The sequence below is a fragment of the Phenylobacterium montanum genome, from assembly GCF_018135625.1.
Taxonomy (GTDB): domain Bacteria; phylum Pseudomonadota; class Alphaproteobacteria; order Caulobacterales; family Caulobacteraceae; genus Poindextera; species Poindextera montana.
Map to the genome: position 1 here is coordinate 277980 of NZ_CP073078.1, position 55965 is coordinate 333944.

General features: G+C 67.9%; 51 protein-coding genes, 2 tRNA genes and 1 pseudogene (2 of these 54 running past the window's edge). 19 read left to right on the forward strand and 35 right to left on the reverse strand.

Going from position 1 to position 55965, the window contains the following annotated elements:
- Together KCG34_RS01370 and KCG34_RS01375 are read left to right on the forward strand one after the other, a co-directional pair.
- On the forward strand, positions 1-944 hold the end of the coding sequence (locus tag KCG34_RS01370; RefSeq protein WP_211938619.1) for a TonB-dependent receptor. 1795 nt of this gene lie to the left of the window's left edge; 944 of the gene's 2739 nt are visible here — the last part of the coding sequence; its start codon lies off the left edge, out of view; its stop codon occupies positions 942-944.
- A gap of 280 nt (positions 945-1224) precedes the next feature.
- Positions 1225-3120 (forward strand): tetratricopeptide repeat-containing sulfotransferase family protein, encoded by a 1896-nt coding sequence (locus KCG34_RS01375; protein WP_211938620.1) that lies wholly within the window; start codon positions 1225-1227, stop codon positions 3118-3120.
- Here KCG34_RS01375 and KCG34_RS01380 read toward each other — a convergent pair.
- The 19 genes from KCG34_RS01380 to KCG34_RS01470 form a co-directional block, all read right to left on the reverse strand.
- Entirely contained in the window at positions 3111-4748 is a 1638-nt protein-coding gene (locus KCG34_RS01380) for a tetratricopeptide repeat-containing sulfotransferase family protein (protein WP_211938621.1), read from the reverse strand. The genes KCG34_RS01375 and KCG34_RS01380 overlap by 10 nt on opposite strands.
- Positions 4749-4836: 88 nt before the next feature.
- Positions 4837-4986, reverse strand: a complete 150-nt coding sequence (locus KCG34_RS01385; protein WP_211938622.1) for a hypothetical protein — start codon at positions 4984-4986, stop codon at positions 4837-4839.
- A gap of 83 nt (positions 4987-5069) precedes the next feature.
- Positions 5070-5555 (reverse strand): DUF3291 domain-containing protein, encoded by a 486-nt coding sequence (locus KCG34_RS01390; protein WP_211938623.1) that lies wholly within the window; start codon positions 5553-5555, stop codon positions 5070-5072.
- A 99-nt stretch (positions 5556-5654) separates the two neighbouring features.
- Entirely contained in the window at positions 5655-6530 is an 876-nt protein-coding gene (locus KCG34_RS01395) for a CPBP family intramembrane glutamic endopeptidase (RefSeq protein WP_211938624.1), read from the reverse strand.
- 43 nt (positions 6531-6573) lie between these two features.
- Complete coding sequence (locus KCG34_RS01400; RefSeq protein WP_211938625.1) at positions 6574-7092, reverse strand: A24 family peptidase; 519 nt, start codon at positions 7090-7092, stop codon at positions 6574-6576.
- Positions 7079-7963, reverse strand: coding sequence for a tetratricopeptide repeat protein (locus KCG34_RS01405; protein WP_211938626.1), 885 nt, complete (start codon positions 7961-7963; stop codon positions 7079-7081). Before KCG34_RS01405 ends, KCG34_RS01400 begins: the two co-directional genes overlap by 14 nt.
- A 1-nt stretch (position 7964) precedes the next feature.
- Positions 7965-8840, reverse strand: coding sequence for a LytR C-terminal domain-containing protein (locus KCG34_RS01410; RefSeq protein WP_211938627.1), 876 nt, complete (start codon positions 8838-8840; stop codon positions 7965-7967).
- Between the two features lie 10 nt (positions 8841-8850).
- Positions 8851-9831 carry a type II secretion system F family protein gene (locus KCG34_RS01415; protein ID WP_211938628.1) on the reverse strand — a complete coding sequence of 327 codons (981 nt, stop codon included), beginning with the start codon at positions 9829-9831 and terminating at the stop codon, positions 8851-8853.
- Between the two features lie 10 nt (positions 9832-9841).
- Positions 9842-10837, reverse strand: coding sequence for a type II secretion system F family protein (locus tag KCG34_RS01420; RefSeq protein ID WP_211938629.1), 996 nt, complete (start codon positions 10835-10837; stop codon positions 9842-9844).
- A 2-nt stretch (positions 10838-10839) separates the two neighbouring features.
- Positions 10840-12177, reverse strand: a complete 1338-nt coding sequence (locus KCG34_RS01425; RefSeq protein ID WP_211938630.1) for a TadA family conjugal transfer-associated ATPase — start codon at positions 12175-12177, stop codon at positions 10840-10842.
- Positions 12174-13376, reverse strand: coding sequence for a CpaE/TadZ family protein (locus tag KCG34_RS01430; protein ID WP_211938631.1), 1203 nt, complete (start codon positions 13374-13376; stop codon positions 12174-12176). Before KCG34_RS01430 ends, KCG34_RS01425 begins: the two co-directional genes overlap by 4 nt.
- A gap of 155 nt (positions 13377-13531) precedes the next feature.
- Complete coding sequence (locus tag KCG34_RS01435; RefSeq protein WP_211938632.1) at positions 13532-13864, reverse strand: hypothetical protein; 333 nt, start codon at positions 13862-13864, stop codon at positions 13532-13534.
- Between the two features lie 10 nt (positions 13865-13874).
- Entirely contained in the window at positions 13875-15317 is a 1443-nt protein-coding gene (locus tag KCG34_RS01440) for a type II and III secretion system protein family protein (protein WP_211938633.1), read from the reverse strand.
- Positions 15318-15391: 74 nt separating this feature from the next.
- Complete coding sequence (cpaB, locus tag KCG34_RS01445) at positions 15392-16234, reverse strand: Flp pilus assembly protein CpaB (protein ID WP_211938634.1); 843 nt, start codon at positions 16232-16234, stop codon at positions 15392-15394.
- Between the two features lie 168 nt (positions 16235-16402).
- Positions 16403-16576 carry a Flp family type IVb pilin gene (locus KCG34_RS01450; protein WP_211938635.1) on the reverse strand — a complete coding sequence of 58 codons (174 nt, stop codon included), beginning with the start codon at positions 16574-16576 and terminating at the stop codon, positions 16403-16405.
- A gap of 548 nt (positions 16577-17124) precedes the next feature.
- Positions 17125-17298: a Flp family type IVb pilin gene (locus tag KCG34_RS01455; RefSeq protein WP_211938636.1), complete on the reverse strand. Its 174-nt coding sequence runs from the start codon at positions 17296-17298 to the stop codon at positions 17125-17127.
- 140 nt (positions 17299-17438) lie between these two features.
- Entirely contained in the window at positions 17439-17612 is a 174-nt protein-coding gene (locus KCG34_RS01460; protein ID WP_211938637.1) for a Flp family type IVb pilin, read from the reverse strand.
- Positions 17613-18022: 410 nt separating this feature from the next.
- Positions 18023-19003, reverse strand: coding sequence for an ABC transporter permease (locus KCG34_RS01465; protein ID WP_211938638.1), 981 nt, complete (start codon positions 19001-19003; stop codon positions 18023-18025).
- Positions 19000-19968, reverse strand: coding sequence for an ABC transporter ATP-binding protein (locus KCG34_RS01470; protein ID WP_211938639.1), 969 nt, complete (start codon positions 19966-19968; stop codon positions 19000-19002). Before KCG34_RS01470 ends, KCG34_RS01465 begins: the two co-directional genes overlap by 4 nt.
- Before the next feature lie 196 nt (positions 19969-20164).
- Here KCG34_RS01470 and KCG34_RS01475 point away from each other — a divergent pair, with 196 nt between their 5' ends.
- The gene (locus KCG34_RS01475; protein WP_211938640.1) at positions 20165-20377 is read left to right on the forward strand and encodes a hypothetical protein; all 213 of its coding nucleotides are present in this window, start codon (positions 20165-20167) and stop codon (positions 20375-20377) included.
- A gap of 53 nt (positions 20378-20430) precedes the next feature.
- On the opposite strand, the gene KCG34_RS01480 is transcribed toward KCG34_RS01475, so the two are convergent.
- The 6 genes from KCG34_RS01480 to KCG34_RS01505 all read right to left on the reverse strand — a co-directional run bounded on the left by KCG34_RS01480 (position 20431) and on the right by KCG34_RS01505 (position 26909).
- Positions 20431-21690, reverse strand: a complete 1260-nt coding sequence (locus KCG34_RS01480; protein WP_211938641.1) for a glycosyltransferase family protein — start codon at positions 21688-21690, stop codon at positions 20431-20433.
- A gap of 30 nt (positions 21691-21720) precedes the next feature.
- The gene (locus KCG34_RS01485; RefSeq protein WP_211938642.1) at positions 21721-22104 is read right to left on the reverse strand and encodes a TadE/TadG family type IV pilus assembly protein; all 384 of its coding nucleotides are present in this window, start codon (positions 22102-22104) and stop codon (positions 21721-21723) included.
- The gene (locus KCG34_RS01490) at positions 22101-22679 is read right to left on the reverse strand and encodes a hypothetical protein (RefSeq protein WP_211938643.1); all 579 of its coding nucleotides are present in this window, start codon (positions 22677-22679) and stop codon (positions 22101-22103) included. Before KCG34_RS01490 ends, KCG34_RS01485 begins: the two co-directional genes overlap by 4 nt.
- The gene (locus KCG34_RS01495; protein ID WP_211938644.1) at positions 22676-24043 is read right to left on the reverse strand and encodes a pilus assembly protein TadG-related protein; all 1368 of its coding nucleotides are present in this window, start codon (positions 24041-24043) and stop codon (positions 22676-22678) included. The genes KCG34_RS01490 and KCG34_RS01495 overlap by 4 nt, the downstream gene beginning before the upstream one ends.
- A gap of 244 nt (positions 24044-24287) precedes the next feature.
- Positions 24288-24980 carry a response regulator transcription factor gene (locus tag KCG34_RS01500; protein ID WP_211938645.1) on the reverse strand — a complete coding sequence of 231 codons (693 nt, stop codon included), beginning with the start codon at positions 24978-24980 and terminating at the stop codon, positions 24288-24290.
- 24 nt (positions 24981-25004) lie between these two features.
- On the reverse strand, positions 25005-26909 hold the full coding sequence (locus KCG34_RS01505; RefSeq protein ID WP_211938646.1) for a sensor histidine kinase: 1905 nt from the start codon (positions 26907-26909) through the stop codon (positions 25005-25007).
- A 537-nt stretch (positions 26910-27446) separates the two neighbouring features.
- On the opposite strand from KCG34_RS01505, the gene KCG34_RS01510 reads away from it, so the two are divergent.
- From KCG34_RS01510 to KCG34_RS26075, 3 genes and pseudogenes are all read left to right on the forward strand, one after another.
- Positions 27447-29219 carry a hypothetical protein gene (locus tag KCG34_RS01510; RefSeq protein WP_211938647.1) on the forward strand — a complete coding sequence of 591 codons (1773 nt, stop codon included), beginning with the start codon at positions 27447-27449 and terminating at the stop codon, positions 29217-29219.
- Between the two features lie 2 nt (positions 29220-29221).
- Entirely contained in the window at positions 29222-30988 is a 1767-nt protein-coding gene (locus KCG34_RS01515; RefSeq protein WP_211938648.1) for a hypothetical protein, read from the forward strand.
- Between the two features lie 287 nt (positions 30989-31275).
- Positions 31276-31836 (forward strand): annotated as a pseudogene (locus tag KCG34_RS26075) (glycosyltransferase); the annotation flags it as partial.
- 475 nt (positions 31837-32311) lie between these two features.
- Here KCG34_RS26075 and KCG34_RS01525 read toward each other — a convergent pair.
- The 3 genes from KCG34_RS01525 to KCG34_RS01535 form a co-directional block, all read right to left on the reverse strand.
- Positions 32312-32387: transfer RNA gene (locus tag KCG34_RS01525), tRNA-Asn, on the reverse strand.
- 196 nt (positions 32388-32583) lie between these two features.
- Entirely contained in the window at positions 32584-33546 is a 963-nt protein-coding gene (locus KCG34_RS01530) for a quinone oxidoreductase family protein (RefSeq protein ID WP_211938649.1), read from the reverse strand.
- 74 nt (positions 33547-33620) lie between these two features.
- Positions 33621-34904 carry a NupC/NupG family nucleoside CNT transporter gene (locus KCG34_RS01535; RefSeq protein ID WP_211938650.1) on the reverse strand — a complete coding sequence of 428 codons (1284 nt, stop codon included), beginning with the start codon at positions 34902-34904 and terminating at the stop codon, positions 33621-33623.
- Positions 34905-35135: 231 nt separating this feature from the next.
- On the opposite strand from KCG34_RS01535, the gene KCG34_RS01540 reads away from it, so the two are divergent.
- Positions 35136-35606 (forward strand): NUDIX hydrolase, encoded by a 471-nt coding sequence (locus KCG34_RS01540; RefSeq protein WP_249138172.1) that lies wholly within the window; start codon positions 35136-35138, stop codon positions 35604-35606.
- Between the two features lie 17 nt (positions 35607-35623).
- Here KCG34_RS01540 and KCG34_RS01545 read toward each other — a convergent pair.
- Positions 35624-35697, reverse strand: a tRNA-Cys gene (locus KCG34_RS01545).
- Positions 35698-35879: 182 nt separating this feature from the next.
- On the opposite strand from KCG34_RS01545, the gene KCG34_RS01550 reads away from it, so the two are divergent.
- From KCG34_RS01550 to KCG34_RS01575, 6 genes are all read left to right on the forward strand, one after another.
- On the forward strand, positions 35880-36452 hold the full coding sequence (locus tag KCG34_RS01550; RefSeq protein WP_211938652.1) for a protein-L-isoaspartate O-methyltransferase family protein: 573 nt from the start codon (positions 35880-35882) through the stop codon (positions 36450-36452).
- A gap of 154 nt (positions 36453-36606) precedes the next feature.
- A complete protein-coding gene (locus tag KCG34_RS01555) occupies positions 36607-38106 on the forward strand; it encodes a TolC family outer membrane protein (protein WP_249138173.1) in 1500 nt (499 codons plus the stop codon).
- Positions 38107-38250: 144 nt separating this feature from the next.
- Positions 38251-38757, forward strand: coding sequence for a DUF2497 domain-containing protein (locus KCG34_RS01560; protein ID WP_305825979.1), 507 nt, complete (start codon positions 38251-38253; stop codon positions 38755-38757).
- A 166-nt stretch (positions 38758-38923) separates the two neighbouring features.
- Complete coding sequence (locus tag KCG34_RS01565; RefSeq protein WP_211938655.1) at positions 38924-41590, forward strand: valine--tRNA ligase; 2667 nt, start codon at positions 38924-38926, stop codon at positions 41588-41590.
- A gap of 92 nt (positions 41591-41682) precedes the next feature.
- On the forward strand, positions 41683-43458 hold the full coding sequence (locus KCG34_RS01570; protein WP_211938656.1) for a class I adenylate-forming enzyme family protein: 1776 nt from the start codon (positions 41683-41685) through the stop codon (positions 43456-43458).
- Positions 43459-43669: 211 nt separating this feature from the next.
- A complete protein-coding gene (locus tag KCG34_RS01575; protein WP_211938657.1) occupies positions 43670-44401 on the forward strand; it encodes a TlyA family RNA methyltransferase in 732 nt (243 codons plus the stop codon).
- Positions 44402-44453: 52 nt separating this feature from the next.
- On the opposite strand, the gene KCG34_RS01580 is transcribed toward KCG34_RS01575, so the two are convergent.
- Positions 44454-45026, reverse strand: coding sequence for a glycine zipper 2TM domain-containing protein (locus KCG34_RS01580; protein WP_211938658.1), 573 nt, complete (start codon positions 45024-45026; stop codon positions 44454-44456).
- Between the two features lie 41 nt (positions 45027-45067).
- The gene (locus KCG34_RS01585; RefSeq protein WP_211938659.1) at positions 45068-45487 is read right to left on the reverse strand and encodes a glycine zipper 2TM domain-containing protein; all 420 of its coding nucleotides are present in this window, start codon (positions 45485-45487) and stop codon (positions 45068-45070) included.
- Positions 45488-45692: 205 nt separating this feature from the next.
- On the opposite strand from KCG34_RS01585, the gene KCG34_RS01590 reads away from it, so the two are divergent.
- Entirely contained in the window at positions 45693-46898 is a 1206-nt protein-coding gene (locus KCG34_RS01590) for a class I SAM-dependent RNA methyltransferase (RefSeq protein ID WP_211940682.1), read from the forward strand.
- A 54-nt stretch (positions 46899-46952) separates the two neighbouring features.
- Complete coding sequence (locus KCG34_RS01595) at positions 46953-47726, forward strand: glutaminyl-peptide cyclotransferase (RefSeq protein WP_249138174.1); 774 nt, start codon at positions 46953-46955, stop codon at positions 47724-47726.
- 5 nt (positions 47727-47731) lie between these two features.
- Here KCG34_RS01595 and KCG34_RS01600 read toward each other — a convergent pair whose 3' ends face one another.
- Entirely contained in the window at positions 47732-48811 is a 1080-nt protein-coding gene (locus tag KCG34_RS01600; protein WP_376788232.1) for a PA0069 family radical SAM protein, read from the reverse strand.
- 78 nt (positions 48812-48889) lie between these two features.
- Between KCG34_RS01600 and KCG34_RS01605 the strand changes: the two genes are divergently transcribed.
- A complete protein-coding gene (locus KCG34_RS01605; RefSeq protein ID WP_211938661.1) occupies positions 48890-49378 on the forward strand; it encodes a glycosyltransferase family protein in 489 nt (162 codons plus the stop codon).
- Here KCG34_RS01605 and KCG34_RS01610 read toward each other — a convergent pair.
- On the reverse strand, positions 49375-50187 hold the full coding sequence (locus KCG34_RS01610) for a uracil-DNA glycosylase (RefSeq protein WP_211938662.1): 813 nt from the start codon (positions 50185-50187) through the stop codon (positions 49375-49377). The two genes, KCG34_RS01605 and KCG34_RS01610, sit on opposite strands and share 4 nt — an antisense overlap.
- 128 nt (positions 50188-50315) lie before the next feature.
- Here KCG34_RS01610 and KCG34_RS01615 point away from each other — a divergent pair, with 128 nt between their 5' ends.
- The 3 genes from KCG34_RS01615 (at position 50316) to KCG34_RS01625 (ending at position 54814) form a co-directional block, all read left to right on the forward strand.
- The gene (locus KCG34_RS01615) at positions 50316-51989 is read left to right on the forward strand and encodes an electron transfer flavoprotein-ubiquinone oxidoreductase (RefSeq protein WP_211938663.1); all 1674 of its coding nucleotides are present in this window, start codon (positions 50316-50318) and stop codon (positions 51987-51989) included.
- 171 nt (positions 51990-52160) lie between these two features.
- Positions 52161-53927 (forward strand): tetratricopeptide repeat protein, encoded by a 1767-nt coding sequence (locus KCG34_RS01620; RefSeq protein ID WP_211938664.1) that lies wholly within the window; start codon positions 52161-52163, stop codon positions 53925-53927.
- The gene (locus tag KCG34_RS01625; protein ID WP_211938665.1) at positions 53924-54814 is read left to right on the forward strand and encodes a 4-(cytidine 5'-diphospho)-2-C-methyl-D-erythritol kinase; all 891 of its coding nucleotides are present in this window, start codon (positions 53924-53926) and stop codon (positions 54812-54814) included. Before KCG34_RS01620 ends, KCG34_RS01625 begins: the two co-directional genes overlap by 4 nt.
- 184 nt (positions 54815-54998) lie before the next feature.
- Here the strand turns inward: KCG34_RS01625 and KCG34_RS01630 are convergent, their stop codons facing one another.
- A complete protein-coding gene (locus KCG34_RS01630; protein ID WP_211938666.1) occupies positions 54999-55652 on the reverse strand; it encodes a class II aldolase/adducin family protein in 654 nt (217 codons plus the stop codon).
- On the reverse strand, positions 55649-55965 hold the end of the coding sequence (locus KCG34_RS01635) for a carbohydrate kinase family protein (RefSeq protein WP_211938667.1). The gene runs 631 nt beyond the window's last position; the window shows 317 of its 948 coding nt (coding positions 632-948); its start codon lies beyond the right edge, outside the window — the gene reads right to left on this strand; its stop codon occupies positions 55649-55651. The genes KCG34_RS01630 and KCG34_RS01635 overlap by 4 nt, the downstream gene beginning before the upstream one ends.

The window sequence follows — 55965 nt, forward strand, 5'->3', positions numbered from 1 at the left end:
GCTGGCGCGGCAATGTGGGCGTCCGTATCGTCGACACAGAGGAAAACGCCTACGTCAACTCGCCCAGCCAACTCAGCGCTGGCGCGCCGCTGATCACGACCTCGGCCTACGGCAACTACTACCTCAACCACGTCCAGCACGACTATCTGGACATCCTGCCCAGCGTGAACTTCACCTTCGACCTGCGCAGCAACCTGCTGCTGCGCCTGTCGGCGGCGGAAACCATGTCCCGCCCGGACTACAGCGCGCTGGGCGGCACGGTTTCGCTCAACGACCTGACGCTGACGGGCAACGGCGGCAACGCCAACCTGAAGCCGATCAAGGCGGCCGTGTATGACGCGGCGTTGGAATGGTATTATCAACCGACCGCCGTCGCGGCCGTCAGCCTGTTCTACGACGATCTGTCGTCTTACGTGACCTTCGGCAATTCGACCGGCGTCTACATCGACCAACTGCTCACCGGTCACAACGGTCCGCCGGTCTATCGGTCCTACACCATCACGTCTCCCGCCAACACGACCGGCGAGGTCAAGGGGATCGAACTCCAGGTGCAGCAACCGCTGCCGATGGGCTTCGGCGTGCAGGCCAACTTCACCTATGTCGACGCCGAAGACGCCAAGGGCACGGCCTTGGTCGGCACCTCTCGCGTGACCTACAACCTCGTGGGCTACTACGAGAACAAGTGGATCAGCACCCGCCTGGCCTACACCTACCGTTCGCACTACTTCGTCGGCCTCGACCGTGGCGCCGAAGAGAACGAGGACGGCGTCGGCACGCTGGACGCCTCGGTGAACGTCAATGTCACGCCGAACGTGGCCCTGACCTTGGACGCCAAGAACATCACCGATCCGCTGCTCAAGTACTATGCCGCCAACAAGACCCAGCCGCGCGCCGTCTACGACAACGGCACCCAGCTGTTCTTCGGTCTGCGCGCGAAATTCTGAGGGCGCGCGAACGGCCCGCTTTCGGGGCCATGGGGGGCGAGATCCGGTCCGGGCGGGCCGGATCTCGATCCTCCGACACATCTCCTCGTGCCGAAATCCCCAAGGCACGGCAAACTGGCGGAGCGGTCGAACGCTCCGCCTTTTTCTTTGGCTATTCCCGCCGCCGGTTCGCAGCAGGACGGTCTGAATGACAGATGACTCGAGCAGTATCCGACGGGGGTTTGATCTGCTGGCGTCCGATCCCGCCGCCGCGGAACAGCTGGCGCGGAGCTTGCTCGCGATGGACCCCGAAGAGCCGCGGGCCGGCCTGCTGCTGGCCGCGGCCCTGCGCCGGCGGAGCGACCTGCCGGGCGCTCTGGTGCGGCTGGATCCGCTGGCGGTGCGGCTGCCGGATGACTGGGCGATTCAGGCCGAACGCGCGGAATGCCTGTTCGCTCTCGGGCGGACTGCTGAGGCCGAGCTGCGGTTTGTCCGCGCCCTGGCCTTGAACCCGGCGCTGACGGCCGCCTGGCGGCGCCTGGGCGACATCCGCCTCGTCTCCGACCGCTTCCTGGACGCGCGGGAGGCCTATGACCGCCACCTGGCCTCGATGATCCGCGATCCGAGGCTTCGGGTCGCGGCCGAGGCCCTGGCGGCGGATCGGCCGAATGACGCCCAGAGCTTGCTGCGCCCTCTGCTGCAGCGCGATCCGAATGGGCCGGCGGCTTTGCACCTGATGGCCGAATGCCTGCGGCGGCAGGGCCAGGGCCAGCCCGCCGCGCAGCTCCTGACCCGCGCCCTGAAGCAGGCGCCCGGCCTGCATCTGGCCAGGCAGGCCCTGGCCCTGGTGCTGTTCGGCGAGCGGCGCTTTCAGGAAGCCCTGGTCGAACTGGACATCCTGCTGGCGCAGGATGCGCACGATCATCGCAGCGCCATGATGAAGGCGGCGGCCTTGACGGAGCTCGACCAGCATGAGGCGGCGACGGACTTGATGGCCAGTCTGCTTCGCGTCTTTCCAGACCAGCCCCATCCCTGGCTGCTCTACGGCGCGGGCCTTCGCACCTCGGGGCGCACGCGGGAAGCCGTGGCGGCTTACGAGCGCTGCCTGGCCCTGGCTCCCGGCTGCGGCGAGGCCTGGTGGGGCCTGGCCAACCTCAAGACCCATCGCTTCGACGCCGCAGCGGTCCAGAGCATGGACAAACAGCTCTCACGGCCTGACATCGCCGCAGAACCCCGCAGCCAGATCCTGTTCAGCCTCGGGAAGGCCCTGGAGGACGAGCGTCATTACGCCGACGCCTTCGCCCGCTACGCCGAAGCCAACGCCCTGCAGCGCAGCCTGCGCCCGTATCTGCCGGAGGCGACCCGTTCATATGTACGCGTGGCCAAGAGGGCGTTCACGCCGCCTTTCTTCGAGGCCCGCTCCGGCTGGGGCGCGCAGGACCCGGCGCCGATCTTCATCATCGGCCTGCCGCGCTCGGGCTCCACCCTGGTGGAGCAGATCCTGGCCAGTCATCCGCAGGTCGAGGCTACGCGGGAACTCGGCGATATCCAGGGCCTTGCCGACTGGCTCGGGCGGGCGAGCCCAGGCGCCTATCCCAAGGTGCTGGAGACCCTGACGGCGAGCGAAGTCGAGGCGTTGGGTCGCGGCTACCTGGACAGCGCAGAGCCGCTTCGCCGGCTGGGGCGGGCGCATTTCATCGACAAGGCGCCTTGGAACTTCCTGCACATCGGCTTGATCCATATGGTCCTGCCTCAGGCCAGGATCGTGGACGTGCGTCGCCATCCGCTCAGCTGCGGCTTCTCCGTGTTCAAGCAGCATTTCGCCCACGGCTCGGACTTCTCCTACAGCCTCGCCGACATCGGCCGCTACTACGCCGACTATGTCGAGCTGATGGCCCACTATGACGCCGTGCTGCCGGGGCGGGTCCATCGGGTAGTCTACGAGCGGCTGGTCGCCGACACCGAGGCGGAGGTCAGGGCGTTGCTGGACGATCTCGGCCTGCCGTTCGAACCCGCCTGCCTTCGCTTCTTCGAAAATCCGCGGGCGGTCGCGACGCCGAGTTCCGAGCAGGTGCGCCGCCCTATCTTCAGCGACGCCGTCGACCAGTGGCGTCATTTCGAGCCCTGGCTGGGGCCTTTGAAAGACGCCCTGGGCGAGGTGCTGGACGCCTATCCCGAGCCGCCTGCCTATTCGTAGCCGAACCGCAAGACCCATGGCGCCAGGGGCGCCGCGACCGGCGCCAGCTCCCGCTCATAGGCGCGCCAGCGGCCGAGGCCGCGGCGGCTGAGGCCCGCGCGGACTTGGGTCGCGCTGGGCGTGCGCACCTGGCGGCGGGCGGCGGTGGCGGCGAAATCGGCCATGGCTGGCGTGACCTCGAGGCCCACGAAGGCCGCGACCTCGGCCAGCACGGTGTCGAAGTCCTCGACCAGGGCCTCGTGGCGCAGATCCAGCCAGGGCAGGGGCAGAAGGCGCCGATAGACCTCGGCCAGGCCCATACAGGCGTCGTAGCAGGCGGCGGTCTCCGTCAGCGTGGTGAAGGCGTACGTCATGGCGTTGAGCTGGAAATCCTGGCGCAGGCAGCTCAGCACCACGTCCCGCGGGTCGCGAATGGCGAACAGCGCCTTGGCCTGGGGGAACAGCTTGGCCACCAGCGGCAGGTACAGGGTTCCGGCCGGCGCCTTGTCGACGAAGATCTTGCCGGCGGGCTCGGCGCCCATGGCCCGGACCTCGGCCCAGTAGCGCGCCCGCCATAGCGCGGCGGCCTCGGCGTCCAGCGCGGCCAGGCGCTGAAGGCCAGCGTCGTCGACCATGAACTCGGCATAGTGGGCGGCCAGGGTCGGCGCCTCCTCCAGCGCCACCACGTCCGGATGCCCGGCCAGGACCTGCTCCAGAAGGGTGGTGCCCGAGCGCGGGAAGCCGACCAGGAACACGTGGCCGGCGGCTTCCGGCGCCCCGGCCGGCGGCGCCTGGCGCCACGCCGCGGCGTCGGCCTTGGCGAACCAGCTGGCCAGGCGCTTCAGCTTGGCGACCTCCGCCTCGCGCCCGGCGGCGCGCTCGGCGAACAGCTGGCGCTGGATCGCCTTGCCCTGCGCCGCGGCCTGGAAAGCCTCTGGGCAGCGGTCCAGGGCGTCCAGGGCCTGGCTCTGCATCAGCAGCGCCTCGGCCCGCTGTTCCGGGCTGAGCTCCCGGGTTTCGAGCAACTGGGCGATGGCGGCGCGTGCGGCCTGCGCCTCGCCTCGGCCCAGCGCGACCTTGGCCGACAGCCAGAGGGTCGGCGCCGCCTCGCCGGTGCTGGCGCGAAGGGCCTGGCGGGCGGCTTCAGCCTCGTCCCAGGCGCCCGCTTCGACCGCCAGGACCGCGACGCCCATGGCGGCCTCGGGCAGGCCGGGCCGGATGGCCAGTGCGCGGCGGAACAAGAGGGCGGCCTGGTCGACGCGGCTGAGGCTGCGCAGGATCTGCGCCCGGCCGCACAGCAGGGCCGGCTCGTCCGGCGCACGCTTCAGCGCCTCGGCGCTGGCTTCGAGCGCGGCCTCGGGCCGGCGCGCGGCGAACAGGCAGGCGGACAGCGCCGCCCAGCCGTTGGGATCATCGGGCGTCAGGCGCACGGCCCAGCGGAACAGGTGGATGGCTTCGTCGAACCGTCCGACCCGCTGGCGACGGGTTGCGGCGAGGCGCAGGGGCAGGGGATGGATCAGCCCGTCGGCCAGGGCCGCCTCGGCCTGGTCGATGGCGTCCTCATGCCGGCCGGCGCGCAGGGTCTCGGCGAGGCGCGCGAGGGTCGCCTGGTCCTTCTGGACATCCCGGGGTGGGACTTGGGGAGTCATCGAACGATCCGCGCTGAACTGCGGCGGCAGCCTACAGGCTTGGCCGAGGGCGGACCATGCCCGGCGTTGAATCGCCGGACAGCGGCTGTCAGCCGAAGAGGCCCAACGCCAGGGCCCCGCCAAATCCGGTCAGGCCGACGAGCACGCCCACGACCACCATGGCCAGCTTCGATTCAGCGAAGCTGGGGCGCGGGACGACGATCTCCTCATATTCGATCGGGGCTGGAAGGCGGTTCATCTCACTGATCCCAAAACGAGACTGACCAGGTCAGTCGCCCCGGGACTTGCAAGGCCAGGGCCAGGCAGGCCCGCGATGCTGTTTCAGGCGCACTCGTCCAGCACGGGTTCGACGGCCTTACCCTCGCCCGGCGGCGGGAAAGGCGTCTTGAAGGTGAAGGCTTCCGGCGATGGACCCAGGCGGCGCAGGGTCTCCAGCCGCGCTATGGCCTCCTGCGGCGTCGGGACATGGCCGGCCGGAACCCACCACAGGACCATGTAGAGTTCCATCCTGTGGAACCACTCGGCCCGGCGGCGCATCACGTCGCGGTGGTCGGTGCGATAGACGAAGGCGGCCAGAGATTCGAGATCGGTCCAGACCGACATGTTGAGCAGGGTCATGGGGTCGTCGAAGAATTTGAGGTCGGTGGCGTTGTCGGCCTCGCCGACCAGGCGCCAGACGAAGCCCGGCTGGTTGTCGGCCAGGGCGTTGATCCGCTCCAGATTCTCCGCAAACCCAGCCGTCTCGGGCGCATCCATCGGCGCCTTGAGGGTCCCGATATTGATCTGGGCCAGATGGTAGGCGGTCATGCGCGGTCTCTCCCTGGAGGCGGCCTGCGCTTCGGGGGCGAGCACTGGCTTCGCCGCCTGATATGGAGGCGATGATGCCGCCGCCAAGGCCGCTGACGGTCAATCGAACGCAGAGACCATCTCTGGCTGCGGGGGACCGACGATCCGACCCCTCCAGACCAGGGCCGCGACCAGTCCCAGCATGGCGGTGGCGACCAGGACATCGAGCCACATCAGATGCGGCGTGGCCTGGGTGAAGAGGCCCGGGCTGCCGTGGAAGACGTCGCCGCCCGAGACCACCACCACGGCGCCATAGAGATTGTTGACCAGGTGGATGCCCCAGCCGAAGGCGAGACCGCCCGTGCGAATGGCGATCAAGGCCAGGACGACGCCGAAGATCACCGCATTGGCGGCCTCTGGCCAGCCGTTGGGGATGTGCACCGAGCCGAACACAAGCCCGCTCAGGATCGCCGTCACGACCGGCCGGCGCGTCGCCAGCAGCAAGGCCTGGGTTACGTATCCGCGGAAGACGAACTCTTCGGCGAAGGTCTGCACCATGAGCGCCGGGACGGCGGCGGCGGCCAGCATCGGCGTCTGGCTGTTGGCGGTGATGGAAAAGCCGCGCGGGGCGACCACGAAGTCGATCAGGCTTCCCGTCAGCAGCAGCAGGCCCCAGAGGCCGAACCCTCTGGCCCAGGCGCTCCAGCGCCAGTCGCCGACAAGGTCGCCGATACTCTTCCGGTGCAGCAGCCAGGCGGCGCTGGCGAAGCCGGCGAGGAAGGCGGCGAAGGTGGCGCCGGTGAAGGCGAAGAAAGCGCCGGGGTTGGTCGGATGCTGCGCCTGCTGGGTGAAGTCCGGCGGCAGAAGGTGAGCCAGGGTCAGCGGCAGCAGCACAATCACGCCGATCACTACGCTGAGCAACATGGCCAGCGGCACGGCGACTAGGTAACGCCAGACGGCGTTCTTTCCTCGGGCGGCGTAGGTCGAAAAGCTCATGATCGCGCAAGACCACAATCTGTGGAGGATGTCGAGGCGCGGCCTATCCCAGGACCGCAAGGGCGTTGGGGCTGACGACGCCCAAAAGGGCGCCCCAGATCACGGCCGCGCCGCCCATGGCGATGGCGACGCCATAGGGAACCCCACGCCCGAAATCGCCCTTGCCCTTCAGCGTCAGCATCACGGCCGCACGCTGCGGGCGGGCGATGATCGAGCCCACGACGATCAGGCCGCCGCTCAGCGCGGTGGCGAGGGCGAACAGGGGCAGGTAGCTCAGGCCGGTGAAGAGGGCGGTCGCCGCGAACAACTTCACGTCCCCGGCGCCCATGATGTTGAAGGCGTAAAGGCCGAAGCCGGCCACGAGGCCGATGCCGCCCGCCGCCAGGGCGGAGCCGAGGCCGGCGCCCGAGCCGATCACCGTCCAGACCCCGTAGAGCGCCATGACGAGCAGGACGGCGGCGTTGGGAATACGCCGGGCAATGATGTCGCTCACCGCGGCCCAGACCAGGATCGCGGTCAGTCCTGCAGCCGCGGCGATGTGGGGGAAATCAGGGTGCGGCATGCGCCTGCTGGGCTTGCGCCGGGCCGGCGAGGGCTTGAACGATCTTCAGATTCTCAGATGCGCGCTCATAGTATTCGCTCTTGGTGGCGATGGCGCGGTTCAGAAGGTCCAGGGCTGTGTGGTAGTCGCCCCGCATGGCGGCCGCGAAGCCGGCGTTGTTGAGCAGGGCCGCCTTATCGCCGGGGGAGCCGCCGGCAAGGGCGCCGTCATAGTCGCCGCCCATGGCCAGGGCGAGGCGCAGATTGGTCCGCGCCTCGGCCAAGTCCGGCTTCTTGCGCAGGGCGGCCACAAGGTCTGCGACCGCCTCCTCCCTGCGCCGTTGCAGCAATCGGGAATAGCCTCGGTTGTTGAGCACGATGGCGGCGCCGCCCGAAGCGGTGAGGGCGGTCTGATAGGCCGCTTCGGCCTGGCCCCATTGCCCGCGGGCGTCGTATTCGCTTCCCAGCGCGTTCCAGGCCCGCCAGGCTGTCGGGTCTTTGGCGACGGCCGATTGCAGGATGGGCAGGGCCTTTTCCGACGCGCCGGTCAGAGACAGGACCAGACCCTCGCCCTGTAGCCCGCGGGCCGCCGTAACCGGCGAATTGGCCGCCTGGGTGAAATCTCCAAGCGCGTCGCTGAGCCGTCCGCGTTGCAGTTCGAGTTCGCCGTCGAGCAGGATCAGCCGCGGGTCGTCGGCCCCGGCCAGTGCGGCGTCGTCGAGCAGGCGTCCGGCGTCCATGAGGCGCTGTTCGTCCAGCGCCCGCTGGATTTCGGCGACCGCCCGGTCGAGCGTCGCCGCCGCCGGCTTTGGTTTGTGAGCAGCGCTGTCCGCGAGAACCGGGGATGCCGAAAGCGCCAGCGCCAGGCCGGCGGCGAACATGGACAGACGCATGTCAGCGCCCTTTCAGGGTCAGGGGCGCGTTCGGCTTCGCCGGAGCAGGCTTAGCGTCTTGGCCCAGCACCAGTTCGAACTGATCACAGGTGGCGCCGCAATCGATCAATTGCGCGCCGTTCGGAAGCGTGCGGGCCAGGGCGTGTGCGGCCTGGGCGCGGTCTGAACGGTAGCGGATAGTGGTGCGTGCGACGGGCGCCGTGCGGGGCATGGCGCTGGCCGGGGTGGTCCAACCCAGGTCCGACAGGCGGCCGCGTACGCTCTCGCCGCCATCCTTTCGGCCTGACGCATCGGCGATCGTAAGGCGGGGGAGGGCGGCCAAGGTCACAGCCGAGGCCTGCGCCTGTGTTTGCACCTGCGCGAAGCCCAGACGCACAACCACGGGCCGGGCAGGCTCTTCAACTGGCAGGGAAGCGTTGGCGAAGGTGACCGGCCGCGTGGTGGCAGCCGGCGCGGACGCCAGGGCCGGCGCCGGCGCAGCCATCCTGCCCTGCATGACCGCGGAATAGGCGAGGTTATTGGCGAGAATGGTCGAGGACGGGTCCAGGGCGCGCGCCTGGGCGTAGTAGCGCTGGCTGAGGTCGAAGCGGCCCAACTTGTCATAGACCACGCCGAACGCATTCAGCACCCGGACGTCGTCGGACTTCCCCTCCTGGGCGGTCTGCAGCAGGTCCAGGGCCGCCGCGTAATCGCGGCGCTCGATCGCCGACCGGGCGGCGGCGTAGTAGCCATCGTGATGGTCGATCAGGTGGTCCTTTGTCGGAACCGCCGGCCGGATCGGCGCCCAGGACGCGAAGTGCGGAAAATGGGCGCACCCGCCGAGGCTGACCATCAGCAGCAGAGGCGCTGCGACGCGAACCGTGCGGAACCTGGCCATGAGGGCCTCCTCAGCGGCGCGCCGGCGCTTGCGCGGCCGGCGGCGGGTTTTCGCCTTTCAGCGCCGGCGTCAGGGTCCTGACGACGTCGATGGCGGGCGGCAGCAACAGGGCGACAATAATGACCGGCATGAAGCAGGCCACGATCGGGACCGTCATCAACACCGGGATGCGCATCGCCTTTTCCTCGGCCTTGAGGAAGCGGGCTTCACGCATCTCGACGGAGTAGGTGCGAAGGCTCTGGGCGACGCTGACGCCCAGGGTGTCGCTCTGGATCAGCAGGGCCACGAACGAGGAGACGTTGCTGACGTCGACCCGGTCGGCCATCGCCCTCAAGGCGTCCGCCCGGCTCTTGCCGGCGCTGAGCTCGTCGGCCAGCGCGCCGAATTCACGAGCGATTCTAGGGTGGGACTCGCTGACCTCACCGGCCACCCGGATGAAGGCCGCCTCCAGGCCCAGGCCAGCCTCGACGCACACCACCAGAAGGTCGAGCGCGTCGGGAAATTCGTTTTCCATCTCGGCCCTGCGGCTGCTGGCTCGGGCGGAGACATAGAGACCGGGCATGACCAGACCGAGCATGCAGAGCACGACCGGCACTACGATAGCCTGCATGCCCGCCAAAGGTCGGCCGGTCAGGCCAAGAAGCGTCATCAGCCCGATCGGCATGCCGAGGGCCAGGCCGAAGCGGCAGATGGTGTACCAGATGGGCGCCGCCGGGTCGTTAAAGCCCGCAAGGGACAGATTTCGCCGCAGCTTACTGCTCTCGGCCTCGTCCTTGGATGCGGTGGCGGACTGGACCCACAGCAGGAAGCGGTTGCTGACGGTCTGGTTCTTGATCACCGAAGAGGCGGTGGGCGTCACCACCGCCACGTCCTGGCCGATCCGGCGACGGACCGCCAGGAAGCCGCCCAGCGATCGCTCGGCCAGCAACGCCCCGGCGAACACGGCCGCGAAGACCAGAATTTCGATCAGGAGGTCGAGAAGATTGGTCATCGGCTCGTCCTCAATATTTGAAGTTGATGATGCGATGGACCATCATCCAGCCGAACATGTAGGCGATCGCCGTCGCGGCCACGACCGGCCAGAAGATCGGGTCAGAGAACTTTTCGGAATAGACCTTCGGGTGGGCCATGAGCTGGACGCCGATGACGAAGATCGGCAGCACGCTCAGCAATATGGCAGAGGCGCGGCCTTCGCTGGCCAGGGCCTTCACCCGCATGGTCAGGGTGTGGCGTCCGCGCATAACCGAGGCCAGGCCCTCGAGGATCTCGGCGAGATTGCCGCCGGTTTCCGACTGAATACTCACGCAGACGGCGAAGAAATGGCCGTCCGAGGATCCGGTGCGCCGGGCGAAATTCGCCAGGGCGTCCTTGAATTCGACGCCATAGGTGGTCTCGTCGACGATCAGGCCGAATTCGGAGCCGACCGGGTCGCCAAGCTCCTCGGAAGCGAGATGTACTGCGGAGATCACCGGGTGACCGGCCCTGACCGCCCGGTTGACGATGTCGAGGGCGCTGGGCAGCTGCATTTCCAGTTTCTTGATGCGGCCAGCGCGCCGGGCGCTGACCCACATCCAGACGCCGGCGGCCGAAACGACGCAGGCCCCTACGAGCGAGATGCTGCCGTTGAGGATGAAGCCGGACAAGGTGCCGCCGCCAGCGAAGCTCAGCGAGAGCAGCCACAGGACGGCGGCGATGCCGCCGGCGATCGCCAGCACCTGCACGGGGGTCATCGAAAGGCCCGCCTGCATCAGATAGGTCTCTGCCTGTTCGTAGAACTGGCCCAGGCGCTCGCCGGCCATCCTGGCGGTCGGCGCCTTGCGCACGAGGGCGGCATAGACCTGATCGTGGGTCATGCCCGCGTCGAGCATGGTCAGACGACGATTGACCCGTTGCTGGCGATCCCTGGCCGACAGCAGCAGGCCGCCGACGGTCTGGGCGAAGATGACCACCGCCACCAGGGTCAGGACGTAGATGAGGGGTCGCAGGGCGTCCAACATGATCAGCTCGATCGGCGGCCAGCGGTGTAGGTGATGTCGGGAACGGCGATACCGCGCGCGGCCAGGTTGTCGAGGAAGCGCGGCCGGACTCCGGTGGTCTCAAACTGTCCAACCACCTCCCCGCCGTTGGCGGCGCGCCCGGTGCGGCGGAAGCGGAAGATCTCCTGGATGGTGATGACATCCTCTTCCATGCCGACGACCTCGGTGATCGACACGACCCGTCGGCGGCCGTCTTCCATCCGTTCGGCCTGGATGATGATGTTGATGGCCGAGGCGATCTGCTGGCGCACCGAGCGGGGCGAAATTTCCAGACCGGCCATGCCGATCATCTGCTCGATGCGCGCGAGGGCGTCCCGGGCGGTGTTGGCGTGCACGGTGGTCATCGAACCGTCGTGGCCGGTGTTCATGGCCTGCAGCATGTCGAAGGCTTCGCCGGACCTGACTTCGCCGACGATGATGCGGTCCGGGCGCATGCGCAGGGCGTTGCGCACCAGGTCGCGCTGCACCACTTCGCCCTTGCCCTCGATGTTCGGCGGCCGGGTTTCGAGGCGACCGACGTGCGGCTGTTGCAACTGAAGTTCGGCCGAGTCCTCGATCGTGACCACGCGTTCGTGGTGATCGATGTAGGCGGAGAGGGCGTTCAGCAGCGTGGTCTTGCCCGAGCCGGTGCCGCCCGAGATGAGGATGTTGCGCCGCGCCTTGACCATGGCTTCGAACAGGCCAGCCATCTCCTTTGTGACGCTGCCCAGCTCGATCAGCCGCCCGACGTGAATCGGCACGGCGGAGAACTTGCGGATCGACACCAGCGGGCCGTCGATCGCCAGCGGCGGGATGATCGCGTTGACCCGGCTGCCGTCCGCGAGGCGGGCGTCGACCATGGGCTGGGATTCGTCCACGCGCCGGCCGACCGCCGCCACGATCTTGTTGATGATCCGCACCAGGTGCTTGGTGTCCTGGAACTGGACGTTGGTTTTTTCCAGGATGCCCTGACGCTCGACATAGACGGTCGTGTGGGTGTTGATCAGGATGTCGTTGACCGTCTCGTCCTTCAGCAGGGGCTCGAGCGGCCCAAGGCCGAGGAGTTCGTCAAGCACGTCCTCGATCAGGCGGTCGGTCTGGCTGAGGCTGAGAATCCGCTTTTCGTCGGCCAGCAGCGCGCTGACCGTGCCGCGGATCTCTAGGCGCAGGGTGTCGCGCGGGGTCTTGTCCAGCAGGCTCAGGTTCAGAAGCTCGATCAAGCGCTGATGAATCCGCACTTTCAGCGCGGTGGCGCCTTCGATCGGCGCGACGGTCGGCGCCGACACGCCGCCTTCAGGGGCTTTCCAAAGCACGCCACTCATGACTTGGCTCGCGTAAGAGCGCCCGCGGCCACCATGGACGCGAACTCGGCGACCGCTTTTTCCAGTTTCGTTCCCCGGCGCACGGCGGTCAATTCGACACCCTGGTTGATGGTCGCGGTCATCAGCTTGCGGTCTTCCGGGATCACCATGTCGAAGCTGCGGCCCAAGGCTTTTTCCGCGGACTTGAGGGTGACCGCGGCCGACTGTTCCGGCGACAGGCTGTTGCAGACCAGGATCAGCGGCTTGGAGTCCAGTTGCTGAGATATCAGGATCCTGAGCTGCCGCTTGACCTGCTGGATGTGCGGCACCGACAGCTGGGTGACCAGCACGATCCGGTCGGCTTGCTGCACGATTTGATTGGTCCAGGCGGTCCACACGCTGGGCAGATCCACCAGGGTCAGGGCGAAATCGCGCCGCAGGCCGGTCATCAGGCTGTCCGCCTGGTCCGGGCCCATGGTTTCGAGGGGAATGATCTCCCGCGGCGCGGACAGAAGTTGCACGCCGGTCCGATGGGCGCCGAGGGCCGTTGCGTAGGGCGTTTCGGCCAGGCCGGGGCCGGCGGCTAGGCAGTCGGTCACCGACACCGCCTCGGGCATGTCGAGATAGAGGCCGGCTGAGCCGAATTGCAGATCGAGGTCGGCGATGCAGACCCGCCCCTGGCCTTTCGCAGCGAGCATGGCGCCGGTCTGGACGCAGAGGGATGTGGCGCCGACGCCGCCGCCGGCCTTCAGGAACGCGACCACCTCACCCTTGCGGCGACGGCCGGCCGCTGCCGCAGCCCCGCCGAGCAGGCGCTCGAGGGCGATGGCCAGGGTCGGCTCGCTGAGCGGGGCTGGCAGCACGTCCGCGGCGCCCGCGCGCAAGAGCTGGCGGGTGACCATCACGTCGGCGTCGCGCAGCACGATCACGATCTGGGTCGAGCCGTGATCTGTGGCCAGGCGGCGAAGCGCGGTGTCGATCTCGTCGGCGCGGCCTGCGTCGACGGCGACGATCAGGATATCGAGATGAGCGTCGGTCCGGTCCGGCCAGACGGGTCCGGCGGATGCGAACTGCACGTGCGGGAACAGGGCCGCGATGGAGGCGAACCTTGCCTCGCCGCCGATCGCGCCCTCCACGATGGCCACCTTGGCCGCGTGTGGGCCGGCGGTCCCAGCGCGGCCCGAGCCGGATGTACGAAACAGTCTGGGCAGATCAACCATCGCGGCGGGTTCCCGTCAGCGCTCCCTTGTTCCAGCGCCTCGGCCCCGGAACAGCCTGGCATTCGTCCAGCAAGTTCCAGGCCAGATCAGCGGGCCGGCCCCGTCCCGACAGGGCCGTAAAACGCCCGGTCTGGGTGGCGCGGCCGGCTTGCATCCTACGGCCCTCCCAGGCTCGACCCGCCGCTGTCGCCACCTCCACTGCCGCCGCTCGAACTCTGCCCGACGCCAGACTTGGCGCCGAATTCAGAGGCCTGTGCATTGGACTGCACGGGCTTGTCGGCCTTGTAACGGGTTTGGGCGAGGTTGGCGCGCATGCCGTCCGCGGGCGGCGGCGGACCATAGGTAGCCTGCGGGTCAGCGATCTGGGCCACCACGTCCTGACGGACCGCCACGCCGAGATCGGGGCTCAAGGTTTTCTGACTCTGAAACCAGCCGGCGATGCCGCAAGCCAGCAGGCTCGTTGTCACAATCGTCCTGATCGGGGTCATCACAATCTCCCTAGTAGAGGACATGGCCGTGGGGGCCATCGACGCCGGCCTTGGTCGGGTCGGCCGAAAGCAGCGCGCGCTCTTCCGGCTTGACCGTGTTGGCCGAGGCCTGTTGCTGGCCGAACAGGAAAAGCTCGAAGTCGGACGGCGGTACGAAGCTCTGCTCGGGCGTGGCGATGTGGCCGCGACGCCCCGTCACCAAGTGCGGAGTGACCACCACCACCAACTCGGTCTCGTCCCGCTTGTAGCCGTTGGAGCGGAACAGGGCCCCCAGCACCGGCACGTCCCCGACGAACGGAAACTGGCGGATCTGGGTCTGGTAGTTCTCAGCCAGCAGGCCGGCGATGGTGAAGGATTCGCCGTCGCGCAGCTCGACCGTCGTGTGGGCCCGGTCAACCTTGATGCCGGGGATCTGGATCGGACCGACGACGATCGAAGTCGAGGGGTCGATGGCGGATACTTCGGGGCTGACCACCAAGTTGATCATGCCGTCGGACAGGATCGTCGGGGTGAACGACAGGGCCACGCCGAACGGCTTATACTGGACAGTGATTGTCGAGGAGCAATTGTTGGATCCGGGCAAGCAGGTGCCGTTCTGCGCCACCGGGATTGGGAATTCGCCGCCGGCGAGGAAGCTGGCGGTGTCGCCCGACATGGCGACCAGATCCGGCTCAGCCAGTGTCTTGACCAGGCCCTTGTTCTCCAGGGCGTCGAAGATCACGTTCAGCCCGCCTTGGCCGCGGCCGATCCGGGCAGCCATGGGGCCGAACAAATTGTTCAGGATGTTGGTGTTGCCGTTGATCGTGTCGCCGGTTCCGATGGAGAAGGCTGGGCTATGGCCGACAGCCTGGGCCGCCGACTCGACATTGACCTGCAGGTCCTTGGCCATGGTGCGCTTCATCTCGACGAAGCGGACCGAGAGCATGACCTGCTGGGTGCCCTCGACCCCCAGGAGATTGACTACCTTCTGCGGGGCGTAGGACTCTGCGAGAAGGGCGGCCTGGGCCGCCGCGGCGGGGCTGGAAACCACGCCGGCGAGGACGATCGACTGGTTGGCGGAACGCACCGAGATCGAATGCTCGTTCGGCAGCAATTCGTGCAGCCGGTTCTTCAGGCTACCGACATCGCTGTCGACCACCACATTGGCCGAGGCGATCAGCCGCTTGCCCGGACCGTAGACGGTGAGGGCGGTCGAGCCCATCGCCTTGCCGACAACATAGATCGAATGGTTGCTGAGTGGGACCACGTCGGCGATCTTGGGATCGGCGATCATGGCGTCCACATAGGGGCCGGGCAGCTCGATGACCTGGGACTTGCCAGCCGAAACGCTCACCTCCGCCGGTGACGCCGCATCGGCGCCCGTCTGGGCCAGGGCCGGGCCTGCGGCGCCCAGCGCCAGGCCAATGGCCAGGGCTGCGCCCGCAAATCTCTGATGGATGATGTGGCTGATCATCTCGCTCCCCCTCAATCCGCCGTGCTTTGAAGCCGGCTGATCTTGATTGTCGTCGTACTTGCCCCCGCCCAACGCTAGTTCACCCCGACGGAATAGGCGGTAGAGTCGACGCCGCGGACAACATGGACTTCGGTCAGGCCCAAGGGCGGGCCGGCCTTACGGATACGATGCGCGGGCGCGGCGTGATGTTCGCCTGTTTCGCCCAGGTCGGAAACGGTGGTCACGTGGTGCTGCACCGGCGCGCCGTCGGTCACTTGCCGCAGGTCCAGGCTGACCTGGCCGACCGAACTGGCCAGCGAAATCCGCTGCGCCTGGTCCGGCGTGACCTCGACAGTGACCGACTTGGTCACCACCGGCTTGTCGCTGGCCTGGTCTGCGGTCTGGTCGACGCCCAGCACCAGGGCGTTCTCCGCCAGGACCTGGGTGATGCTCGAAGCCTTGTCGCCCGTACCTGCGGTGCGCGTCACCAGGATGTCGACCCGGTCGCCGGGCAGGACGAAGCCGCCGACGCCGGTGACGTCGTTCGAGCGCAGGCTGACCGCCCGCATGCCGGGCGAGATCGTGCCGGACAGATTAACCTTGGCGCCGGCGCCCGTGAGCTTGCTCGCCAGCACCGGCTCGTTGGCCCCCATGGCCCGGAGCGCCGTGCGTGGCGTGGCGGTCTTGCCGACCAGCTGGTCGAGGGATTGGAAGGCGCCTTCCGGCACCGCGTCTGCGGGATAGTTGACCACCCTCAGCAGGGTCGGGTTCAGGGCGACGCCGCGATCGATCGGCTTGGTCGCCACCACGACCGGCGCTGTGCCGGCGCCGCCGCTCTGGCCGCCTTTTTGTGAGGTCAGCACCCCGCGGACCATCAGGACCGCTATCAGGCCGAGGAAGATCGCGATTGCGAAGGAGGCGATCGTGCGAAGGGACATCGCGGGCCGTCCGTTCTGCTGAAGGGCTCGAATCGAGCCGCAGCTCAAACTGTTGTTAACGCGCTACGGTAGTATTCAGGCGGTAGTGATAAACAATTCCTGAAGAGAGGCCGGTCGCCCGGCTTGCGGCCGGACGACCAGGTATTCGCCAGAGATTTGGCGCCAGTCTTAGAAGTTCACGGCGCTGATCGCGGTGCCGGCGCTGTTCAGGGCGGTGGCGATGGTGTTGCCGAAGGCGGTGATCGCCACGACGATCGCCGAGCCCAGGATGGCGAGGATCAGCACGTATTCGGCCGCCGCGGCGCCGGATTCGTCCTTCATGAAAGAAACAAACTTGGACATCTTCATCTCCATTAAAAGTTGACGACAGGCCGGTTTATGGCCGGCGTGAAAGCAGGAAGGTGAAGTGCAGGGCGCCCCCCGTGCGCTACACCCTGAGTAAGCATCATCCACAGGCTTAGCCGTTTGTAAACGTAAATGTATAGTTAAAGTCGATGTTTTTGGAAAGAAAACGCATTCAATTCAACCGATAAGCGGCTAAGTTACCATATTCGTGTAATGTTATAAAATGTTAGAGATTAGCCATTACCCAATTCGAGCCGGTCGATCGCGCGAACGGGCCGCAGGGCTCTGCAGTTCTTTTGATTTCAGGGGACGCCGAAGTTCGGCGTAAGCGAGCGAGGTCATGTTCCCGGTGTGAGCGTTGCATGGTGTTAAGATTGGCCCGCCATGCGTTCGCCGTGTCCAGGCCGCGGAACGACCACGAATATACTTTGTGTCGTTGCTGAAAAACGCAGGTATACTGATTTCCGGCTCTTCGAGCTGGTTCGGCCTGAGGCCTATGTCCGCCGGCCTAGGCCGCTGGAGGGGCCGGAACGGTGTGATCGGTCCTAGAAGCTGAAGTTCGAGAGTGTCGCGGCGGCTCTGTTCAGCGCGTCGCTGAGGTCCCCGCCGAAGTTGGTGACCGCCGCCACGGTCGCTGCGCCGAGCACGGCCAGGATCAGGACGTATTCGGCCGCCGCAGCGCCGGATTCGGCGTTCAGGAAAGCAATCACTTTCGGCATGCGAATCTCCATGGGCGAGTGGCGGAACCGGCTCGTCGGGCGGCGAGAGGGGCCGCCTTTAGACCAGAAAGGCGCCGCTCGGTCTGGCCGGGCGACGCCTCCACTGGACAACTTCTGCACGTTTCGAACGCTTTGAGCGCTCAGAAATTGACGGCGCTGATCGCGGTGCCGGCGTTGTTCAGGGCGGTGGCGATGGTGTTGCCAAACTTGGTGATCGCCACGACGATGGCCGAACCCAGGATAGCCAGGATCAGCACATACTCGGCGGCGGCGGCGCCGGACTCGTCTTTCAGGAAAGAAGCCATTTTCGACATACTCAGTCTCCTTGAAGAACCATGATTGCGCGTGGCTCGTTGCTGAGCCGATGAAAAGGTGAGTTTCAGGGCGCCCCCCCGATCTCTGCACCTTAAGTAAATATCAGCCATAGTTGTTGGGGTTTGTAAACGTAAATAGATGGTTAACGAATGCGGGCTTCATTGGGAAACATTTTAAGATTCAACCACCAAGCGGCTTCGTGCCAAGTTCGTGGATAATGTTAAAAAATATTAGGAAAAATGGGACCATATTGGCACACAAGCATTCGCAGGCGATACCCACCTTGGGCTGTTTGCGATCTGGGACGGCGAGCGACGACAACTGGCGAGACCGTCGTTATCCGACCTCGGAACCGTGTCACATCGCCTGAAGCGGGTAGTATTGGCGTTTGGCCCGGCGATCCGCGGCGTCAGGCCGAACGGCGCTTTGGGGACCGGCCGGGCGACGGGTCCAGCGTGACTGCCCGTATGGCGAGGCGGCCGGCGATGACAGTCGACAAAGCCAGGAGCGCCAGCGCGGCGAGTTCCGTCGGCGCCGGCTGGGGATGCAGCAGCAGCATGAACGGCGTGAACGGCGGCGCATAGGTCAGCCAGGCCGGCGGCGAGGCGGCGCCGATCGAGAGCAGGGCTGCGAAAAACACCGCCAGCAGGACGGCGAACATCGGCCGAGCCAGGTTCTGCGCGTCGGCGCTGTCGCGGGCGCGGGCGCCGATGGCGACGGTGGTCAGGCCATAGAAGGCGAAGGTGGCGAGGTAGATGCCAAGCGCGCGCAGCAGCAGCACCGGCTGGTCCATGCCTTTTAGGAGGCCCGAGACCATGCCGCCCGAACCGCCGAGCAGCGCGCCGAAGGCCAGGGTCGAGCCCAGCCAGGCGCCGACCACCAGCGCCGACACCCCGCCGATGCCGATCAGCTTGCCGCCGACGATCTCCGCCGGGCTCGCGGCCGCCAGCAGGCTTTCCAGCGCCTTGTTGGCCCGCTCGCGCACCGTGGCCTGCAGCAGCATGCCCAGCGACCCGGCCAGGGTCATCCACAGCATCATCACCAGCACGAAGCGGGAGATCGCGCCGGCGTCGAGGGGCTTGGCCGCCGGTTGCGGCGCCAGCCGGATCGGGCCTCGGATGCGGGTGTCGCGCCTGAGTATGTCGAGCAGCTGGTTGCGCGCCTGGGCGGCCATGGGGAAGCCGTCGGTGAAACGGGCCTCGACCACGCCGTCCGGGGCGCGGGACAGGGTCAGGGTCTGGGAAGCGGCGGGGGGCGCCGGCTTGTGCGCCAGCGCCATCATGCCTACGCCCATGATTAGCGGCCCGACCGCGAGCGCGATCCAGAAGCTGGCCGTGGCCACATAGGCGCGGAATTCGCGGCCCGCGATCAACCAGGCGGCGGAGGTCATGCGGCGCGGCTCCGGGGCACCTCGGCTTGCGCCTGAGGGGCGGCGAGGTCCCAGAAGGCGCTCTCCAGGTCGGGCTTGATCGGCTCGAAGGCGAAGATTGGCACGGCGTATTCGGCCAGGGCGCGCATCAGGGCGGGGTGGGTGACCTGCCGGGGCATGGTGACCCGCCAGCGCGCGGCCTCGCCCATGCCGGCGGACATGGGCCGCACATCGCCGCCGATGGCGGCGGCGGCGGCGAACAGGGCGGCCTCGTCCGAGGTGACGATCACCGCGCCGTGCGAGGCCTGGCCTGCAGCTTCGTTCAGGGGGCCCTCGAACACGGTGCGGCCGCCGGCCAGGATCACCACCTGGTCGCTGAGGCGCTCGGCGGCGGCCATGGAGTGGGTGGAGAACAGGATCGCCCCGCCGCCCGCGCGGAATTCGGCCAGCAGGGACAGGACATCGCTCTGGCCCACAGGGTCCAGGCCGGAGAGTGGCTCGTCCAGGATCAGCAGGTCCGGGCCGTGGGCCAGGGCGCAGAGAATCTGCACGCGCTGGGCGTTGCCCTTGGACAGTTCGCCGATGCGGGCCCGGCGCCGGTGGCCAAGGCCGATCCGCTCAAGGAGCCGGTCGGCGGCCTTCAGGGCCTCGCGCCGGCCCAGGCCCTTCAGGCGCGCGTGGAAGGCGATGGCGTCGCGGGCCCGATCGCGGGGCGACAGGCCGCGCTCCTCCGGGAGGAAGCCGACCCGGCGGCGGGCCTCCTTGTCGGCCGGGGCGCCGAACAGGCGGATATCGCCGGCGTCGGGGCTGAGCAGGCCGAGCACGCAGCGCAGGGTGGTGCTCTTGCCGGCGCCGTTGACGCCGATGAAGCCGGTGACCTCGCCGCGGCGCACGCTCATGCGAACATCGTCGACGCCGCCGCCGCTGGGATAGCGCTTGGCGAGTCCCGTCACGGTCAGGGCGTCGGTGGGATTGGCGCAGTGCATGACCCCATTTCTACATGGTTCGGTTGCGGTCATGTTAACGACGACCAATAGAGATGGGTTCAATACATCGTTTACCAAGAATAACGTTCGCGATACTCTTTCGGTGCTCGCTTCTTTGTTAAGGTTAACGATCTGTTAAAATAGATAGACACGGCCCGAGTCTCAGTATACCTTGTAATAAAAGACGAGGGCTTTCATGCATCGGCTCGCTCGAATAGCGCCCTTTTTCCTGATCGGCCCAGTCAGCGGGCCCTTGCTCGCCGGCGTGGTTTTTAACCTTCGCGGCGGCCGGCCGGTGCTGGCGGGCCTCTATGCGATCGCCCTGGCGCAATACACCGTCCTGCTGCCGGCCCTGGTCGGCAAGTACGGCGCCGCCCTGATGGTCAAGTATGGGCTGCCGCTGATCTGAGCGGATCGGCGTCGAAACAGGGCCTTCGCCGCATCAGTGCGGTTCCGTATTTCTCAGAAAATCGCCGGCGCGCCGGCCAGGTAGAGCCGGATCACCGCATAGCCGGCTGACGAGGCGACGAGATAGATCGCCAGCCCGGCCGTGACGACCCGGCGAACTGGCCCGGGGCCGGCCCAGGACCACATCAGCGCCAGCGCCAGGGCGAAGCCGGGCCAGAGACCGTAGTAGTAGCGGGGCTGGGCGAGGTCGAGAAAGCCGTGCTGGACGAGCGACATCCAGCCGAACCAGAACTGCAGCGCCACAGTGGGGACAAGCGCCAGGACCGCCGCGGCGGCGACGCGCCAGGCGGCCGCCTCGGGCTCCGGCCGCCGCTCGCGGAGCGCCAGCGCTGCGGCCGCGGCGCCCAGCAGCAGCACAGCGTAGAGGGCGATGGTCAGCAGCGTCGGCGTCGGTCCAGTGGCCGACCAGCCGTCGACCATCTGGCGCAGGAATGTCAGGCCATAGGCCGCAAGGCCGATCGGCGTGCGCTGGCTGGGCGGAACCGCGCGCGCCTCGGAAAAATAGACGAACCCGCCGTAGCGCACGAGGTTGACCAGGCTCGGCAGGGCGCCGATCGCCCCGCCGGCGATTACCGTGGCGTAGGCGTAAAGCGGCGGCGGGCTGGAGCGGTCCTTGAGCCGCAGGGCTTCGGCGAACGCGAAGGTGAAGCCGACCATCAGGGCCGTGGTCAGCTTGGACCAGCCGGCCAGGGCGAGGCCGGCGCCCAGGACGGCTGCATCGACCAGGCGCCCGCGCAGATGAAAGTCGGCAAGGCCCAGGAAGGCGAGGCCGGTGGCGACCAGGGCGGCGTTGTCGTCGTTGATGATGCCGCTGATCAGGCCCAGCTTGGGGAACAGCACCAGGAACAGGGCGAACACGGCCCGCGGCCGCCAGCCGCGCAGCAGGCGAAAGCCGCCCGCCAGCATCAGGGCCACCCCGACCGTCGAAATCGCCACATCGGCGATGCGCAAGGCGATGAACGAGCCGCCGGACAGCCGGTCGATCGGGGCCATCAGCAGGTAGTAGGGGGAGGGGTGGGGCAGGTAGTTGGGCTGGGCGCCCCAGCACAGGCAGCCAGGGTCGAGGGTCCGCAGGGCCTCATAGTGCGGGAACAGGCTGGGCTGCGCCTCCATGGCGCGGACGAAGGACAGGTGCTGGATCTCGTCCAGGCTCTGCGGAAAATGGGCGAACCAGACGATCAGGCCGGCGCCCAGCACATGGAAGGCGAGGGCGGCGGCGGCGATGGCCAGGGCGCGCGCCCGTTCGCTACGCATCCAACCATGCCCGGAACCCATGGCGCGCGGTCAGCCCAGCGGCTGGCAGGCGGTGGCGTGGAGGGTCAAGGTGAAGCCGACTAGGCCGGTGGTGAAGTGATAGGGGGCCGAGGCGACGACCTGGTTGCCGCAGCTTTGTCCTGAGTTCAACTGGAAGCTCGCCGACCCGGTCGGCCCTTTGTAGGGGAAGGCGGCGATGTAGGTGCCGGTGCACTTGGTGGGCTGCACGGTGGCGCAGCGCGCGGCGGTGGCGGCGGCGTATTGCAGGGTCGCTTCGGCGTACATCATCACGCTGATGTTGATCACGCCGAAGGTGACCAGCACCAGGGCCGGCACGATCAGGGCGAACTCGACCGCCGAGGCGCCGTTTTCGCCGGGGAGCAGGCGGGAAAGGCGAGCGATCAGGCGCTTCATTTGTCGAGCCTCAGCCAGGCGGTCTGGGTGATGGTCTTGGGCAGGAACGAGGTCACGGTCGCGTTGGGGAAGAAGGAGGTGAAAGGATAGCTTGCCGTCGCCTGAACATATTCGCCGGGAACAGTGATACTGCCAGCGATAACGCTAGAGCAGTTGCCTGGCCCCTGCGGCGCCGTTGTGGCGTTGCCATCAGTTGTGGCGACATGGACCAGGGCTCCCGAACCATTGGAGCAGTAATAGCTGTCGATGATTGCACTCGCCCCCAATGAGACATTCGTCCCCAGCGAACCGCTCTGGGCAGCGGTCTTCATCACCGTGTAAACGCCGGAGCAACTGGCCAGTGGCAGAGCGGTGCTGGCGGAGCTCTGGTTGCAAAGGTGCCAAGCAGCCTGAACCGCAGCCTCAGCCGCAGACGCCACCTGCATCCGCTTGACGCCGTACATGCCGAGGTCAACCACATTCGCGGTCGGAATGCTGAGCAGGCCCATCCACAGCACGAACTCTGCGGCTGCCGCCCCCCGGGTTTCGCCAAGGAAGCGCGGCGCCAGACAGGAGAGGCGAAGGTTACGCATCATTGAACTAGCGCCTGCCTGACCAGAACCGAGTCCGGGGACGGTATCAGCCCGGAGACGCCAGCGCGATCGCACTGGCTGGTAGGATTGGCGAAAATCGAACCGGTGCCGCTGGTCGTAAAGTTGCTCGCAACGACGGAAAGGCAGGCGTAGCCTCCGCCCGCGATCACGGAAGATTTAGTTTCGTGATTGATGGCCCCCTGGAAAGTCAGGTTTGTATAGGGGGCATAGACCAGTCCAGTTATGTCGAAGGTCGGCGAATTACCCGAATAGACCTGATTTGTCGGGGACGTCATAGCCGGATCCTGGTAGATGGCGAATCCAGACCACGCGCCGGACGATGGCGCTCCATAATCGATGGTGCCGTTTCCGGTGATAAAGCCAGGCGCGCCGCCTGCTGTCCCCGTAAAGACTATGGTTAAGCCCGAATTGGCGACAGTGAAGTTCCCGTTCAGCACCAAGTTCCCATTATTGATGACCAGAACCGTACCTGGCGTGTTCGTTGTCGCCTTCGTCCCCGCTGAACCTGCGGGGATGGTGAAGTTCCCGGTTATGGTGACACATTGAGCGGTTGACCAATTGAGAGTTGTGCCGTCCGCAGATGGGGAGCTAATAGCGGTGCAGTTCTTTAGCGGGTTGTTCTTCAATTGAGATGTGAAGGGGTCGGTGAAGGTGCCAGCGCCAGTGATTTGCTTGGTTCCGCAATTCTTATCGGTCGTGCTAACGGTAATCGTATCTCCAAAGCCACCATTGTGTCCGTTGCACGTGGCCGATCCGTTTGAATAGAGGACGCATCCGCCCGCATCGAAATTAGCGCTGCCGTTCAGTTGAAAGCTTGAGTTGTTCCCATGAGCTGGCTGGGTATTGGCTGTCGCTAGCATGCATGGGTCGAGTGGTGTGGCGTAGCTGGCCATGGCGGTGACGACGATCTTTTCCGCCGGCGCGCCCGAGATGCTGCCGCCATTGCCCTTGTAGCCAACGATGTTGACCAGCGAGATCGGCACCAGCTTGGTGATGGTCACCTGATAACAGTTGGTGGCGGTCGAGGGGGACGGACAAGTCTGGTTGTCCGCCGCCGTCACCGTGGTGTTGTACGAGCCATTGGGGAAGTTGTAGCGGGCCGCGACCGCCTTGGCCTCGTCCGAGAAGCTTGGGGTCTTGTAGTCGGTGTAGCAGGCCGCCGACGGGTCGCAGCCGTTGGAGGCCGCCGCCAGCACAGCCGCATCGGCCGCCGTCTGGGCCGCGCGCTTGATCAGGAACCAGCTGGACGCCTCTGCGCCGATAGACATGGCGCCGATCAGCGGGATCAGCATAAGGGCCAAAAGGGGGCTGACGCTGCCGCGGCGATTGCGGAGCAGCGCGATCACGGGATGCAGCCACGATCTACGCATCGGCTTCGTCCTTCTTCCTTCGCTCGGCCTGTCATGCTGTCTCGACAGGCCAAGGCGCGATTGCGCCAAGACTTTGGCGTCTATAGCACAATCGCCAGTACGTTAAAAACTATCGCGCCAGAGATGATGGTGTATCAACCCAAGTCTACTCTCGCGTGGATATTTCTTAACTAGCTATAATTTCGCCGGACGCCCCTTTGGGCCACGGCGAAGACCTCTCCTACTCGCACTTCAGCCTGTAGCCCTGGCCGGCTTCGGCGATCAGGAAGCGGGGCGCGGACTGGTCCGGCTCGATCTTCTGGCGGACCTGCCAGGCCAGCACCCGCAGGTTCATGTAGTCGGCCTCGCCGGACCGGCCCCAGATGGCCTGGATGATCTCGTCGTGCGGAACGATGGAGCCGCCGGCGTCGGCCAGCAGTTGCAGAAGCTCCGTCTCCTTGCGCGACAACCGCACAGGCTGGCCATCGATGATGGCCCGGCGCGTATCGAAATCGATCACCAGGCCTCGCTTGGGCGTATCGGTCGCATCGGCGCTCTTGCAGCGCCGCGGTGGGCGCAGGGCCACGCGGATCCGCGCCAGCAGCTCGCCGGTGTCGAAGGGCTTGCCCACATAGTCGTTGGCCCCGAGGTCCAGGGCGCTGATCTTTTCCCGTTCCGAGGCGCGGGCCGAGATCACCAGGATCGGGGCCGAGGAGATCGCCCGGGCTTCCTGGATCACCTCCTTGCCGTCCATGTCCGGCAGGCCCAGGTCAAGCAGCACCACGCCGAACTCGCCCTTGATCAGCTGCTCCAGGGCGCCCATCCCGTTCTTGGCGGTGGCGACCTCGTAGCCGGCTTGCACCAGGGTCGATTGCAGCATCCGCAGCAGCTGCTCTTCGTCTTCTACGATGAGGATTTTATTGACGTTTTGCATGGTTTTCTTATGGCTTGTGTCAAATCAGGACTGCGACAGCGGAAGCTTGATGGTCACTACAAGGCCCGGGCCATCCTCGCCACGGTTGCGGGCGCTGACCGAGCCGCCCAGCATCTCGACCAGGCTGCGGGTGATGTAGAGGCCGAGGCCGAGGCCGGGCGCCTGGGCGCCGCGGCTGCGGTAGAAGCGCTCGAACATCCGATCGACCGCATCGCCCGGCGCGCCGCAGCCCTGGTCGGCCACCTCGATCACCAGCCAGCCGCCCTCGCGGTGGCTGCGGATGCGGACGACGGATTCCTCCGGCGAGTATTTGATGGCATTTTCCAGGATGTTGCCGAACACCTGGGCCAGAAGGTTGGGGTCGGACCAGATGGGTTCGGGATCGACCTCGACATGCAGGTAGCGCCGCGTGCTGCCGACCTCGCCGAAGGTGTCCCAGACATCGTAGATCAGGGAGTCGATATTGACCTCGGTGCGGTTGACCTCGATCGATTCCGACTCCAGCCGGGCCAGGCTGATGAAGTTGTCGACATAGCGGCTGAGGCGGCCAGCCTGCTCCTTGATGATCAGCAGGAGTTGGCGGCTGACGCTGCGGTCGTGGCGCTCGGGCAGGTTCAGGATGCTGGTCACAGAGCCCAGAATGCCGGCGAGCGGCGAGCGGAAGTGGTGCGAGATGGCGTCCAGCAGCACGGTGCGCAGGTGCTCGGCGCGGGCGACATAGGCCATTTCGGCCTTTTCGGCGCTGAGGCGCGAGCGGACGATGGCCGAGGCGCCGAGGTCGATCAGCGAGGCGGCGATCTGGTCGGAGATCTCGGCGCTGGCGGGCGAGCCGGGAAAGCGCCAGCGGACACAGCCCACGTCGCGGCCGTCCGCCTCCAGCCTCTGGGTCCGCCAGCGGCTGCCTTCGCCCTCCGCCCCCGCGGCGTCGTCGGCCTCGAAGCGGCCCTCACGGCGTTCCAGCATCTGGCCGGCGTCGTCGAACACCTGGACCACGCCGCCGCGGGTGATCTGGGACAGGCTGTCCAGCAGCACGCGGCGGTTGGCGGCCTCGTCGGTGCCGGCGGAAAGGTCGCGGCTGGCTTCGACCAGGGTCTTGAGCGCCTCGCGCTCGTGCCGCACCCGATCGGCGAGCAGGCCGACGCCGCCGCCGAAGGTGGCGAATAGGAACAGGTCGATGGCCTGGTTCGTCAGGGGGTGCGGGGGCGGGACACCGATCGGCCGCAGGATCACCGCCGCCGCCAGGCCGGACGTCACCCCCGCCGCGATCCCGAACCGGGCGCCGGTCAGGCCGCCGACGATGATAACCGCGCCAAGGGCGATCAGCAGGGACTGTGCCTGGCCGATGAGGCCTTGCAGCAAAGCGGCGGTCAGGAGGCCGGCGCCGATCACCACCAGGGCGGAAAGGGCTTGGCGGGCCTCGACGCGAACCGGCGCGCGGCTGACCTGTGGGCCTTTCTGTTTGGCGACATCGAAGAAGCGGCCGACGGCGGGGCCTGACGCTCGGGCGGACAGTCGCCGCCCCACTTCTAGCAGCGATCGGGCTTGGCGATGCCGGTGGCGAACGGTGTCGGTGTAGAAGCCGACCACCGCCACGAATAGGCCGAACGCCGCCAGCAGCAGGGTCTCGCGCGATTGCAGGTCCAGCGCGGGCGTCGCGCGGCCGCTGAGCAGGTTGAAGCCGATGAAGCCGGCCGCAGCGGCCAGCAGCCCTGCGACCAGGCCGAAGGCGGCCGCGGCGAGCAGGATGCAGCCCAGGATGAGCACTTCCGGCGTGGTGAGGCGCTGGCCCTCGAAAACGCGCAGGGCCACGGCGCCGACGGCCAGCAGGGCGACGATGCGGATCAGGGTCTCGGCCAAGCGGTTCCAGTCCGGCGCCGCGAGGCGGGACGGGGCTGGCCCGTATGGCTTTTCCTGCCGCGTGTTGGTCATTTGCGGTTCCAGGCGTGGAGCGGGACGCCGAGCGACCCCTTGAAGCTTGCCGATTTGGGGAGCGCTACGGCGACGCCAGATGGTAGCATCTGTTAAGATTGCAGCAACGAATAAAGAGATGAGGACTGAATATTCAAAGACGATTCAGGGGCGCGGCTCGGCGCTGTGACCTCCAGGTAAGCGATGATTCGTCTTGGTTAACGTGTTTGGCCGGCCTTGAAAGGTCGAAGATTGTCGCTTTAAATCAAGGCCCAAGGGTATATCGTGACCATAACCGTGTTCGCCTTGGTCATCGCGGCGGAGACTGGTCGAGCTGCCGAAATCGGCGAAAATAGTTTGGTATCCGAGATGTCTATTCGCGCGGGCGGTGAGCGCATTACAAGATATTAGAGTTTTGAGTATCGTTGTTTTCGGGACATCGCTCCCCGAATTGGGGTGTGATCCTGGGCCGGAGGCGCCACTTAAGAGTGGTGAAACCTGTCGGCCCGATAGTCCGGGCCGCCGTCCGGGCTCTGGCGGCCGTAGATCGGGGGCGTCGTGCGGCTTTCCAGGATACCGGATCTCAGCTCGGACAGAGCCCTGGTGCGCCTGGCGCTGGCCGTCACCCTGGTGGTCGCCGCCGCCCTGACTTGGCGTGACTGGAACCTGGCCAAGTCGCTCGGCGACACAGACGACGCCATGCGCCTGGTGCTGGTCCGCGACCTGCTGTCCGGCCGGGGCTGGTACGATCAGTGGGTCGGCCGGCTGCAGCCGCCGATGGGCGTCTATATGCACTGGTCGCGGCTCCTCGACGGCGGCCTGGCGGCGATGACGGCGATGTTCCGGCTGGCCTTGCCGCCGGCGGCGGCGGAGACCGCCACGCGGCTGGTCTGGCCCCTGATGTGGATCTTTCCGGCGGCGCTGTGCAGCCTGGCCCTGGCGCGCCGTCTCGGCGGGTCTGCGGCGATGTTCGTCTGCGCCGCGATCCTGGCCGTCAACCTGCAGATCTACGAGCAATTCCATCCGGGGCGAGTCGATCACCACGACGTGCAGATCGTCATGGCCCTGGTGGCGGCGGTTTGCGCCATGACCCGGGCGCGGCGCGCGCACTGGGCCCTGGTGGGCGGGGCCGCGACGGGATTCGGCCTCGCCGTCGGCATGGAGGCGCTGCCGTTCGAGGCCGTGGTCGGTGCGAGCTACGCCTTGCGCCTGGCATGGGATGAGGGCGAGGCGGAGGCGGGCCGCAACTACGGGGCGGCGCTGGCGGCTTCGACGATCGGCTTCTTCCTGCTGCAGACGCCGCCCATGCGCTGGGGGATCGCCGCCTGCGACGCCCTGGGCCTCAACCTCGTCGCGGCGGTCACCGTCGCCGGCGCTGGTCTCGCGCTGCTGGCGGCTTTCGCCGGCCGCCTGTCGAGACCGGCTCGGCTGGCCGGTCTCGCGGGCCTGGGGCTGGCCGTCGCGGTTATCTATTTGAAGTTCGATCCGCTCTGCCTGGGCGGCCCGTTCGCGGCGGTCGATCCGCGGCTGAAGCCCTTCTGGTTCGACCGCATCACCGAGCTTCTGTCCTGGCCGCAGCTGTTACGGTCCGATCGCGTCACCGCTGTCTTCACCATCACCGCCGGGGTCGGCGTCGCCCTGGCCGTGATCGTGCGCCTGCTGCTGGAGCGTAGCCGGATCAGCGCGGACGTCGCCCTGGCCTGTGTGCTTGGCTTGTTGGCGGTGGTGTTGGCCTCCCAGGCCTACCGCATGCAGGACTATGTGTTCTGGCTCGGCTTTCCCATGCTGGCCTGGCTGTTCGGCTGGATCGTCGAGCGCTGGCTCGGCGGCGTGACCTTGGCGGCGGTCGCGATCAGCCTGTTCGCCTCGCCGCTCTTCCTGGGCGCAGGGGCCGGCAAGGCGGTGGAGCTGGCGCTAGGGCCGCCGCCCGCATCGGCGATCCGGCCGGTGATCAGTTCGGCCTGTTACGACACAGCCGCCTACCGGCAGCTGGCCGCCCAGCCGCCCGGCCTGGTGCTGGGCGGGATCGACCTGGGCTCGTTCGTGCTGGCTAATACGCCGCACTCGGTCGTCACCGCGCCGTATCATCGCATGTCCTGGGGCATCTATGCGGCGCACCAGGCCATGGCGGCTTCTCCGAACGAGGCCGAAGCCCGGGTGAGGGCGCTGAAGGTCGACTATGTGGTCGACTGCCCGACCGCGCCGCTGACGAGCGGTCCGTCCAGCCTGGAGGCCAGCCTGCGCCGGGGCCTGGTTCCCTCGTGGCTGGATCCCCTGCCGGCCAAGGGACAGGTGCTGAAGACCTATCGTGTCCGCCCCAGGATAGGCTGAGCATGAAGCTGTCGCCGATCCCCGACCTCGCCACCGGCCGCCGGCTTGGTTGGACGGCGCTGGCCCTGACGGTCCTGGTCTGCGCCGGCCTCGCGCTTCGTAACGGCCAGGCCATATCCTCGCTGGGCGACACCGACGACGCCATGCGGCTGGTGCTGGTCCGCGACCTGTTGTCCGGCCGCGGCTGGTATGACCAATGGGTCGGGCGGCTGCAGCCGCCGGCGGGAACCTTCATGCACTGGTCGAGGCTGTTGGACGGGGCCCTCGCTGGCGCCGTGCTGGCCTGTCGCCAGGTGATGGCGCCGGCCTTGGCCGAAACCGTCGTGCGCCTGGTCTGGCCGCTGACGTGGATCTATCCAGCGATTCTCGCGGCCTTGCTGATCGCGCGCCGGTTCGGCGGCGCCGTCGCCGTGTTCGTCTGCGGCGTCGTGCTGGCGACCAACTATCAGGTCTATGAGCAGTTCCGCCCCGGGCGGATCGACCATCACAATATCCAGATCGTCATGGCGGCCGTCGCCGCCGCCTGCGCCCTGGTGGCCGGTCGTTCCACGCGCTGGGCGGCGGTGGCTGGCGCGGTCTCCGGCCTGGGCCTAGCGATCGGGATCGAGGCCCTGCCGTTCCAGGCCCTGATCGGCGCGAGCTACGGCCTGCGCCTCCTGAGCGAGGATGGCGACGAGCGAGGCCCTGCACGCGCCTACGGCCTGTCGCTAACCGCCTCGCTCTGGGGCTGCTACCTCATCCAGACGCCCCCCTGGCGCTGGTCGCTGTCCTTCTGCGACAGCCTTGCGCTCAACCTCGCAGCGGCGGTGGCGATCGGTGGGCTCGGCCAGGCCGCGCTGGCGACCTGGCCGCCGCGCGGCCGGGGCGCACGCCTGGCGGGGCTGCTCGTGATCGGCGGGGCGGCGCTGGCGACCTATCTGGCTCTCGATCCCAGCTGCCTCCACGGGCCGTTCGCGGCGGTGGATCCGCGGGTCAGGCCGTTCTGGTTCGATCGGATCGGCGAACTGCAATCCTGGTCGGGGCTATGGAGCCTGGACCGGCATGCGGCGGTCTACACCATCTGGGCGGGGGTTCTGGTCGCGGCGGGAGCTGTGGGGCTGCTCGCGAGCGGGCGCGGCCGGCTGAGCGTCGAGACCCTGTTGGCCGCCGGCCTGGCGTTGCTGGCCGTGGTGTTGGCTTCACGGGCGGTGCGGCTTCAGGACTATGTCTTCTGGCTGGGCCTGCCGGTGTTCAGCGCGGCGGTTGCGCCCTTGATGCGAAAATGGCTGGGCGGACTGATGCTGCCCACGGTGGTCGCGGCCACGGCGATCTCGCCCGCTTATATGGGCGGGGCGGCCAACGCCCTGGGAGACTTGGCGCTCGGCAAGCCTGCGCCAGGCCAGGCGTCGGCCCAGGCAGAATGCTTCAGCCCCCGGGCCTATCGCCGCCTGGCCGCACTGCCGCGCGGCCCGGTGCTGAGCGAGTTGGACAACGGGCCGTTCATCCTGGCCTATACCCACCACTCTGCGCTGGCGGCGCCCTATCACCGCATGTCCTGGGGCATACTCGCGGCGCACGACGCGCTGGAGTCTGCGCCGGATCAGGCCGAGGCGCGGGTGCGAGCGCTCAAGCCCGCTTACGTGGTCGTCTGCGCCGCCGCGCCGGCCCCCGCCTCGGCGAACGGTCTGGAAGCCTCGCTGCGCCGGGGACGGGTTCCGGCCTGGCTGGCGCCCGTGTCGGCCCCCGGCGAGGTTCTGCAGGCCTATGCAGTCAGGGTCGCTGGCCGCTGAAGCCGACACTGGGCTACGCCCATGTTAAAGGTTGTGAATGTATTCGGTCGTACAATTCCAGGTATAGGAGAATAAACTCGGCCATCCAAAACGCCAATTAGTATAGTGTGGCGCGCAGCCGGTCTTTTGGGGGTGTCGTCTTGTCGGCGTTGGCGGTCGGGTTGGCGGTTTTCTCGCTGTTGGCGATCTATCCGTTCGCCCTCTATCCGCTTTCGCTGCTGCTGATCCCGAGGGTGCGCGAGGAAAGCCAGGCGAGTCCCTGGATCCGGCCGCCGATCGCGGTCTGCATGTCGGCCTACAACGAGGAAAAGGTCATCGTCGAAAAGGTCGAGAGCCTTCTCGCCATGGCCAGGGCCTATGGCCCCGCCGAGGTGCTGGTGTTTGTCGACGGGGCCGAAGATTGCACCGCCGAGCTGCTCCAGCCCTATGCCGACCGCATCCGCCTGACCGTCTCGTCGGGCCGAAACGGCAAGACGGCGGGCCTGAACCATCTGGTCGGCCAGACCGACGCCCCGCTCCTGGTGTTCACCGACGCCAATGTCCGCTGCCCGATCGATGCGCTGATCCGGTTGGCGCACCATTTCCGGGACCCTTCGATCGGGTGCGTCTCGGCGTCGCTGGACTACGACGTCGATGACGAAGTGGCCGGGGTGGGCGCCGCCTACTGGTCGGTCGAGGAGGCGATCAAGCGGCGCGAGAGCGACACCATCGGCCTGGTGGGCGTGGACGGAGCGCTGTTTGCGATCGACCGCAGCCTCTACGAACCGCCGCCGAACCATCTGATCGACGACCTCTACGTCTCGCTGCTGGCCCTGGCCTCCGGCCGCCGGGTGATCTCGGATCGCCTGCTCAGGGTGCGCGAACGCGGGGCTGCGCGCTGGGCCGAGGAGCTTACGCGCAAGCGGCGCATCGCCTGCCAGGCCTGGAGAGTCCATGCCGCACTTTGGCCCCGGTTGCGACGGCTGCCGGCGCCGCGGCTCTACGGCTACTGCGTCCATCGGGTGCTGAAGTGGCTTAGCCCGTTCGCCGTGGCCCTGGCGCTGGACTGCGCCCTGGGCCTTCTGGCGGCGAAGGCGGGCTGGCCGATGGCGATCGGCCTGCTGACCGGGGTGGCGCTGCTATGGGCGGGCGGGGCGCGCCTGGGCGTTCCGCTATGCCGTTCGCTCGGCGCGGTCGCGGTGTCGTTCGTCGGCGTCGGCCTGGGCGGTATCGACGCCCTGTTGACCGACAGGACCTACACGGTGTGGACGCCCGCCGCTTCGGTGCGCGACATCGAGCCCGCGGGCGAGGGCGGGTCGGGCGAGGCGGAAACGATGCGGAGGGTGGCTCCCCGGGCAGGACTCGAACCTGCGACAAGTCGGTTAACAGCCGACTGCTCTACCAACTGAGCTACCGGGGATCAGCGATATCGCCGAAGGACCGCGGCTATAGACTGGGGCGGTTTGCGGATCAAGCCCATGCGGCGAAACGTCTGGCGAAAAAAGCAGCCCGGCGGAGAGCCGGGCTGAAAGTCGTTCGGTGATGGTGGGATGTCTTCGAAGAAGACGCTGAAATGATCGGATGATCGTGGTTAACCGGGTCTTAACCGGGAGGTCTCAAGGGACCAGGATCACACGGCCCACGGCGGCCCGGCTTTCGATATAGCGGTGGGCGGCGGCGGCTTCCGAGAGCGGGAATTCGCGGTCGATCCGGACCTTCAGAGCCCCCTTGGCGGCGTCGTCGATCAGGGCCTGGATGTTGTCGTGGACCCGATCGGTCATGATCTCGGCGCCCAGGAAAACCCCTGAAATCGAAGCGTTTTTGCCCATCAGACTGGCCACGTCGACCTTCATCGGCTCGCGCCCCGCAGCGCCCACCATCGAAACCCGGCCGCGATAGCCCAGGGACAGGATCGAACCTTGCAGGGTTGAGCCCCCGACAGGGTCGACGACCAGATCGACACCCTTGTTGTCAGTCAGGCGCATCACCGCCTGGACCACATCTTCCGATTGGTAGTTGATCCCATGATCCAACCCGAAAGCGGTGAGGGCCTCCAGCCGCGAATCGGTTGACGCGGTGGCCAGCACCCTGGCCCCCGCCCGCTTGGCCAGCTGGATGGCGGCGACGCCGACGCCGCTGGCGCCGGCCTGGACCAGCACGGTCTCGCCGGCCTTGAGCCGACCGAACTCGAACAGGCAGTCGTGGGCGGTGCCGAAGGTGACGGGAATCACCGCCGCCAGCTTGGGGTCATAGCCGTCCGGCACGACCCAGCAGTTGCGGGCCGGCACGGCGCGCAGTTCGGCGTGGGAGCCGAAGGCGTTGACCGTGGCCACTTTTTGCCCGACGCGCAGATTGTCCACCTCGGGCCCGACCTCGACGATCTCGCCCGCAGCCTGATAGCCGACGATGTGCGGCCGCGTGACCAGGGCGCCGCCCTGGCGGTTCAGGGTGTCGCCGCCCTCGATGCTGACCGCCTCGACGCGGATCACCACCCCCTTGGCGTGGCAGGGCGGATCCTCGACATCTTCGTACTTCAGGACCTCGGGTCCGCCGTTCTCGTAATAGACCGCCGCCTTCATGGGTTCGCTCCCTCGATTGTTCGTGAGAACTCAGTAGCGAATCCGAACGGACCCCTCAATTGACCTTTGGGTGATCAGCCGCCGAACAGCTGGCCGGGCAGGGCGCCGACCACCGAGGCGGTCATGCAGGTGGCCAGGAACCCGGCCAGCATGGCCTTCCACACCATGCCCATGACCTCGATGCGCCGGCCGGGAACCAGGACGCTGTAGCCGGCGACATTGATGCCGACCGAGGCGATGTTGGCGAAGCCGCACAGGGCGTAGGTCATGATCATGCGGCTGCGGTCGGACAGGGCGGCCGGCGCCACGTGGCTCATGTGGATGAAGGCGCTGAACTCGGTCAGCACCAGCTTCACGCCCAGGAGTTGGCCGGCGGCGGGCGCCTCCTTCCAGGGGATGCCGATCGACCAGGCGAGGGGGGTGAAGAGGGCGCCCAGGGCCCGCTCGATGCTGAGCGGCGCGCCCTGGAAGGCCGGGGCCATGGCCAGGCCCTTGTCCAGCATGGCCACCAGGGCCACGAACACCACCAGGGTCGCGGCGACGTTCAGCACCACGTTCAGGCCGTCTGTGGTGCCCTTGATCACCGCGTCGATCGAACTGGCGTAGGTCTTGTCGCCGGCCTTGGGGTCGAAATCGGTCCTGGCCTCGATCGGGTCGGGCGGAACGATGATCCGGGCCAGGAGCACGCCGGCGGGCGCCGAGATGATCGAGGCGGTCAGGATGTGCGAGGCGACGTTGGGCAGGACCCCTTTGAGGATGGTGGCGTAGGCGACCATGGTCGAGCCGGAAACGCAGGCCATGCCGACGCTGATCAGCATGAACAGTTCCGAGCGGGTCAGGAGATCGAGATAGGCTCGGATGAAGATCGGCCCCTCCACCTGGCCCATGAACACGGTGGCCGCGGCGGCCAGGGCAGGCGGCCCCCTGAGGCCCAGGGTCTTCTGGAACAGGAAGCCGAAGCCCTTGGCGATCCATTTCAGGATCTTCCAGTGCCAGAGCAGGGCCGAGAGGGCGCAGACCACCAGGATCACCGGCAGGACGTGAAAGGCCAGGATGAACAGGCCCGACGGCGTGGTCACCGGATAGGGCTGCTGCGGCCCTCCGGCCAGGAAACCGAACACGAAGGCGGCGCCGTCATTGGCCGAAGAGCCCAGGATGTCGACCCCCACGCCCACGCCGCGCAGCACCGTCTGCGCCGCCGGCACGCCGAACAGCAGCAGGACCAGGGCGACCTGTATGGCCACCGCGCCGATCGCCAGGCGGAAGGGAAAGCGCGAACGGCCCTCGGAAACGGCCCAGCAGGCGGCCATGGTGAGAAAAAGCCCGGTCAGGCTCTGCAGATTTTGCAGCTGAAACATCATTCCCCCTGCGAGGCCCAGGTGCTCGGGCCGCGCCCGGGGCGATTGATGACGCGCCGCGCGCGGCTTGCAAGCCGTTCTTGGCGGGAAGGGCTATGAAATCGGCGGCGACAGGTGATCGGCGGAGCCAGCCAGCGGCGCTGGGTCACAGTTGCCCGGGCCTTCGCAAGGGCTTTGCATTGAGGTCTCGATTCGCTCCCAGCCCGCCGCCAGGTCTCGATGAAAGCCAGGGTGGACAAGATCAGCACGAGGCCGGCGCCCGGACCCGGCCTGCAATACGCCGCCCTGCCGTTCCGGCGGGACTCGGGCGTCAGCATCCTGCTGGTCACCTCGCGCGAGACCGGCCGCTGGGTCCTGCCCAAGGGCTGGCCGATGAAAGGCCGCAAGCCCTGCGATGCAGCGGCGCAGGAAGCGCTGGAAGAGGCCGGCATCGTCGGCCGGATCGAAAGTCAGGCGATCGGCTTCTATCGCTACGACAAGCGGTTGCCGGACGGCTCGGACCGGCGCTGCGTCGTGCATGTCTACCCCTTGGAGGTCGAGGGGCAGCGCAAGCGCTGGCGCGAGCAGGGGCAGCGGACAGTGCGCTGGTTCCCGGTCGAGGAGGCCGCTGCGGCGGTGAAGGAGCCGGAGTTGCAGGACTTGATCGCGGTGTTCGGCCACCACCTGAGCGCGGGCGCGAACGAAGGCGGCTCTACCGACTAACTGCACACTGCCGGAGGTGGAGGCCTGGGCCGGAATCGAACCGGCGTGCACGGATTTGCAGTCCGCTGCGTCACCACTCCGCCACCAGGCCACCGGTGCTGCCGCGTCCCTGTCTCGAGGGCCGCCGTGGAGAGCGCGGATGGCTAACAGAAGCGGCCCGGCCGGGCAATATGGCTTTTCGGGCGCAATGGCCCGATTGCGTCGGGAAGGCGAGGGGACCTATAAGCGGCGGCCAAGCCGGATTCCCGGCCGTCCGCCCGCTACGAGGCCCGCATGACGTTCGACTACGCCGCCGCGCGCAACATCATGGTCGACAGCCAGGTGCGTCCCAACGACGTGACCGACCTGGCGCTCCAGCACGCCATGCGGACCGTGGCGCGCGAAGCCGTGGCGCCGGCGGACAAGGCCCACCTGGCCTATGCCGACTGCGAGATCGAATATGCGCCGGGCCGCTGGCTGATGCGCCCGCGCGACGTGTCCAAGCTGATCCATCTGGCCCGGCCCAAGGCGGGGGAGCGGGCGCTGGCGATCGCCGCCCCGTATGCGGCGGCGGTGCTGGAGGCGATGGGCCTGAAGGTGACGCGGCTGGAGGAGGGAGACCTGAAGGCCGCTCCGTCAGGTCCCTTCGACGTGATCGTGAGCGAAGGCGCGGTGGCCGAGCCGCCGGCGTCCTGGCTCGGCGCCCTGGCGGTGGGCGGGCGCCTGGCGGTGGTCGTGCGCAAGGGGCCGGCCGGCCGCGCCCGGCTCTATCTGCGTAGCGCGCAAGAGACCGGCTATCGCGAGGTATTCGAGGCTACGCCCCCGGTCTTGCCAGGCCTGGAGGCGGCGGCGGGCTTCGTATTCTGAAACAGCGGGCCGCGCTGAAAGGCGTCGCCGCCAACGGAATATGGTGACTAAACCGTAACTGGTCTTAAACCAAAAGGCGCGCTCCTAATCGCCGCCGTCCGCAAGGGGCGTCGGAAGTGATTCGGAGGCTGGGCTTATGGTTGGATCGGGTCGCATGGGCGGTTGGGCCGTCCTGTCGGCGGCGGGGATGCTGGCTCTGTCGCCGGCGATCGCGCAAGCCGAGACCCTGGCCGACGCCATCGCCCTGGCCTACCAGACCAATCCCACCCTGCAGAGCGAGCGCGCCCAGCTGCGCGCCCTCAACGAATCCTATGTGCAGGCGCGGGCCGGCTTCCGTCCGCAGGTGTCCGGTTCGGCCGAATACGACTATTCCAAGTCGCCTTCGACCTACGAGACCGAGGTCGACAACGCCTCGGCCACCCTTTCGGTCACTCAGCCGATCTACACCGGCGGCCTTGTCACCGCCCAGGTGCGCGCGGCCATGGCCGACATCCTGTCCGGCCGCCAGAAGCTGCGCCAGACCGAGGCGCAGGTGATGCAGCAGGTGATCCTGGCCTATGTCGACGTGCGCCGCGACCAGGAAGCCCTGCGGATCGCCCAGGACAATGTCAGCGTGCTGAACCGTCAGCTGGACGAGACCAAGGCCCGCTTCGACGTCGGCCAGATCACCCGCACCGACGTCGCCCAGTCCGAGGCGCGCCTGGCCCAGGCCCAGGCGCAGCTGGCCAACGCCATGGCCCAGCTGGGAGTCAGCCGCGCCGGCTATGTCGCCGTCATCGGGCAGTCGCCGGGCGAGTTGGCGCAGGAGCCGGAGCTGACCGCCGTGCCGGCGACTATAGACGAGGCCTTCGCCATCGCCGACAAGAACAATGGCGGCATCCTGGCGGCGGACTTCGCCGAGCAGGGCGCGGCGGCCCGCGTGGCCGAGGCCAAGTCGGCCAACCGGCCCACCGTTTCGATCCGCGCCGGCATTGGCGCGTCCTCGACCCTGCAGGAGTCGAAATCGCTGTCCTTCGGCCTGGTCAAGCTTGGGGTCTATCAGGAGAACGTCACCGCCTCGGCTGTGCTCACCCAGCCCCTGTTCACCGGCGGACTGAACTCCTCGCGCATTCGCGAAGCGCTGGAGGACGAGAACGTTCAGCGTATCGCCATCGAGACCGCCCGCCGCACGGCGGTGCAGCAGGTCTCGCAGGCCTGGAACCAGCTCCTGGCCGCCCGCGCCGGGGCGGTGTCGAACCAGAAGCAGGTCGACGCCGACCAGGTGGCCTGGGAAGGCACCCGGCAGGAAGCCCAGGTCGGCCTGCGCACCACGCTGGACGTGCTGAACGCCGAGCAGGAGCTGCACAACGCCCAGCTGGCCCTGGTCAATTCAAAGCACGACCAGTACGTCGCCAGCGCCGGGCTGCTCAACGCCATGGGCCGGCTGGAGGTGAAATACCTCGACGCCAGCATCAAGCCCTATGACCCCGAGAAGGCGTTCAACAGGGTGAAAGGGGGCGGCGCCCTGCCGCTGGATATCCCGATCTCGACCATCGACGGCCTGGGCTCGCCGCATGTCTCCAAGCCGCCGCCTCAAGGCCCGATGGTCACGGCCGCGCCCGTGACCGCGCCGCCGTCAGCGCCTGCCCAGGCAGGCAGCACGGTGATGCCGTAGGCGCCGGACAGCCCAAATCGGGGATCGTCCAGCGCCATCATCGCGTTTGCAGGAAAGCGTTTAGCCGCTTAGTTTGTGAACGAATCTGTCTTCACTGCGAAAGATCGCGCCCCGATGTCCGAACCGAACGCCCCGGAACCGACAATGGAGGAGATCCTGGCTTCGATCCGTCGGATCATATCCGAGGACGAGCCCCCGCCGTCGCGCGCTGAGGCGGAGGAGGAAGAGCCGGAGCCGCTGATCACGCCGGCCGCGCCGCCGCCTGTCATCGCCGAGCACGAAGACGTGCTGGAGCTGACGGAGCCGATGCACGAGGCGGATTCGCCGTTGGAAACCATCGGCGACCTCGACATCCTGCCCGCGCACACGCCGGCCGCGCCGAGCCTGCCGCCGATCGCGCCCGCCGCAACGTTCGAGTCGCCGTTCGACGACGAGCCCCTGGTGGGGCCATCGGCCGCCGAAAGCGCCGCCAGCGCCTTCGGCTCCTTGGCCCATCACGTGCTTATGCCTGCCGAGGGGCGTACGCTGGAGGAAGTGGTGCGCGAGATGCTGCGTCCACTGCTCAAGGCCTGGCTGGACCAGCACCTGCCGGGCATCGTCCAGGCCAAGGTCGACGAGGAAGTGGCCCGCATCGCGCGCCGCCGAGTATAAAGGCCGACAACAGGCGCGCTTTTTCCGGCGCGCCGCCGGCCGCTAAGCCTGAAATTCATGCTATGGCGGCCGCCGACGCGATCGGAAGCGGGCTGGATAGGCCTGTCTCCGATCGCCCTCGATTCCATCCGAGCGCTTCGTTCGCTCCCCGCTTCCGGTTTGCGCCATGCTTGAGAAGACCTTCGAACCCCAATCCGTCGAGCCGCGCCTTTATGCGCAATGGGAGGCGTCGGGCGCCTTTTCGCCCACCAGCGATCCCGCGGCCGAGCCGTTCTCGATCGTCATTCCGCCGCCCAACGTCACCGGCTCGCTGCATATCGGGCACGCGCTGAACAACACGCTGCAGGATGTGCTGACGCGTTTCGAGCGGATGCGCGGCAAGGCGGCCCTGTGGCTGCCCGGCACCGACCATGCGGGCATCGCAACGCAGATGGTGGTCGAGCGGCAGCTGGCGGCCGAGGGCAATATCGGCCGTCGCGAGATGGGCCGCGAGACCTTCGTCGACAAGATCTGGGAATGGAAGGCCAAGTCCTCGGGCACGATCCAGAACCAGCTGCGCCGCCTGGGCGCCTCATGCGACTGGACCCGCGAGCGCTTCACCCTGGACGAGGGCCTGTCGGCTGCGGTCCGCAAGGTGTTCGTCCAGCTGCACAAGGAAGGGTTGATCTATCGCGACAAGCGGCTGGTCAACTGGCAGCCCGAGCTGCAGACCGCCGTCTCGGACCTCGAGGTCGAGAACATCGAGGTCAACGGCCACATGTGGCGCTTCCGCTATCCGGTCGAGGCCGAGGAGGGCCGCTATGTCGTGGTCGCCACCACCCGGCCGGAGACCATGCTGGGCGACACCGCGGTCGCCGTTCACCCCGACGACGAACGCTACAAGGACCTGGTCGGCAAGCGGGTGCGCCTGCCCCTGGTCGGCCGGCTGATCCCGATCGTCGCCGACGACTATGCCGATCCGGAAAAGGGCACCGGCGCGGTCAAGATCACCCCGGCCCACGACTTCAACGACTTCCAGGTCGGCAAGCGGCATGGGCTGGAGGCGATCAACGTCTTCACGCCCGACGCCAAGATCAACGAGAACGCGCCCGAGGCCTATCAGGGCCTGGACCGCTTCGTGGCCCGTAAGCGCATCGTCGCCGACCTGGAGGCCCTGGGCCTCCTGGACGGGATCGACAATCACCGGCTGATGGTGCCCTACGACGAGAAATCCAAGCTCGTCGTCATCGAGCCCTATCTGACCGACCAGTGGTACGTCGACGCCGCGACCCTGGCCAAGCCGGCCATAGCGGCGGTGGAGAACGGCGACACGGTCTTTGTCCCCAAGAACTGGGAGAAGACCTATTTCGAGTGGCTGCGGAACATCGAGCCGTGGTGCGTCTCGCGCCAGCTTTGGTGGGGCCACCGAATCCCGGCCTGGTACGGCCCCGACGGCCACATCTTCGTCGAGGAGACGGAAGCCGAAGCGCTTGCCGCGGCCAAGGCGCACTACGGCGCCGCTGCCGCCCTGACCCAGGACGAGGACGTGCTCGACACCTGGTTCTCCTCGGCCCTGTGGCCGTTCTCGACCCTGGGCTGGCCGGAAGAGACCGCCGACCTGAAGCGGTTCTATCCGACCCACACCCTGGTCACCGGCTTCGACATCATCTTCTTCTGGGTCGCCCGGATGATGATGATGGGCCTGCATTTCCAGAAGCAGGTCCCCTTCAAGCGCGTGGTCATCAACGCCCTGATCCGCGACGAGAAGGGTCAGAAGATGTCCAAGACCAAGGGCAACGTCATCGACCCCCTGGAGTTGATCGACGCCTATGGCTGCGATGCGGTGCGCTTCACCATGGCCGCCATGTCGGGCCAGGCGCGCGACGTGAGGTTGTCGCGGCAGCGCGTTGAAGGATATCGTAATTTCGGCACAAAACTCTGGAACGCCGCGCGCTTCACCCAGATGAACGGCTGCGTCCGCGTCGAGGGTTTCGACCCGGCGACAGTCAAGGACACGCTGAACCGCTGGATCCGCGGCCAGGCGGTCAAGACCGTGGGCGAGGTCACCGCGGCGCTGGAGGCCTGCGCCTTCGACGACGCTGCGGCGGCGATCTATCGCTTCATCTGGAACGTGTTCTGCGACTGGTATCTCGAGCTGGCCAAGCCGGTGCTGAACGGCGCCGACGAGGCTGCCAAGGCCGAGACCCGGGCCATGACCGCCTGGGTGCTGGACCTGTGCCTGGTGCTATTGCACCCCTTCAGCCCGTTCATCACCGAAGAATTGTGGGCCAAGCTGGGCGAGGTTGGGCCGCCGCGCGAGGGTCTGCTCATCTCCCAGCCCTGGCCGAAGCTGCCGGCTGGTTGGGTCGACGCCGAAGCTGCGGCCGAGATCGACTGGGTGGTCGAGCTGGTCACCCAGGTGCGTTCGGTCCGCGCCGAGATGAACGTGCCGCCGGCCGCCAAGCCGCCCCTGACCCTGAGCGGAGCAAGCGGGCAGACCCTGGCCCGGCTGGAACGGCATAAGGACCTGATCCTGACCCTCGGCCGCCTTGGCTCGGCCGCGCCGGCCGAGGCTGCGCCGCACGGCTCGGTCCCCTTTGTGATCGGCGAGGCTACGGCCGCGCTCTCCATCGCCGAGTTCATCGACATCGCCGCCGAGCAGGCCCGCCTGAAGAAGGAGATCGCCAGCTTCGACGGCGACATCGAGCGGACCATGAAGAAGCTGGGCAACCCCGACTTCCTGGCCCGGGCCAAGGAAGAGGTGATCGAGGAGAACCGCGAGCGCCTCGCCGAGGCCCAGGCGGCCAAGGCCAAGTTGGAAGCCGCCCTCGCGCGGCTGGCGACGGTGGGCTGACCCGGCGAGGTTTGCATCCGCTCTCAGGTTATGCTTGTTCACTTAGGAACAAGAGCGCGTCGTAAGCGACGCCGCAGTACCGGGAGAGCCGCATGACCGAAGCCGCCGAAACGACCGCGAATAACCCTTCGGCGGCCAAGCCCGCCTGGCCGGCCATGTCGATCGCCCAGGCCCACGCGATCCTGACCGCGCCGGGCATGCCGTTCGAGATGGAGGAGCTGACCATCCGCGGCGTGCCGACGCGCTCGTGGAAGAACGCCCCGCCGGCCTTGCGCGATGTGGTCGAGGCCGCCCGCGCCTTTGGCGACCAGCGCATCTTCCTGGTCTATGAGGACGAGCGGGCCAGCTTCGAGGCCTTCTATCGCGCGGTTTCGGCCTTCGCCCGCGAACTGCAGTCCAAGGGCGTGGTCAAGGGCGACCGGGTGGCGGTGATCATGCGCAACCTGCCGGAATGGCCGGTCGCCTTCTACGCCGCCGCCTCGATCGGGGCGATCGTGACCCCGCTGAACGCCTGGTGGACCGGGCCGGAGCTGGAATACGGCCTGGTCGATTCTGGGACCAAGGTGGCGATCGTCGACGCCGAACGCCTGGGCCGGATTTTCGAGCATCTGCCGAATTGTCCGGAGCTGAAAACGGTCTATGTCAGCCGCCAGGTTGAGGAGGTCAGCCATCCCGAGGTGATCCGCCTGGAGAGCGTGCTGGGCGGGACCAACGACTGGATGAAGCTGCCGGACCAGCCTCTGCCGGCGGTCGAGATTCATCCCGACGACGACGCCACCATCTTCTACACCTCGGGCACCACCGGTAAGCCCAAGGGCGCCCTGGCGACCCAGCGCAACATCAATTCCAACATCATGGCCGCGGGCAGCATCGCCGCGCGGGCCTTCCTGCGTCGCGGCGAGACCCCGCCGGCCCCCGACCCGAACGCGCCGCAACGCTCCTCCCTGCTGTCGGTGCCGTTTTTCCACGCCACCGGCTGCTTCGCCGTCTTGAACCCGACCCTGTTCGGCGGCGGCAAGGTGGTGATGATGCACAAATGGGAGCCGGTGCGCGCCTTCGAGCTGATCGAGCGCGAGCGGGTGACCATGGCCGGCGGCGTGCCGACCATCGCCTGGCAACTGATCGAGCATCCGGCGCGCGGCAACTATGACCTGTCGTCGCTGGAGAGCGTGGCCTATGGCGGCGCGCCCTCAGCCCCCGAGCTGGTGCGCAGGATCGTCGAGACCTTCCCCAAGTCGCAGGCGGGCAATGGCTGGGGCATGACCGAGACCTCGGCCACAGCCACCAACCATGGGGCCGAGGACTACCAGAACCGCCCCGACAGCTGCGGCCCGGCCGTGGCCGTCACCGACCTGAAGATCATGAGCGTCGAGGGCGATCGCGAGCTGCCGATCGGCGAGGTGGGCGAGCTGTGGTGCAAGGGGCCGCAGGTGGTGAAGGGCTATTGGAACAAGCCCGAGGCCACCGCCCAGACCTTCGTCGACGGCTGGGTCAAGACCGGCGACCTGGCGAGGCTGGACGCCGAGGGTTTCTGCTACATCATCGACCGGGCCAAGGACATGCTGATCCGCGGCGGCGAGAACATCTACTGCATCGAGGTCGAGAACGTCCTCTACGACCATCCGGCGGTGATGGACGCGGCCCTGGTCGGCATCCCGCACAAGACGCTAGGCGAGGAGCCGGGGGCGGTGGTGACGCTGAAGCCGGGCGCCGAAGCGAGCGAGGCCGAGCTGCGCGGCTTCGTCGCCGAGCGGCTGGCGGCGTTCAAGGTGCCGGTGCGGATCCTGTTCTGGCACGAGACCCTGCCGCGCAACGCCAACGGCAAGATCATGAAGAACGAGCTGAAGAAGCTGTTCCTGGACGCCTGAGGCGGCTAGAGCGCGTTGAAATCGGTTTGAGAAAGACAATACACCGCTCATCCCGGCGAATGCCGGGACCCAGATCGTATGGCGCAGTCAGCGGGTGCTAGGTCCTATGAAAAGCCCAGAAAGTCGGAGCTTTATGATCTGGGTCCCGGCATTCGCCGGGATGAGCGGAATTATGGGCCTGCCTGCACCTGTCATGGTCTGAAGCCGCGCCATGGAAAGACGGCGCGCGGATCTGTTGCTGGTCGAGCGGGGCCTGTTCGAGAGCCGGGCCAAGGCGCGCGCCGCCATCGAGGCGGGGCGGGTCGCGGTCGATGGGCGGGTTCTGGCCAAGCCGGCCGAACTGGTGGACGCGGGCGCCGAGATCGTCGCGAAGCCGGCCCATCCTTGGGTCGGCCGCGGCGGGTTGAAGCTCGATCACGCCCTGACGATCTGGCCGATCACGGTCGCTGGGCGGACGGTGCTGGACGTCGGCGCCTCGACGGGTGGTTTCACCGAGGTCTGCCTGACGCGGGACGCGGCGAAGGTGTTCGCTGTCGATGTCGGCCACGGACAGCTGCATCCGAAGCTGCTCGCCGATCCGCGAGTCGTGAACCTGGAAGGCGTGGATGCGCGGGCCCTGACCACCGCGGAGATCACAGAACCGCCGACTTTGGTGGTTTGTGACGCCAGTTTCATCAGCCTGGCCAAGGTCTTGGGCGCGGGCCTTCGCCTGGTGGCTGAAAGCGCCGACCTGGTCGCCCTGGTCAAGCCGCAGTTCGAGGTCGGGCCGGACAAGATCGGCAAGGGCGGGAACGTGCGGGACCCGGAGGCGCGCGCCGGAGCGGTTCAGGCCGTCGCCGACTGGCTGGTGGGCGAGGGTTGGATGGTTCGGGCGCGCGAGGAAAGCCCGATCCGTGGCGGCGACGGCGCCGTCGAGCATCTGATCTGGGCCACGAAGGCCTGAACGAGATCACGCCCGGCCTCGCCGAAACGAAACCGAGCGCCTCTGATCCCGATCAGTCCTGGCGGTGGACCAGGTGGTAGCGCCCGTAGCTGTCACGGCAGGCGCGCTGGGGGTGACGCTCGCTGGTGCCGTCCGGGAAATAGATGCGCACCTCGGCCGTGCCGCATTCTTCAGGCGGCGGTGCATAGGCGCCCTGGTCGGCCATGGCTGGCGGCGGGGGCGCGTAGTAGTCGCCCGAGGGCGGCGGGGGTGGGGGCGGCGGCGGGGGCGTATCCTGATAGGTGGCGGACTGGCAGCCGTCGCCGGAATGGGCGCCGACATTGGCCCCGAGGGCCGCGCCGGCGACGCCGCCGATCACCGCTCCACCGGTTCGGCCGCCGCCGCGGGCGACGTTCGAGCCGATCACCGCCCCGGCGATCCCGCCCAGAAGGCCGCCGGCGACCTCCCGGTTGGTCTTCTGCTGCTGGCAGGGGTCCTGGTAGGGCTGGTTGTAGGCTGGCGGGGGCGGTGGCGGCTGGTCGTAGCTCTGCGCCGAAGCCGAGGCGGGGACGATCATGACCGAACTGAGGGTCATGGCGGCGGCGGCTCCGCTGAGGAAGAACTTGCCGATCCTGGTGTTGGTCATGGTTTACTCCTGAAATTCAAACGGTCTGGCGGGGCCAAGGTTCAGTAGTGGTCGCGCCAAGGCCGCCACACGCCGTCCGGGGCGCGGCAGACTTCGAAGCCGTGGCCGTCCTGAACGACCCAGCGGCAGCTGGGGTGCGGGTGGTAGCCATAGGGGTAGGCGACGCAGCGGACGTTGTTGCGGGCGACGTTGGAGCCGACCACGGCGCCGGCCGCGCCGCCGACCACCGCGCCGGCGACCCGGTGGTGGCGGCCGCCAAGGAGCGAGCCGGCCAGGGCGCCCAAGAGGCCGCCGGTGACCACGCCGCGTTCGCCCGCCTCATGCTTGGCTTCGTGGCACGGATCGCGGCCGTAATCGGCATAGGGCCGCCAGGGGCCGGGGCCGTAGCCCTGGGCGAAGGCGGCGCCGATCGGCGTCCCGGCGACGGCGGCGGTGACGGCTAAAGCGAGTAAAGCGCGCATGTTTCTGCTAGTTCCCCTGTTCGATGGAGGCCCATCGACCCTGTCCATGGTCGCAGCATCTCAAGTCAAGCCTGAACGGAACTTGAGGGCGCTGTTCATCTTCGTTCATGTTCGCGCCGCCGGACCTCAGGTTCGGCCGTATTCGGAGCAGCCTGTTTTGACCGTAACCCCGACCGCCGGCCTTCGCGACCTGACCATCGAGGCCATGGGGGCCCAGGGAGACGGCCTGGCCGCCGGACCGGTGTTCGCGCCGCTGAGCCTGCCGGGAGAGACCATAAGAGCGAGGGTGAGCGGCGATCGCGCCGAAATCGAGGCGGTGCTGCAGGCGAGCCCGGATCGCGTCGAGCCTGCCTGCCGCCACTTCGGCCACTGCGGCGGCTGTTCCCTGCAGCATTGGGCGGACGGGCCCTATCTGGCCTGGAAGGTCGATCATATCCGCAAGACCCTGGCCCGCGAGCGGATCGAGACCGACTTCGCCCCGGCCTTCGAGGCGCGGCCGGGGACCCGTCGGCGTCTGGCCCTGCATGCCCGCCGCGAAGGCGGCCGGGTCTCGATCGGGTTCAAGGCGCGCAAGTCCTGGCGGCTGGTCGAGATCGAGGCCTGCCCGGTGGCCGATCCACGGCTGGTCGCGGCCTTTCCGGCGCTGCGGCGACTGGCGGGCGCCTTCTTCGAGCATCCCAAGTCGGCGCCGACCCTGCACGTGACGCTGAGCCAGACCGGCCTGGACATCGACGTCACCGGGGTCGAGCGCAAGAGCGGCGGGCTGTCGGCCGACGCCCGGATGCGGGCGGCCGAGGCGGCGCGAGAGGCGGACATGGCCCGGGTCAGCCTGGCGGGCGAGGTGATCTATCAAGAGCGCCAGCCGATGGTGCGGGTGGGGCCGGCGATCGTCGCCCTGCCGCCGGGCTCGTTCCTGCAGGCGGTGGCGGAGGCGGAGGCCGCCATGGCCGCCTATGCGGTGCAGGCGGTGAAGGGCGCGGGGAGGATCGCGGACCTGTTCTGCGGCGTCGGCGCCTTCACCTTCCGCCTGGCCGAACTGGCGCCGGTCTATGCCGCCGATTCCGCCGCGCCGGCGGTGCGGGCGCTCTCCAGCGCCACCGCCAGCGCACCGGGCCTGAAAGCGATCACCGCCGAGGCGCGGGACCTGTCCCGCCGGCCGTTCCTGGCCAGCGAGATGAAGAAGATCGACGCGGTGGTGTTCGACCCGCCGCGCGCCGGGGCTATGGAGCAGGCGCGCGAGATCGCCGCCTCCAAGGTTCCGCTGGTGGTTGGCGTCTCCTGCAATCCGGCGACCTTCGCCCGCGACGCCCGCATCCTGATCGACGCCGGCTTCACTCTGAGAGAGGTGCTGCCGGTCGATCAGTTTCTCTGGTCGCCGCATGTGGAATTGGTGGGGGTGTTTTCCCGCTGAGCCGCCCTTAAGGTGCGCGGCTCTCACGCAAAGGATGTCGAGCGGATGGGGTTGATGAAGCTTGCCGCGGCCGGGGTCGCGATCAGCCTCGCCATGGCGGCGCAACCGGCCCAGGCCGCGCAGGCGCCGGCCTATGGTTTCGAGGTGGTCCACGCCTATCCGCACGACCCCAAGGCCTATACCGAGGGGCTGCTTTATCTGAACGGCTTTCTCTATGAGAGCACCGGCCAGTACGGGACCTCCTATATCCGCAAGGTCAAGCTGGAGACCGGCGCGGTCGTGCGCCAGGTGACCCTGCCGCCATCGCTGTTCGGCGAGGGGATCGTCAATTTCGCTGACCAGCTGATCAGCGTCACCTGGAAGAACGGGATCGGCTTTCGCCGCGACCTGAAGACCTTCGCCGTCAAGCAGCAGTTCCGCTATTCGGGCGAGGGCTGGGGCATGACCCAGGATGGCAAGGACATCATCCTCAGCGATGGCTCGCCGGTGCTGCATGTGCTCGACCCCAAGAGCCTGAAGGAGGTCCGCCAGATCCGGGTGGCGTCAGGCGACCAGCCGATCGCCAATCTGAACGAGCTGGAATGGGTCGATGGCGAGATCTACGCCAATGTCTGGCAGACCAACTATATCGCCCGCATCGATCCCGGGACCGGCCAGGTGAAGGCCTGGATCGACCTGTCCGGCCTGCCTGAGACATCCGAGCCGCACGACCCGGACAATGTCCTGAACGGCATCGCCTACGACAAGACCGGCCACCGGCTGTTCGTCACCGGCAAGCGTTGGCCGCACCTCTATGAGATCAAGCTGAAGCCCAAGACGGCGGGGTAGGGGCCCTATCCGAACAGGTCCAGCTGGTTGGTGGCCCTGCCGGGGATTTGAAACAGCGACAGATCCATGGTCCGGCGGTTGCGACTGTTCAGGCCCAGTTTCTTGCACGCCAGGTGGAAGCGAGTGCTGATCAGGTCGGCTATGGGCCCGTCGCCCCGCATGCGCAGGTTCCACTGCGGGTCATAGTCCTTGCCGCCGCGCATCTGGCGCACCAGCGACATCACCCGGCCGGCGCGGTCGGGCTGCTCGGCCGCCAGCCATTCGCGGAACAGGTCCTTGATCTCACGCGGCAGGCGCAGGGCCGTGTAGTAGGCCATGGCCGCCCCGGCCTCGGCCGCCCGCTCCAGGATCGATTCCAGCTCGTGATCGGTCAGGCCGGGGATGATCGGCGCCACCCCGACCGCGGTCGGCACGCCGGCGGCGCTGAGCTTGCGGATGGCGTCGATGCGGCGCTCGGGCGTGGAGGCGCGGGGCTCCATGGCCCGGGCCAGCTTGCGGTCGAGGGTGGTCACCGAGACGGCGACCATCGCCAGGTTGTCCGCGGCCATGGGCCCCAGGATGTCTATGTCGCGCGCCACCAGGGCGTTCTTGGTGGTCACCCCCACCGGGTGGCGGAAGCGCGCCAAAACTTCGAGGATCTGGCGGGTGATGCGCAGCTTGGCTTCGATCGGCTGGTAGGGATCGGTATTGGCGCCCAGCTGGATGAAGCTCGGCCGGTAGGCCGGCCGCGACAGCTCCTTTTCCAGCAGCTTGGCGGCCTCGGGCTTGAAGAACAGCCTGGTCTCGAAGTCGAGCCCGGGGGAGAGGCCGACATAGGCGTGGCTGGGGCGGGCGTAGCAATAGATGCAGCCGTGCTCGCAGCCGCGATAGGGGTTGATCGACTGGTCGAAACCGATGTCCGGGCTGTCGTTGCGGCTGATGATCCGCCGCGCCGCCTCGGGCGTCAGGGTGGTGTCCAGCCGGTCCGGCCGTTCGTCGGCGTCGTCCCAGCCGTCGTCGAACGGGGCGCGGGTCAGGGCTTCGAAACGTCCGCTGTCATTGGACTTCGAGGCCCTGCCGCGGAAGCTGGCCGGCATGTCGGGCATGGGGAGAGAATAGGCTTGCGGAACGAACAAAGCAAGAACATATCTTGACGCGAGCTGACTTGGCCGTTTGATGCGCCTGTGATCAGCGCCATTGTTACCGACATATCCGAAACGGACGGCCTCGCCGCGACCCTCGCCAGCCTTACGCCGGCGGCCATAGACGGGTTCGTGCGCGAACTCCTGGTGGTCGGCGTCGGAAACAGCGAGGCGCTCGTCGTGGCCGATGACGCCGGGGCGCGGATTGTCGAGAGCCTGGACGCGGCGACGGCCTCGGCGCGCCAGCCGTGGCTGCTGGTGCTGCCGGCCGGGGTGCGGTTGCAGATGAACTGGGAGGCCGCGGCACGCGGCCACATCAGCCGCCATCCCGAGGCCGCGGGCTGGTTCCGGCTGAACTATGCCAAGGACGGCGCTGGGGCGAGGCTGGCCGAGGGCTGGGCCAATTTCGGCGCACGGTGGCTGGGGCGCGTCACGCCGGAACATGGCCTCTTGATCTCCACCCGTCGCTGGACGGGGCAGGGCGCAGGCGCGCGACCGATCGAGGCCAGGATCCTCGTCGGCGGGGGCTAGGCGCCCGGCCGCTCGGGCCGGTCCAGGCGCTCGGTCAGGGTCAGAAGGTCCGCCCAGGCCTTCTTCTTCGCCGCCGGCTGGCGCAGGAGGAAGGCCGGGTGCAGGGTCGGCAGGGCGGGGATGGCCTGCTGGCCGCCTTCGGGGCGCCAGTCGAACCAGCGGCCGCGTAGGGTCAGGATGCCCTCGCTTCGCTGCAGCACCGACTTGGCCGAGGCTCCGCCGACCAGCAGCAACAGTTTCGGCGACACCAGCTCAATGGCCCGCTCGAGGAACGGGGCGCAGATCATCTGCTCCTGGGGGCTGGGCGTGCGGTTGCCGGGCGGGCGCCAATAGACGGTGTTGGTGATGAACACCCGGCCCTCCAGCCCCGCTGCGGCGACCATGCGGTCCAGGAGCTTGCCGGCGCGGCCGACGAAGGGCGCGCCTTGCTGGTCTTCCTCGGCGCCAGGGGCCTCGCCGATGATCATCACCGGCGCGTCCGGCGCGCCCCGGGCGAACACGGCCTGGCGCGCGCCCTCGCGCTTCAGCGGGCAGCCTTCGAAGGCGGCGATGGCGGCGGCGAGGTCGGCCAGGTCCTTGGCCTCGGCGGCCAGGCGGCGGGCGTCGGCTATGGCCTCGGCGATGTCGGGGGCCGGGGCGGCTGCGGGCGCGGCCGGAGCGGGCGCATGGGCGGGCGTGGCCAGCCGCGGGCGCAGGGCCTCGGCCAGGCGGTCGACCGGCTCGTCGGCATAGGCCTGGTCCACGCCGGCCTCGGCCCAAAAGGCCAGCAGGCTCTCGGCGGCGCGCGGGTCGATGGCGGCGAAGGACAAGGTTTTGACGGGGCTCCGGCGAACTCATTCAAGGGATTGCCCTTGACCGCTCAAACGTCAACTTCGAATAAGACGGGCGAGGATTCAAATGTCCGCGGCAAGCGGGCAAGCTGGGGGACGATGAGGCCATGAGCGACGAGCTCGAACGCGAGGCGATGGAATATGACGTGGTCATCGTCGGCGGCGGTCCCGCTGGCCTGGCGGCCGCGATCCGCCTGAAGCAGCTGGCCGCCGAGGCCGGCTCGGAGATCTCGGTAGCGCTGTTGGAAAAGGGCTCCGAAGTCGGCGCCCACATCCTGTCGGGCGCGGTGATCGATCCCAAGGCGCTGAGCGAACTGTTCCCCGACTGGAAGGCCATGGGCGCGCCCCTGGAGACCCCGGTCACCAAGGACAAGTTCCTGCTGCTGGGCCCGGCCGGCGAACTCAGCCTGCCGATGTTCGCCATGCCGCCGTTCATGCACAACCACGGCAACTACATCGCCTCGCTGGGCAATGTGTGCCGCTGGCTGGCGGAGCAGGCCGAGGGCCTGGGCGTCGAGATCTATCCGGGCATGGCCGCCTCGGACCTGGTGTTCAACGCGGACGGCTCGGTCAAGGGCGTGGTCGCCGGGGTGTTCGGCGTCGCCAAGGATGGCGAGCACAAGCCCGACTATCAGCCCGGCCTGGAGCTGCACGCCAAATATACCTTCATCGCCGAGGGCGTGCGCGGCTCGCTGGCCAAGATGCTGCAGGCCAAGTTCAACCTGACCGAGGGCAAGAGCCCGCAGAAGTTCGGCATCGGCATCAAGGAACTGTGGCAGGTCCCGCCGGAAAACCACAAGCCGGGCCTGGCGGTGCATACCCTGGGCTGGCCGCTGGACGACAAGACCGGCGGCGGCAGCTTCATGTACCACTTCGGGGACAACTATGTGTCCATCGGCTTTGTGGTGCACCTGAACTACAAGAACCCCTTCCTGTCGCCCTTCGACGAGTTCCAGCGCTTCAAGCAGCATCCGTCGGTGAAGCCGAACCTGGCAGGCGGCAAGCGCATCGCCTATGGCGCGCGGGCGATCACCGAGGGCGGCATGCAGTCGATCCCCAAGCTGTCCTTCCCGGGCGGGGTCTTGATCGGCTGCTCGGCGGGCTTTGTGAACGTGCCGCGTATCAAGGGCAGCCACAACGCCATGAAGACCGGCATGCTGGCCGCGGAGGAGGCGTTCAAGGCCGTGCAGGCCGGCCGCGCCAGCGACGATCTGGTGGAATACGAAGCCGCCTATCACGCTTCCTGGGTCGCCAAGGAGCTGAAGCAGGTCCGCAACGCCAAGCCGCTCTTGAGCAAGTTCGGCACCCTGGTGGGCATGGCCTTGGGTGGCTTCGACATGTGGTGCACGACGCTTTTGGGCGGCTTCTCCTTCTTCGGCACTTTGAAGCACGAGAAGACCGACGCGGCTTCGACGGGCCTGGCCAAGGACTACCAGCCGATCGTCTATCCCAAGCCCGACGGGGTGATCAGCTTCGACAAGCTGTCGTCTGTGTTCCTCTCGGCCACCAATCACGAGGAAGACCAGCCGGCGCACCTGAAGCTGAAGGACCCTTCGGTCCCGATCTCGATCAACCTGCCGAAATATGGCGAGCCGGCGCGGCTCTACTGCCCGGCGGGAGTCTATGAGGTGCTGTACGACGAGGCGGGCCAGAATCCTAAGTTCCAGATCAACGCCCAGAACTGCGTCCACTGCAAAACCTGCGACATCAAGGACCCCTCGCAGAACATCAACTGGACAACGCCGGAGGGCGGCGGCGGCCCGAATTACCCGAACATGTGACGCCTGCGTTGCGTGGCGCCGACAGCCAAAGTGGAGGCCGGTTTGGCGTGGAGGCGGCGCCATTTTTGAGTGGGATTCGACCGTTTTGACCGGCTGCGATGCGACAATCGTAGCCGGTCAAAACGGTCGGGGCGCCTTGAAGCCGCCTCGGAAACCGGCGAATTTGCCCGGATGACCAAGACCCGCCTGCTCCTCAACGCCTCGCTGGCCGCCCTGGCGACCCTGTCCCTGGCGGCCTGCGCCAGCGCGCCGTCCTCGTTGCAGGTGGCGGGGCTGAGGCCCAGCGAGACCGCCGAGGCGCGGCCGGCGCCGGTCAGCGACCAGGCCTCGCTCTACGGCCTGTTCCTGGCCGGGCAGGAGGCGCTGAACCACGGCAATGGCGAGCAGGCGGCGGAGTTCTTCTCCAGAGCCGCGGCGCGCGATCCTGTCACCGGCTCGCTGAAGGAACGCGCCTTCACCGCCGCCCTGGTCGCCGGGGACGTGCCCCGCGCCGCCACCTTGGCGCCCGGGCCGGACGAGGGTTCGCTGGGCAGCCAGAGGCTGGGGCGGCTGACCAAGGCGGTCGACGCCCTGGCGCGCGGCGACGGCAAGACCGCGCAGGCGACGCTGGCGGGTGAACCCCTTGGGCCGCCGCATCGGGCGGCCTCGCTCCTGCTGGCGCCCTGGGCTGCGGCCGAGGCTGGCGACTGGAAGGCCGCCCTGGCTCTGCCGGAAGCCCGCGGCGACCGGCTGGTGGACTCGCTCTCGCGCCTGAACCAGGCCCTGCTGCTGGAACGGGCCAAGCACTATGACGAGGCCGACGCCGCCTTCCGCAAGCTGATCGCCGAGGGCGACGGCTCGGGCATCACCACTGGCGCCTATGCCGAGTTCCTGCAGCGGCGCGGCCGCACCGCCGACGCCATTGCGCTCTGCGACGCCTCGCTCAAGGGGGATGCCAACAACCACACCATCAAGCTGATCCGCGACCACGCCGCGGCCGGACAACCGGCGCCGCCCATGCCGACCCTGAACCAGGGCGCGGCCCAGGCCCTTCTGGCGCCGGCGGCGATCCTCTTGGCGGAAAAGCAGCCCGAGCTGGGTCTGACCTATCTGCGCCTGGTGCTGCGGCTGGATCCCCAGCGCGACGAGGCCTGGATCCTGGTCGGCGACGCGATGAACGGGGCGGGGGACGTGGAGGCGGCGCGGGAAGCCTATCAGCACGTGCAGCCCGGCTCGGCCGACTATGTCGCCGCCCGCGGCCGGCTAATCCAGACCTACGACCTGCCGGCCAACGCCGAAAAGGTGCTGGCAATCGCCCAGGACACGGTCAAGGCCGCGCCCAATGACGACGACGCCCTGGCCCAGCTGGCCGATGCGCTGAGGACCTCCGAGCGGTTCGACGAGTCGGCCAAGGCCATGGACACCCTTTTGGCCCACCTGGGGCCCCGGGCCAGCTGGGAAGCCTATTACATGCGCGGCATCGCCCTCGACCGCGCCGGACACTGGGAAGGCGCGGAAAAGGACTTCCGCAAGGCGCTGGAGCTGAAGCCGGACGAGTCCGAGGTTTTGAACTATCTCGGCTATTCCTGGATCGACCGCGGCCAGAACCTCGAGCAGGCCAAGGCCATGGTCGAGAAGGCCGTGGCCAGCAAGCCGGATTCCGGCGCCATGGTCGACAGCCTGGGCTGGGCCTATTACCGCCTGGGCCAATATGGCCCTGCGGTGGAGCAGCTGGAGCACGCCACCGAGCTCGAGCCCTCCGATCCGGACATCAACGACCACCTGGGCGACGCCTATTGGCAGGCCGGACGCAAGATCGAAGCCCGCTTCCAGTGGCAGCTGGTCCTGACCCTGCAGCCCGAGGCCAAACTCAAGACCGACGTTGAGGCCAAGCTGCAATACGGCCTGACCCCCGGCGGCAAGCCGGCCCTGCCGCCCGCCTCGGTGGCCCAGCGTTGACCCACCCGGTAGCGGCCGAGGCCTTCGCGCCGGCCAAGGTCAATCTGTACCTGCACGTGGCCGGGCTGCAGCCGGACGGGTTTCACCCCCTGTCCAGCCTGATGGTGTTCGCCGACGTCGGCGATCGCCTGACCCTGGAGCCGGCTTCGGCCCTGTCTCTGGCCATCGACGGCCCGTTCGGCCAGGGCCTGAGCGCCGGTGAGGACAATCTGGTGCTGCGCGCAGTCCAGGCCCTGATCGCGCGGGCGCGGCGGCCTGTGCAGCCGGTGCGGATCACCCTTTCGAAGAACCTGCCGATCGCGGCCGGGCTCGGTGGTGGCACCGGTGACGCCGGCGCGGCCCTGCGCCTGGTGCGCGATCACCTGGACCTGCCGGTCGATGACGACGGCCTGGAGGCCATAGCCAGCGAGCTGGGCGCCGACGGGGCGGCCTGCTTCCGCTGTCGGCCGGTCGTCGCCGAGGGGCGGGGCGAGCGGCTGTCGCCGGCTCCGACCCTGCCGCGGCTGGACGCGGTGCTGGTCAATCCCCGCGCGCCTTCGCCCACCGGGGCGGTCTATCGCGCCTATGACGAGGCCGGCGCGCCGGGCGCGGACGACCGGCCGGACATGCCCGAGGCGTTCGAGGACGCGGTGGAGGCGGCGGCGTTCTTCGCCGCCTGCCGCAACGACCTGGAGGCGCCGGCCGTGGCCCTGACCCCGGTGATCGGCGACGTGCTGGAGACCTTGCGCGACGAGCCGGAAACCCTGATGGCGCGGGTCTCGGGCTCCGGCGCCACCTGCTTCGCCGTCTGCGCCGGCGACATCGAGGCCGAGACCCTGGCCGAACGCATCGAACGCATGCGCCCGGACTGGTGGGTGCGGCGGTGCCGATTGGGGGATGGGGGTTAAAACCCTTCTCCCCGTTGTGGGAGAAGGAGGGGCCCGCGGCGAAGCCGTGGGAGGATGAGGGGACGCGCGGCGATAGCCGCGCGACTAAGAATCCTCAGTCAAACCATCCGCCGGCAAGACCCCTCATCCTCCCACCCGCTGCGCGGGCGGGCCCCTCCTTCCCCCACAAAGGGGGGAAGGAAAACTACCGCTTCTGCCCGTACCCTTTGAACTGCTGCATCACCTCGGCCATCTGGCCCTCGGACAGCAATACCGGACCGCCGATGGCCAGGGTTCCGCAATAGACGGCGGCCTGTTCCTCCATCTCCTCGGCGATCGCCAGGGCGCGGTCGAGCTTGGGGGCGGCGGCGATCAGGCCGTGGTTGGCCATCAGGCAGGCATAGCCGCCGTCCATGGCCTCGGCAACGGCGTCGGCCAGCTCGACGGTGCCGAAGGTGTGGTAGGGGGCGAGGGGCACGGTGGGCCGGCCGCTGACGCCGACCATGTAGTGCAGCGAGGGGATCGGCCTGCCGGCGCAGGCGAGGATCGTGGCGTGGCGGGCGTGGCAGTGGACCACGGCGTGCACGTCCGGGCGGCGGGCGTAGAGGCCGGCGTGCATGCGCCACTCGCTGGAGGGCTTCAGCGACCCCTCCGGGCTCCCGCCATCGGCGGCGACATAGACCACGCCGTCGTCGGTCAGGTCTTCGGGCGTGACCCCGCTGGGCGTGACCAGCAGGCCCTCGCCGAAGCGCACCGAGACGTTGCCCGAGGTGCCGCGGTTCAGGCCGCGCTGGTCCATGGCCCGCATCACCCGGACGATATTGGCGCGCAGGGCTTCTTCCGAGCGGGTGTCGCTCATTCGACGTTCTCCCGAAGCGGCCCCTCGCGCATCAGCCGCTCGGCGCCCGCAAATCCGTCCAACAGGCCCAGCGTGCCGACGCCCCGGGCGACCAGGGCGGAGACGGCGCTGGCGAGGCGCGCGGCCTCGATGACGCTCCAGCCCCGGTCCAGGCCGGCGATGAAGCCGGCGCAATAGGAATCGCCGCAGCTGGTGGTGTCCACCGGGGTGATGGCGTGGGCGGGCACGCGCCGCAAGCCCTCGGCGTCGATCACGATCGAGCCGTTGGCCCCGTCCTTGAAGATGCAGCCGCCGGCGCCCATCCGGCGGAAGG

Excerpts from the sequence above, each read along its gene's own strand:
- KCG34_RS01570 (WP_211938656.1), top strand. The coding sequence starts at position 41,683 with ATGACCGAAGCCGCCGAAACGACCGCGAATAACCCTTCGGCGGCCAAG.
- KCG34_RS01600 (WP_376788232.1), bottom strand. The coding sequence starts at position 48,811 with ATGCCCGACATGCCGGCCAGCTTCCGCGGCAGGGCCTCGAAGTCCAAT.
- KCG34_RS01460 (WP_211938637.1), bottom strand. The coding sequence starts at position 17,612 with ATGTCGAAAATGGCTTCTTTCCTGAAAGACGAGTCCGGCGCCGCCGCC.
- KCG34_RS01420 (WP_211938629.1), bottom strand. The coding sequence starts at position 10,837 with ATGTTGGACGCCCTGCGACCCCTCATCTACGTCCTGACCCTGGTGGCG.
- KCG34_RS01590 (WP_211940682.1), top strand. The coding sequence starts at position 45,693 with ATGGGGGCCCAGGGAGACGGCCTGGCCGCCGGACCGGTGTTCGCGCCG.
- KCG34_RS01480 (WP_211938641.1), bottom strand. The coding sequence starts at position 21,690 with ATGCGTAGCGAACGGGCGCGCGCCCTGGCCATCGCCGCCGCCGCCCTC.
- KCG34_RS01470 (WP_211938639.1), bottom strand. The coding sequence starts at position 19,968 with ATGCACTGCGCCAATCCCACCGACGCCCTGACCGTGACGGGACTCGCC.
- cpaB (WP_211938634.1), bottom strand. The coding sequence starts at position 16,234 with ATGTCCCTTCGCACGATCGCCTCCTTCGCAATCGCGATCTTCCTCGGC.
- KCG34_RS01485 (WP_211938642.1), bottom strand. The coding sequence starts at position 22,104 with ATGAAGCGCCTGATCGCTCGCCTTTCCCGCCTGCTCCCCGGCGAAAAC.
- KCG34_RS01575 (WP_211938657.1), top strand. The coding sequence starts at position 43,670 with ATGGAAAGACGGCGCGCGGATCTGTTGCTGGTCGAGCGGGGCCTGTTC.
- KCG34_RS01555 (WP_249138173.1), top strand. The coding sequence starts at position 36,607 with ATGGGCGGTTGGGCCGTCCTGTCGGCGGCGGGGATGCTGGCTCTGTCG.
- KCG34_RS01585 (WP_211938659.1), bottom strand. The coding sequence starts at position 45,487 with ATGCGCGCTTTACTCGCTTTAGCCGTCACCGCCGCCGTCGCCGGGACG.
- KCG34_RS01620 (WP_211938664.1), top strand. The coding sequence starts at position 52,161 with ATGACCAAGACCCGCCTGCTCCTCAACGCCTCGCTGGCCGCCCTGGCG.
- KCG34_RS01380 (WP_211938621.1), bottom strand. The coding sequence starts at position 4,748 with ATGACTCCCCAAGTCCCACCCCGGGATGTCCAGAAGGACCAGGCGACC.
- KCG34_RS01390 (WP_211938623.1), bottom strand. The coding sequence starts at position 5,555 with ATGACCGCCTACCATCTGGCCCAGATCAATATCGGGACCCTCAAGGCG.
- KCG34_RS01425 (WP_211938630.1), bottom strand. The coding sequence starts at position 12,177 with ATGAGTGGCGTGCTTTGGAAAGCCCCTGAAGGCGGCGTGTCGGCGCCG.
- KCG34_RS01630 (WP_211938666.1), bottom strand. The coding sequence starts at position 55,652 with ATGAGCGACACCCGCTCGGAAGAAGCCCTGCGCGCCAATATCGTCCGG.
- KCG34_RS01580 (WP_211938658.1), bottom strand. The coding sequence starts at position 45,026 with ATGACCAACACCAGGATCGGCAAGTTCTTCCTCAGCGGAGCCGCCGCC.
- KCG34_RS01565 (WP_211938655.1), top strand. The coding sequence starts at position 38,924 with ATGCTTGAGAAGACCTTCGAACCCCAATCCGTCGAGCCGCGCCTTTAT.
- KCG34_RS01560 (WP_305825979.1), top strand. The coding sequence starts at position 38,251 with ATGGAGGAGATCCTGGCTTCGATCCGTCGGATCATATCCGAGGACGAG.
- KCG34_RS01395 (WP_211938624.1), bottom strand. The coding sequence starts at position 6,530 with ATGAGCTTTTCGACCTACGCCGCCCGAGGAAAGAACGCCGTCTGGCGT.
- KCG34_RS01430 (WP_211938631.1), bottom strand. The coding sequence starts at position 13,376 with ATGGTTGATCTGCCCAGACTGTTTCGTACATCCGGCTCGGGCCGCGCT.
- KCG34_RS01465 (WP_211938638.1), bottom strand. The coding sequence starts at position 19,003 with ATGACCTCCGCCGCCTGGTTGATCGCGGGCCGCGAATTCCGCGCCTAT.
- KCG34_RS01405 (WP_211938626.1), bottom strand. The coding sequence starts at position 7,963 with ATGCGTCTGTCCATGTTCGCCGCCGGCCTGGCGCTGGCGCTTTCGGCA.
- KCG34_RS01400 (WP_211938625.1), bottom strand. The coding sequence starts at position 7,092 with ATGCCGCACCCTGATTTCCCCCACATCGCCGCGGCTGCAGGACTGACC.
- KCG34_RS01595 (WP_249138174.1), top strand. The coding sequence starts at position 46,953 with ATGAAGCTTGCCGCGGCCGGGGTCGCGATCAGCCTCGCCATGGCGGCG.
- KCG34_RS01475 (WP_211938640.1), top strand. The coding sequence starts at position 20,165 with ATGCATCGGCTCGCTCGAATAGCGCCCTTTTTCCTGATCGGCCCAGTC.
- KCG34_RS01450 (WP_211938635.1), bottom strand. The coding sequence starts at position 16,576 with ATGTCCAAGTTTGTTTCTTTCATGAAGGACGAATCCGGCGCCGCGGCG.
- KCG34_RS01490 (WP_211938643.1), bottom strand. The coding sequence starts at position 22,679 with ATGATGCGTAACCTTCGCCTCTCCTGTCTGGCGCCGCGCTTCCTTGGC.
- KCG34_RS01435 (WP_211938632.1), bottom strand. The coding sequence starts at position 13,864 with ATGACCCCGATCAGGACGATTGTGACAACGAGCCTGCTGGCTTGCGGC.
- KCG34_RS01615 (WP_211938663.1), top strand. The coding sequence starts at position 50,316 with ATGAGCGACGAGCTCGAACGCGAGGCGATGGAATATGACGTGGTCATC.
- KCG34_RS01505 (WP_211938646.1), bottom strand. The coding sequence starts at position 26,909 with ATGACCAACACGCGGCAGGAAAAGCCATACGGGCCAGCCCCGTCCCGC.
- KCG34_RS01530 (WP_211938649.1), bottom strand. The coding sequence starts at position 33,546 with ATGAAGGCGGCGGTCTATTACGAGAACGGCGGACCCGAGGTCCTGAAG.
- KCG34_RS01535 (WP_211938650.1), bottom strand. The coding sequence starts at position 34,904 with ATGTTTCAGCTGCAAAATCTGCAGAGCCTGACCGGGCTTTTTCTCACC.
- KCG34_RS01410 (WP_211938627.1), bottom strand. The coding sequence starts at position 8,840 with ATGGCCAGGTTCCGCACGGTTCGCGTCGCAGCGCCTCTGCTGCTGATG.
- KCG34_RS01500 (WP_211938645.1), bottom strand. The coding sequence starts at position 24,980 with ATGCAAAACGTCAATAAAATCCTCATCGTAGAAGACGAAGAGCAGCTG.
- KCG34_RS01385 (WP_211938622.1), bottom strand. The coding sequence starts at position 4,986 with ATGAACCGCCTTCCAGCCCCGATCGAATATGAGGAGATCGTCGTCCCG.
- KCG34_RS01415 (WP_211938628.1), bottom strand. The coding sequence starts at position 9,831 with ATGACCAATCTTCTCGACCTCCTGATCGAAATTCTGGTCTTCGCGGCC.
- KCG34_RS01455 (WP_211938636.1), bottom strand. The coding sequence starts at position 17,298 with ATGCCGAAAGTGATTGCTTTCCTGAACGCCGAATCCGGCGCTGCGGCG.
- KCG34_RS01375 (WP_211938620.1), top strand. The coding sequence starts at position 1,225 with ATGGACCCCGAAGAGCCGCGGGCCGGCCTGCTGCTGGCCGCGGCCCTG.
- KCG34_RS01550 (WP_211938652.1), top strand. The coding sequence starts at position 35,880 with ATGACGTTCGACTACGCCGCCGCGCGCAACATCATGGTCGACAGCCAG.
- KCG34_RS01440 (WP_211938633.1), bottom strand. The coding sequence starts at position 15,317 with ATGATCAGCCACATCATCCATCAGAGATTTGCGGGCGCAGCCCTGGCC.
- KCG34_RS01515 (WP_211938648.1), top strand. The coding sequence starts at position 29,222 with ATGAAGCTGTCGCCGATCCCCGACCTCGCCACCGGCCGCCGGCTTGGT.